Origin of the sequence: Pseudohalioglobus lutimaris (assembly GCF_002866825.1) — a bacterium.
GTDB lineage: Bacteria > Pseudomonadota > Gammaproteobacteria > Pseudomonadales > Halieaceae > Halioglobus > Halioglobus lutimaris.
Window position 1 is genome coordinate 171,888 of record NZ_PKUS01000010.1, and the last position, 49,626, is coordinate 221,513.

Consider the following 49,626-nt stretch of genomic DNA (forward strand, 5'->3'; position numbering starts at 1 on the left):
ATTGCGCAATGCAGCAGGCGAGGAGCTGGAAACCTCGCGTGGCAGCGACCCCAGCGCCTTTCTGTACGGCGCGAACAATATTATTCCCGGTCTGGAAAAAGCCTTGAAAGACAGAACAGCGGGCGATGTGTTTACGGCCGACATTGCAGCGGACGATGCCTACGGGCAGGTAGACCCCAAGCGGCAACAACGCGTCCCCAGCAAGCACCTGGTATACAAGGGCAAGTTAAAGCCGGGTATGGTGGTGCAGCTCAACACCAGCGAAGGGCGCGTGCCGGTAACCGTAGTGAAGGCGGGCCGCCACAGCGCCGATATCGATACCAACCACCCACTGGCAGGACAGGCTCTCAGCTTTGACATCGAGATCATAGAGGTACGGGAGGCGAGCGCGGAAGAAGTTGCCCACGGTCATGCTCATGGACCCGGTGGACATCACCACTAGGCAAACCGCAAGTAGAGCATGCACCGCGGCGGCGCGCGGTAAGCATGCCAGGCGCCGCTGGCCACTACTAACTATAAGTGCTCCCCATCCAGGTAATACCAGCTTCCGTCGATCTTTTCGAAACGGCTGCGTTCGTGCAAACGGTGCCCTTTACCCGCCACCTTGAAGCGGGCGACAAACTCCACCGTGCCCTCACCCTGTTCCTGCTGACCCGCCTCAGTGGCCTTGATCGAAAGACCTATCCATTTTTGCCCCGGGTCCAGGCGAACACGAGAGGGCCGCGTCCTTGGGTGCCAGGTGGCGAGCAGGTAGTCGGTCTCGCCACGCGCAAACGCGCTGTAGCGGGACCGCATTAATGCCTCTGCAGTGGTCGCCGAGGACTCACCGGAAATAAGGCGGCCGCAGCATGCCTCGTACTCAATTTTGCCCCCACAGGGACAGGCCGCAGTAGCGGCCGCTGGCCTAGCCATCCGCGCGACCATACTTGGGCAGGCGCAGATCAAACAGGATCGCGCAGGCGCGCAAGGTAAATGCCGCCGCAATCGAGGCAGGCAGGGCAATGAAATCGGGCACTGCAAAAGCTTGCATGGAGGTATAACAGAGGGCTCCCAGTAATGCAGCGGTCACGTATATCTCGGGCCCAAGCAACACGGGCTCCTTGTTCAACAGGGTGTCGCGGATCATGGAACCGAAAGTAGCGGTCATCACGCCCATGCCTACCGCCACAATCGAGGGGGCATCAAGTTGCACGGCCTTGATCGCCCCCAGCACACTGAACAGTGCCATACCCACCGCGTCTGCCCAGAGCAGTACTCTGTGCAGGGAGTTGAACAGCGGTGCCAGAAACCAGGTTGCAATGGAGGCGCCCAGGCAAATCCACAGGTATTGCGTCTGCTGAAACCAGAAGACCTCATCGGCGCCAAGCAACAAGTCACGAACTGTGCCGCCGCCTATACCGGTGATAGTGCCGAAAAGGATGAACCCGAGCATATCGAGCTTTTGCTCGGCGGCTGCCAGCGCACCACTGACAGCAAACACGGCGGTCGCGACCATGTCGACGACCGTAATGGTCTCAGCCAGCACGCTTCAGCTGCTGCCGCCGTAGTGGCTTACCAGGTAGGCAAGAATATCGGCAGACTCAAACAACCCGCTGTCCGTATTCGGGTCGAATAAGTAGGGAATGGACACCCTGCCCTCCCGGTGCTGCAGATGACGGCGGTTTTCCAGCACACTTTCCGGGACAACCTTCAATGCCTTGCGCACCGGCGGCAACAGCCACTCCTGCAAGCGGCTGCGACCACAGTTGCGTACCACGTAGGGCATTTCCATTTCGCATAGCTTTTCACGCACCAGCCGGGCATAGGGGCTGGATTCAAAACTGTACAGCTCAAGCAGTTCAGCCGGAAGGACACCCGGGCGGGCCTGCATGCCCCGGTTCATGCGCGGTGCGCTGGCCAGCATGGAGCCTGCCGTTTGTAATGCACCCAGGCGCCACTTCAACGGGGGCTTGCCGTCACCGTAGGTGGCGAACAGGTACTCGATGATATCCAGCGACTCATAGAGCTCGGCGCCGGTGTTCGGGTCAACCAGATAGGGAAACTGTGCCTTGCCGCCGCGCGCTTCCAACTCCGGTCGGAACCGCTCACCACCCTTCGGGCAGGGCAGAATCAGCACGTCCAGATCCAGCTCTGTGAGCGCCTCGCGTACAAGACGGCAGTACGGGCAGTTTTCTATGTCGTATAGCTGCACCAGTTCTGCAGGTTTGTCTGCGATGCGCTGTACCTGAATGCCGTTGGTACCGCGAATCAGCGTTGAGACCAGCGACCCGGCGAGATTGAAAGCCATAAGTAGATTCCTTGGTTTGTTGAGGATGACTGGGTGCTACAAGGCCTGGTATTCCTTCTCCAGGCGTTTCATCGCTTTCTTGGATACGCCGCCCAGTACCGTGATGGCATGCCGTAGACGCGCACGGCTCATATCCGGACCCAACATCTCCATTGAGTCGACCACTGAAAACGAGGCGGTGGTGCCGGCGATAGCGACAAATATCGGTGCCAGGAAATCTTTCACTTTTACGCCATGGGCATCGGCAACGGCTTTCAGTTCGCTCCAGATGGCATCGCGATTCCATTGCTGCAGCGCCTCCATGCGCCACAGGGCAAACTGCAGACCCTTGACCACATCCTCCCGCTCTCCTTTGACGGCGGCAAAGCTGTCCTCGGTAATGGGTAGCGTGCCAGAAACCAGGAAGCTTGCCAGCGGTGCAAAATCACTGAGGGTCTCCATGCGTTTCTGCGCGTGGGGCAAAACCTTTTTCAGGTTTTCCTCATTGAAGGCCCACTCGGTCAGCCGTTGCGCCAGCTGTTGCGTGTCCAGGTCTTCGCGAATCCACAGGCCATTGAGCCAGGACAGCTTCTCGACGTCGAAAATGGGGCCACCCAGCGACACACGTTGGATATCAAAATTGTCCTGCATCTGCTGCAGCGAGAATTTCTCGCTTTCATCGGGCATGGACCAGCCCATGCGGCCCAGGTAGTTGAGCAGCGCCTCGGGGAGAAAACCCATGCGCTGGTAGTACAGAATGCTGGTGGGGTTCTTGCGCTTCGAGAGTTTGGATTTATCCGGGTTACGCAGCAACGGCAGGTGGCACAGCTGTGGCATCTCCCAGCCAAAGTACTCATAGAGCAACTTGTGCTTGGGCGCGGAGTTGATCCACTCCTCTCCGCGCAGCACGTGGGTAATACCCATTAGATGATCGTCGACCACGTTGGCCAGGTGATACGTGGGCATGCCATCTGACTTGAGCAGGATTTGCGCGTCTACCATGCTCCAGTCCAGTTCAATCGTGCCCCGCAGCATGTCCTCCACTACACAGGCGCCCTCGCCCTCAGGTACGATCATCCTTATCACGTAAGGCTCCCCGGCGGCCTCACGCTTCGCCACTTCCTCCTCTGGGAGGCGCAGGTCAGATGCCTTGAGCGCATTGCTGCTGCCGGCGGCACGCTGCGCCTCTCGCAGTTCATTGAGCTCTTCAGCGGTACGATAACAGACAAAGGCGTTGCCCTGGTCTACCAACTGGCGGGCATACTTTTCATAGATCGCCATACGCTCGCTCTGGCGATAGGGGCCGTGGTCGCCGCCCGCGTCCGGGCCCTCATCCCACTGCAACCCCAGCCAGTTCAGCGAGTCGAGAATGGCTTGTTCAGATTCGGGGGTGCTGCGAGCCTGATCGGTATCTTCAATGCGCAGAATGAACTGCCCGCCATGCGCGCGGGCAAAGCACATATTGAAAAGAGCAATATAGGCGGTCCCCACATGGGGGTCACCGGTGGGGGATGGCGCTACTCGGGTACGAACGGTCATGATGGTCCTGACAGGATTTCGGGAGCGGCGATTATACGGACTCTACCCGGCAAATCCCACCGCAACCGGGTGAACTCAGGTCTCAGCCGAGCATCGCCGCCATGGCCTCATTTTCGATGGTCAGGGCTTGCGCAACCGGCGGATGTGCCTTCACTCGCTCAATAAACGCGGTGTACCGCGGCCAACGCGCCGCGTCCACGGTGTAGCCGCCCACTGCGGCGTTAATCGTGGGAGAAACCAGGGCAATGTCGGCCGTACAGAAGTGACCAAACAGAAAACCCTGCTCGGGTACACGGCTCTCCAGGTAATCCAGCACCGGGGGCAAGGAGTCTTCAACAGCACTGCGTACACGCTGCTCATCAGGCTCCTGCTGGCGTAACTTCGGGTTGATGAAGTTCTCAATAAACGGAACGGACATGAACTCAAGCAGGCGCGTATCACCATACTCCTCGAGGAAGCGCGCGCTGGCACGGTCTTCAGGGCTGGATGGCATGGTCGAGGGAGACGGGTATTTCTCTTCGAGATACTCACAGATGACACTGGAGTCGGGAAGGACCAAATCCCCGTCTATCAACACCGGAATCTTCTTCAGTGGGCTGATAGATTCAAAGTCTTCCGGCATCATTCCGGGTATCACCACTTCTGTTTCGTAGTCGATACCCTTGACCGCAAGGATAGCCGCGACCTTGCGTACGTAGGGGGACAAATGAGCGCCGATCAGTTTCATGATGTTTCCTTATTTGAGTTATCGCTTTACAGTCCTAGCAGTGTAGCACCTGATCGTGCCAGTCGAAGGCCTCAATCACCCTCCCCCATGCATCGTCCAGGCCCGCTGATAAAACAACCGGGTCACCGGTCACCGGATGAACCAGCGACATGGAGCTGCAAGCCAGCAGCAGGCGCGGGCAAGCGTAGTGTTCGCGGAAAAACCGGTTATGCACTCCCTTACCGTACTTGGCATCACCGATTATGGGATACCCAAGATGCTTCATATGACGCCGCAGCTGGTGTTTGCGGCCCTGCACTGGCCTGAGTTCAGCCAGTGAGTAACGTGTCTGCGGATAGCGCTCAACGGCAATTGGCAACTCCGCCCTGGCCAGACGGCGATAGCCGGTGATCGCTTCAACAGCCGGCCTATCCTGCGTACGGTCACGATCAGCGACCTTATCCGGCCTGTCGCGCAGCGGATGGTCGACTACGCCTGCCTCAGGGCACCAGCCTCGCAGCACTGCCAGATAGGTCTTCCTGACTTTGCGCGCCGCAAACTGGTCCGACAAGCTGCGCGCTATCCGGGAGTTGAGGGCAAACAACAGCACGCCCGAGGTGGGCTTGTCGAGCCGGTGCACGGGGTAAACGCGCTGGCCGATCTGGTCGCGCAGAAGCTGCAGCGCAAAACGTGTTTCGTGACGGTCTATCGGGCTGCGGTGGACCAACAGGCCGCTGGGCTTGTCGATCGCAACCAGGTGCTCGTCCCGATAGATGACCGGGAGCTGCTCCATATGCTCAGTACTTGTCGAAGTAGCCCTGAACCTGTGCCGGGTCCCTGGTTTTGGTGAGCACCAGTTTAAGCAGCACTCTTGACTGTGCGGGGTTGAGCTCGCCGGAAGCGACTGTACCCAGTGCGTCATCGTCAATCTCAACCTTGCGCCCCACAGTGCCGCTGGTAACGCGTGTCGATCGCACCACCACCACACCCTGCTTTACTGCGCGCGCTACGGCCGCTACTGCAGCGCCAGTCATATTGCCGTTGCCAACGCCCGCCGTGACGATCCCCTTCGCGCCATTGGCCACGGCAGCATCCACCAGGTCCGGAGACACACCCGCGGAAATGTATATGACGTCAACACGTGGCAAAACGCCCAGGTCGTCTACAGAAAACGTCGAATCACGGGTATGCGTGCGGTAGGGATGCCGGAACCAGCGATTGTCGCCGTACAAGGTCGCCCCCATTAAACCGCGCTCTGCCGAAACGAATGTCTGTACGTCTGTGGTACTGGTCTTGGTCATGCCACGGGCACCGTGGATATCATCGTTGATAACCACTAACACACCGCGCCCTGCCGCCTCCGGGTCGGCGGCAACGGCCACCGCATTGAAAATATTGAGTGGACCATCAGCGGACAGCGCAGTCGCCGGGCGCATTGCGGCGGTCATCACCACAGGCTTGTTACTGTCGACCACCAGATTGAGAAAGTAAGCAGTCTCCTCAATCGTATCGGTGCCATGAGTGATCACCACGCCATCAACATCGTCCTGCGCCAGTAACGAATTCGTTCGCTGCGCCAACTGCAACCAGATACTGTCATCCATGTCCTGGCTGCCAACATTCGCCACCTGCTCGCCACGAATGTTCGCCAGTTCCTGCAACTGCGGCACTGCCTCCATGAGCGCTTGAACACCTACCTGACCAGAACTGTATCCGGCTTGCGTACCCGTCGCGGCGGCCCCGGCAATGGTGCCCCCGGTAGCGAGAATAACGATATTGGCCTTCATGGTCTCCCCCGACTGGGCAGCGAAACTCAGGATTAACACACTGATGAACGTCAGTAGCCTGAAGTTTGCATGCATGGCGTACACCTCGCCTGTTAGAAGGGCCACGAGTATCGGCCAATTGGTGGCGCCACTCAAGCCTGAACGATTGCGGGTAAATCAGCGTAGCGGCATTTTTCACCGATTTGAAACCCCGTAGAAAAACCAGTTCAGGTAAAATCAGCGCAGAAAATGGAAACCTCATCTCATATGTCTGTACAACCCGACACATTGTCCCGGCGTTTTTGCATCGCCCCCATGATGGACTGGTCCGACCGCCACTGTCGTTACTTCTGGCGCCTGCTGACCAGACAGGCGCTGCTGTACACGGAAATGGTGACCACCGGTGCGTTAATTCACGGGGACAGGGAGCGTTTTCTCCATTACAGCGAGGAGGAACACCCGGTCGCCCTGCAACTGGGTGGTTCGGATCCCGCAGAACTGGCACGCTGCGCCCAATGGGCCCAGGAATGGGGCTATGACGAGGTCAACCTGAACTGCGGCTGCCCCTCGGACCGGGTGCAGTCTGGACTCTTCGGCGCCTGCCTGATGGCGCAGCCCGAGCGCGTAGCCGCCGGCGTACGCGCGATGCTTGACAGCTGCGACCTGCCGGTAACGGTGAAGCATCGAATCGGGATTGACGATATGGAGACCTATCAGCAGATGCTGGACTTTGTCGCGCCGGTGGCAGAGGCAGGCTGCGAGGTCTTTATCGTGCATGCTCGCAAAGCCTGGCTACAGGGACTCTCGCCCAAAGAGAATCGAGAAATCCCCCCGCTGAATTACCCCTGGGTCTACCGCCTGAAACAGGATCTTCCGCACCTTGAAATCATTATCAATGGCGGCATCAACAACCTGGACGAAGCCGAGGCACACCTGGCGCACGTGGACGGCGTGATGATTGGCCGCCAGGCTTACCACAACCCGTGGATGCTCGCAGAGGTTGATTCGAGACTGTTTAACATGGACAGGATTGCGGAATCCCGAGATGATGTCATCAGCGGACTGCTCCCCTACGTGGAGCGGCAACTCAAGCAGGGCACGCACCTGAATCATATTACCCGGCACCTGCTCGGCCTCTACCAGGGTGTCCCCGGCGCCCGCAAGTTCAGGCGCCATCTCAGCGAGAATGCCCACAGGCAGGGCGCGGGGTTAGAGGTGCTGACAGACGCCTTCAACAAGGTGAGTCAAACCCGGACGGAAGTCTCTGACGCATTAACAGGAAGCTAATTCGTGAACAACAAACTCGAGCAACTCAAAGCCATCACCGATGTCGTGGCCGACACCGGCGACATAGAAGCCATTCGCCGTTTCCAGCCGACGGACGCCACCACCAACCCTTCACTACTGCTCAAGGCCGCTGCCTTGCCCCACTACGCAGAACTGCTGACAGCGGCGAAAACGTGGGCCAGCGAACAGGGCGGCTCTGGTCAAGAACAACTGGAACACTGCTGTGACCGTTTTGCCGTCGACGTGGGCAAGGAGATCCTCGGTATCGTACCTGGACGAATTTCCACCGAGGTGGATGCGCGTCTTTCATTCAACCGCACGGCCACGGTGGAGCGCGCAAAGAAGCTGATCGGCATGTACGAGGAAGCGGGCATCGGTCGCGAACGCATCCTGATCAAGACAGCCTCCACCTGGGAGGGCATCTGCGCCGCCCGGGAGCTGGAAAAAGAGGGCATCAATTGCAACCTGACCCTGCTGTTCGGCTTCGGCCAGGCAGCGGCCTGTGCCGACGCGGGCGTGTTTCTGATCTCCCCCTTCGTGGGCCGCATTCTCGACTGGTACAAGGCCAACACAGACCTGCAGATCAACAGTCCCCAGGACGACCCCGGCGTACAATCGGTGAGCCGCATCTATAACTACTACAAACAGCATGGCTATAGCACCGTGGTGATGGGTGCGAGCTTTCGCAACGCAGGGGAAATTGAAGCACTGGCAGGCTGTGACCGTTTGACCATCAGCCCCGCCCTGCTGGAGAAACTGGCCGCAGACCACAATGAACTGCCGCGGCAACTGCGTCCCGACGATGTCAGTACTGAGACGTCCAAATACAGCCCGGATGAGGCTGCGTTTCGCTACGAGCTGAATGCCGATGCAATGGCCACGGAGAAACTGGCAGAGGGGATTCGTAACTTTGTCGCCGACCAGATCAAACTGGAACAGCTGATCAGCCAGGGTTGAGAGATGAAATGGTCAGCCGTGTTCCAGAGCTGACATCAGGTCCTTGAATCTCACCCGGTTCTCCTCCGAGAGACCCATGAGCACCCGGTGAGCCTCTATGACCTTCTCCTTCACCGCAGCCTCACTGTCTTCAATCTGGGGAATTTCGCGTATTTCCTCGGGATTGGCACAGGCTTCCTCATGCAGTTCGAACAGATGCTGGAAACCCATACTCCTGAGCAGCCGGTTGATACCCGGTTCGCAGGAATAAATCGCAGGTTTGAAACCAAAGCGCTCCTCCACCTGCAGGGCCAGCTTCGCCAGAAGCCCCAGTGTGGTGGAGTCGATTCCCTCCGCGTCGCAAAGATCCACCCAGACACTGGCGAACTGGGGATCTGCGAACATCTTTTGAATGTATTCATCGATGGTTGTGCACAGCGTAAGGCGCACATCACCCACCATGCGAATAACGTAGGCGCCATTATGACTGGCGGCCAGTATCTTTCCTTCCTGCATCTCAGCCTCGCTTGCTGACGAACAGCGCGGCGATATCATCCGGGGCTTCACCCACCTGGTCAAGTCCCAGTCTGGTCACCATCTCTTCAGGCGATGAGGCGGCCTGGGCAAATACGTCGAGAAAGTACCGTTCTTTCTCGATCAGGTTCTTCGGCGGTAGTATCTCCAGAATACCGTCTGAGAACAGCGCCAGCATAAAGCTGTCCGGTAATTCGATCACGTGTTCCTCGAAGGTGGCGCCCTCCATAATGCCAACGGCAGAGCCCTCTCCCTCCAGGTAGCGAGCGCCCTTTTCACACACCAGCACCGGCTGCGGCAAGTGTCCGGCCACACTATAACGCAGGGAGTTGGTATGCAGGTCGAGTACGCCCACGACCATGGTCGCAAACTTGCCGACCTCCAGGTCAAGAAGTTCCTCATTGGCCAGCTTGAGCAGGCTAACCGGGCTGAGAATGGTGTCGTCGTTGCGACGCAGGAAATCGGAGCGTTTGCGCGCAAACAGATTCTTCAACAGGACCGTGGCAAAGGCGGAGGAACTGCCATGCCCGGAAACGTCTGCCATGAAAAACGTGACGAAGTGCTCGCCCACGGTGAAATAATCGGTAAAGTCGCCACTGAGATAAAACGACGGAATCACGGTGTGGCTGAATACGTAGTCTTCGAGGATCAACGGCGTGGTAGGAAGCATGCGCATTTGCACCTGGCGCCCCGCCTGCTGGTCTTGCTCCAGCATCTTGACGGTGCCGCGTAGCTCGGTATTGGCCGCTTCCAGACTCTGGCGGGACTGCTCCAGTTCACGCCTTACCTGGCGTTGCCGTGTGCAGCGTTCCATGGAGCGCTTCAGGGCCTGGACATCGTCGATGGGACGTACAAAGTAGTCGCTGGCACCCACACGCAGGGCACGCAGCATACGCTCGGCTTTGGCCTCGTCACTAAGCAGAATCACCGGAATCTGCACATCCATTTCCTTGAGCGTACGGCTGGCAAATTCCCAGCTCAGGCCCTCCATATCCATCTCGCACAGGATGACGTCAAGGTCTGGCCGGTGATGCAGGTATTCACGCGCAGCATTGGCGTCCGTAAACACCTCTGTACTGTAGCCAAGCTCCCTTACCAGTTGCGCCAGGGCTGCTACACGTTCCTCATCGTAATCAGCGACAAGTGCGGTACCAATAGGATCCATACGGGCTTTTTTTACGTGTTGTGATGCAGATGACACTACGCCCATCACCGGACGCAGGCAACCACGCCTGCCCCGGTTTGGGCAGGATTTCACACTTTTGCGGGTAATCGGCCGGGAGCGGTGTTGATCAGAATTCCTCCCAGTCTTCCTCGTCGCCAAAGTCGGAAAAATCGTCCTGCACTACGCCGTCGTTAACGAAGGTCTCACGCTGTTGCAGATAGGCATCACGAATAAATATGTAAGCGTCACCACTCAGAAGCTCGTCCGCCTGCAATAACCGGGCACGGCCGTCTATCAGCTCAAGGCCAAACAGGGAGTTCCGCACGGGTACGTTATCGATATAGGTGGGTATAGAGGTGTAGACGTCGAAAACCGTGCCGGTACCGCTGCGCACGGTGCGCGGACCAAAGAAAGGCACCATCAGGTAGGGCCCTGACTCAAAACCCCATATCGCCAGCGTATGACCGAAGTCGGTGCGGTAAGGGCGGATACCCATGGGAGTCGCGACATCGAACAGGCCTGCCAGGCCCAGAGTGCTGTTGACAAGAAAGCGCCCGCCTCCCTGCGCGGCCCCGACAAAACGGCCCTGCAGCACGCCATTAATCGCGGAATTAAAGTCGTACATATTGGCAAACATGTTGCCCACGCCGCGCTTGGCGAAGCCCGGCATCACCCAGTCGTAGCCCTGGGCAACGGGGCGCAGAAAGTACTGATCGAGCTTATTGTTCAATTCGAACAGGGGGCGATTGATCGCTTCAAGGGGATCAGGATTGCGCTCAGGCTCCGCCGCCGTCGCCATGGGCAAAGGCAGCGCGAGCAGGCATAGTAAGAGGAGTCGGGAGACATTCATAGCGTGGAAGCCGGAACACAGAGCGGCAAATATTACGCCGCCGCCTGCCGCCCGGCAAGTCTTGTCGTCAGTTTCCCCCGGGCACCAGCACAGACAATTCCAGTAACCCGCTTATCTGTTCCAGTGCAAAGGAGGTGATCCGGGCCGAGGGCAAATTCATCTCCGTCGCCAGCTGTGCCAGCACCCCGGATGTGGTGACATCGTCATTGTCGCGCAGCAGTTCCAGCAACCTGGCTGTGGCGCCATTGAGGGCCATAAATTTGACCTGGTCCTGCCGATTTCGATAAACGACCAGGAAGGTGGGTTGCTGCGCCTCTGCGGGCTGAAACCCGGGGCCGATTTCGTGCACGGGAAAGTGATAGCTCAACACCCAGGCCAGCGGTGAAAGTCGAAGCACCGAATGCTCCAGGTCGCTCACTGCGCGGGCCTCAGGCAAGACTTCTTCCGACACGTCCAGCGCCAGCTCTACCCATTCGTAGTGCGCAAGCTCTGTCATAAATGCAGGGTCACAGTCGCGAGGCTGGTGTTCGTCCATCAGAAAGCCGACAAACTCCTGACTGATCTCCAGGAAATACGGGGTGCGGCAGCGATGTCGGTCCATGAACAGGCGCACCAGCGCTTCCCACTGCGAATCGGTGTAGAGACTGCGCAGTACCGGAAAACCGCCGCTGATGAAGCCCTCAACATTGTTATAGACCAGGTCCCGATAAACTTTCAAGCGCCGCTCTTCCACACCCGGCGGTGCCGGCGACTTGTTCGGGTCGCGCAGATAAGCGGCCATCTGCAGCTGGTCACGCCTGAGCGTACTGCTGTTCACGATCCTGCCGCCGCCTGTGTGGTGGCTGACTGCGCCTGCCTGTGGCGCACCTGGTCCACTTCTTTGAGCAGCTCCGCCAGCGGTGGCAGATTAAAGTCTCGCTCCAGCAGCGTGGGCAGTGCACCCACACGTTGGTATGCCTGATCGAGTAACTCCCAGACCGGATCAATTACGTCGGCGCCATGGGTATCCACCTTGAGGTCGTCTGCCTCATCATAGTGTCCCGCGACATGGATATACCTGACCCGCTCCAGCGGTAGTGAATCAAGGAAGACAATCGGGTCGTAGCCGTGATTAATGCTGTTTACGTAAATATTGTTCACATCCAGTAGCAGCTCACAGCCACTCTCCGCCACCACCGCATTGATAAATTCGGATTCGCTGAGTTCACGATGAGGTTGCGCATAGTAGGACGCATTTTCGAGTGCAATCGGTGCGCCGATAATATCCTGCACCTGCTTCACCCGACCAGCCACGTACGCAACCGCCTCCTGGGTGAAGGGAATGGGTAACAGGTCATAGAGATGCCCCTCCGCAGCGCAGTAGGTCAAATGCTCGCTGTAAAGGGGTACATTGATATCGCCCATCAACTGGCGCACAGAAGCGACCAGGTCAGTATCCAGCGGGTCGGGACCCCCTATGTCGAGGGAGAGTCCATGCAGCACCACCGGGTACCGCTCAGCCATGCGACGAAACTGTTTACCGAAACGGCCGCCTACTCCAATCCAGTTCTCAGGCGCCACTTCCAGAAAATCTACCGCTCCCTGGTCCATACAAAGCATAGGGCCCAACAGGGCCCTTCGCAGTCCGAGTCCCGCTCCGTGGAACCCGGTGGTGTTGGCAGGCATTAGCCGCCGCACTTACCTTCGCCGCATTTGCCCTCACCGTCGGCCTTGTCGCCGCCGCAGGCGCCTTCGCCGTCGGCTTTCTCGCCGCCACAGGAACCCTCGCTGTCAGCCTTTTCACCACCGCAGGAACCTTCGCCGTCAGCTTTGTCGCCGCCGCAGGCGCCTTCGCCATCAGCTTTCTCGTCACCACACTTACCTTCACCGCATTTGCCTTCGCCGTGCTTGTCGTAATTAGCCAGGTCATAGCCGCCGCTCAGCTGCTGTGCCGTAAAGGGGTTTACTTCAGCCGACGCCACGGGTGCAATCGCGCTCGCCAGGAATGCTGCGCCAAGCGCGGCTGCCAGAGGTTTTTTCGTTATAGCCATGATGATTTCCCTGTTTTAATCCAGTTTGTTGTCGTGTTATGCCGCACGGCCTTGTTGAACTCACCTCAAACCACCGTCTGGCAAGAGTTGTGACCCGCGTGAAACAGGGAAGTTTCCATATCCGAGTAAATTACTGGGTAATTTTTCACATTTTCCCGCAGACCGCAAACACGGGCGCGCTAGCGTGGGTGTTCTGACAACCATTGTTCTACCCGCTTCCACTGTTCGCGCAGGCGCTTCTCGGAAACAGCCTGGCGTGTGCCGAGGTTCTGCGCAAACAGGGATACGCGGAACTCTTCCAGCATCCAGCGATAGACAGCGGCGGGCTCACTGGCCAGTAGCAGGCCTTCACGCTCTGCAAGCGCCTCGCGCAACGGATTGACCAGTGACTCCAGCATCAGCGTGTGCTTCTGGTCCCTGGCATATTGCCCGGGCAGTCGTTCAACACGATTGAGCAGGGCCTTCATATATCGTGGATACTGTGCCAGCCAGTCCGCGGGCGTATCGCGCTGGAAGCCTGGCTGCAGCAAAGCCGCCAGCTGCTGCTGTATATCGGCGATACTGTCCGGCCACTTGCCGTCGGCGACAGCGGACAGCGCCTGGCGCACCTGGGCAGCTCCCTGCAGGGTATTGAGCAGGACCGCCTCGACTTCGTTGGCGCAACTCACCACATCTCCCCTGCCCCGCTCCAGAGTCGCCTGAAACGCCTCACGAGTGAAAGGCAGGTCATTCTCCAGGCCCATCGCCCGGATATACGCCGCATCGCCCAGATCCTCCACGAGGCGCGCGCGATCCTGACCGGCACCGGCCAACACCAGGTTGAACTGGTTGCCACGCAGCATCTGCTTGCGCAGGTACTTGACGGTCTGGGCAGTGTGCAAACGCAGCAGGCGCAGTACGCCGGTGCGGTGATGCTGACGCGCAACTTCGGGGTAGTCACACAATTCAATGGCGACGCTGTCCTGCCGATCCACCAGCGCCGGGTAGGAAACAATCTCGACACCGGCCTGACGGAATCGCCATTCCAATGGCAGATCCGGAAAATCCCAGCGAGTGATACCCTCCCGGGCCGGAGAGTCACGCTTGTCGGCGCTCAGGCTCTGGCGCGTGTCACTGCGGTATGTCTCGATCAATGCCGCAAGGTCCCGGCTCTGCTCAAGTAACCGACCCTGCGCATCCACCACCCGAATGTTCATGCGGTAAAAAGCGTCTAGTTTTTCCACGTCCCAGTCCGCGACACCCAGCTGTATCCCGCCCAGCTTTCCCAGCACCCTGGACAGAGCGGCCATCAGGTCGCTGTCGTCTGCCTCCAGTTCGGCCAGCGCGCGATCAACATAGTCAGGTACCGGCACCAGCTTCTTGCGCTTTTCCTTGGGCAGCGCCTTGACCAGGGCGATGCACTTTTCTCGCAGCAGCCCGGGTACCAACCAGTCAAAGAGGAATCGCGGCACCCGGTTGAGTAGCGCCACGGGGACGGTGACAGAGACGCCATCCGCCTCCTTGCCCGGCTCAAACTGGTAAGTGAGGCGAAAGTCCATATCCTGCCAGTGCAGCCGATCAGGGAACTGGTCGGTGAGGTCTGTCCCCGGGTCCCGGGCCAGCAACAGCTCGCGCTGCAGGCGCAGGCTTGCGTCAGCCCCGGGGTTTTTCTTCAGCCAGGACTGCAGGCCACTGGCGGTGTAGCAGTCTGCCGGCAGACGCTCATCGTAGAACTCAAACAGCACCTCTTCCTCAACCAGTATGTCGCGACGCCGGGTTCTGGATTCCAGCTCTTCCAACTCGCGCACCAGCCGCTGGTTGTACTTCAAAAAGGCCGGGTGCTGACGGTAATTCCCGGCTACCAGCCCCTCTCGGATCAGCAGCTCACGTGACGCCTCTGGTGCTATCGGGCCATAGTGAACCGAGCGCTTGTCGGCGATGGTCAGTCCGTACAGCGAGACACGCTGGTAAGCGACCGCGCGACCGCTGCGCGACTGCCAGCGTGGCTGGTAGTAGTGATACTTGAGCAGCGCGGGGTTAATCTCTTCGGCCCATGATGGATCGATGGTGCCGACCGTGCGCGCAAATACCCGTGAGGTCTCCACCACCTGTGCCGCCACCAGCCACTTCGGACGTTTGCGTGCAAGGGGAGAACCCGGAAATATCTGCATCTTGCGATTGCGCGCACCCAGGTAATCACGGCCTTCCTGGTGATGCGCGATATTGCCCAGTAGGCCGGCCAGCAACGCGCGGTGAACGCCGCTGTAGTTTTCTTCTGCAGGCAGTTCGGCGGACGTGCGCAGCTTCTGCTGACGACAGGCGATAGAAAGCTGGCTGTGAATATCGCGCCACTCCCGCATGCGCATAAAAGAGAGGAACTCGCGTTTGCAGAGTTTGCGCAATTGATTCTGGCTGAGGGCCTGGCGCTGCGTCTCGTAATAGGACCACAGGTTCAACCAGGCCATAAAGTCTGACTTCTCATGTTTGAAGCGAGCGTGGGACTGGTCGGCCTGCTGGCGCTTGTCTGCGGGCCGTTCACGTGGATCCTGTATCGTCAGCGCACTGGCAATGACCAGGATCTCTGCGATGCAATTGGCCTGCTCCGCTGCCACCACCATGCGCCCAAGGCGCGGGTCGACCGGCAAACGTGCCAGCCGCCTGCCAACGTCCGTCAGCGTCCCCCCGGGCGTGACGGCACCCAGTTCCTCCAATAACTTGTAGCCGTCGCGCACCATGCGCGGGTCCGGAGGGTTGATAAAGGGAAACTCGTGCACCTCCCCCAATCCGAGAACCAGCATCTGTAACACCACCGACGCGAGGTTGGTGCGTAAAATTTCCGGATCGGTGAATTCGGGTCGACGCTGGAAGTCTTCCTCACTGAACAGGCGCAGGCACACCCCGGCCTCAACACGTCCACAGCGGCCCTGGCGCTGGTTGGCGCTGGCCTGGGAGATGGGTTCGATAGGCAGCCTTTGTACCTTGGTGCGATAGCTGTAACGGCTGATGCGGGCTTCGCCCGGGTCAATCACAAAGCGAATGCCTGGCACAGTAAGCGATGTCTCCGCCACATTGGTGGCCAGCACCACACGCAGGCCACGCCGCTTGGAAAGATCGAAAACACGGTTTTGTTCAGCTGCGCTGAGGCGGGCATAGAGGGGCAGGATATCCAACTGGGTATCCTCGCGAAGCTGTTTGGCAACCTCGCGAATATCACGCTCACCCGGCAGAAACACCAGTATGTCTCCACGCTGGCCATATTGGCCTGCATCAATGTCCTGGACCAATGCGGAAATCCGCGCCGTACTGTCCTCTTCCTCCTCAGTAGCATCGAGGTAGTGCGTTTCAACGGGAAAGGTTCGGCCGGACACCTCGATCACCGGTGCATCGTTGAAGTGGCGCGAGAAACTATCCACGTCGATGGTCGCCGAGGTGATGATTAACTTGAGGTCCGGCCGCTTTGGCAGCAAGCGCTTGAGGTAACCCAACAGGAAATCAATATTCAGGCTGCGCTCATGAGCCTCATCAATAATGATCGTGTCGTAGCGCCGGAGCATGCGGTCGCGCTGCATCTCGGCCAGCAGGATGCCGTCGGTCATCAACTTGATCGCGGTGTCGTCCGACACCCGGTCCGTAAAACGCACCTGGTAACCGACCACTCCGCCCAGTTCACCCCCCAGCTCCTGGGCGATACGCTGGGCCACCGTGCGCGCCGCCAGTCGCCGTGGCTGGGTATGACCTATCAGCCCCTGACTACCCCTGCCCAGTTCCAGGCATATCTTGGGCAACTGGGTCGTCTTACCCGAGCCGGTTTCGCCGGCGATGACCACGACCTGGTGATCCTCTATGGCGCGCGCGATCTCCGCCCTGCGCTGGGAGACCGGCAACTCCTCCGGGTAGTGAATTTCAACAGTTTGCCCGGAGGCGTTATCAGTCATGGTTTCTTTCAGTTAGCGTACAATCAGTTATGCTTTCTACAGCCAGAGACAGGAGACACGGCGCATGTCGCAACTGACCAACTTCACCTACGAGGAAATCACCGTAGGACAGACAGCCAGTTATTCAAAGACTGTACAGGACCTGGACATACAGCTGTTCGCTGCAGCGTCCGGAGACATTAACCCGGTGCACCTGGATGATGACTTCGCCGCGCAGACACGCTTTGGCCAGCGCATTGCCCATGGCATGCTGACGGCCTCATTTGTCTCTGCCGCACTGGCGATGAAACTCCCCGGGCCTGGCTGCATTTTCCTGGAACAGTCCGTAAAGTTTCGCCTGCCGGTATGCATTGGCGATACCGTGCGTGTTGACCTGGAAGTCACGGATAAAAAGGACCGTCGGCAGACCGTCACCCTGGACTGCAAGGCATACAACCAGAATGACAAACTGGTTCTGACCGGCACGTCGGTGGTCATGGCGCCGCCCCTGAAGCTGGCCCTGTCAATGCCCCCGGCGCCTGCCGTGGGCCTGCTCAGCTGACCGCCGTTGATGCCTCGCCATCGTCGTCCTGCTGCTGCGACAATAGAAACTGCTGGTAATCCAGGTACATGAGGCGCAGTTGCACTGCGGCATCGCGCCCGCCAATATTGGCAGAGAGCACCATCACCGAGGGTACATCGCGCTCTACGGTCACCCCGGTTACGCCGAAAATCATATTCTCGACATTGCCCTCGGCGCTGAATGTGGAGATCTCGCGTTTTTCCTGCACTGCATTAGCCAGATTGCCTAGCAACGTGGTCAAACTGTTACGAAAAGCGCCAAAATTCAATGAACCGCCATACTCACTGTGATCCAGGGATAGATCAAAGCGTACGGTCGATTTGTCCTCCATCTGTACATTGGTGAGCGGGACCATCTTACCCTCGGCCACGTCCCTGAACAGACTCTTGGCCTTGGTGCGTTTCTCCTGCATGAACGCGCGATGCAGCAGGTTAACGGCGATGGTCAGGAACTGCTCCCTGGACATACTCTGGGTCTCAATCCGGGACATGGTCACCTCTAAATCTGAACAATGGGCAAGTCTACTGGGCGCGCGGCCCCCAGGCAATCTCGGCGGCCCACCAGCGGGCAAATTATCTACGCTTATCGTCTGTTTTTATTGGTTTGAGCCCACGCGCTGCTGTTATCATTTGCACCCCATACACTATTGGTACCGAACATGCCCAAGCACTGCCGGGGCAGACAATCTGTGTCCCGCCAATGCCCAAACCGCTCACTGCGCTGGTGCCTGTCACTGGCTGCAGGCATCGTGATATGGCCGGTCCACGGTGAGGAACCGCGCGATATGGAGAGCAAGCCACTGCGTGAAACCGTGCCCGACTACAGCACGGAACTGGAGGACGAACAGGTATCACGACTGCAAAACCTGCTCAGGTCCTATCACCACGAAGAGCGCGTAGCAGCACAGAACCAGCCCACCGCCGAGGAACTGGAACGGCGACAGAAAGCCAGCGACGACGCTGCCCACATGTCCACCATCCCCTTCAACGCGGGTAAGGTTCGGCTTTCCGGAGCCGAGGGCAGCCTGGCGCTGGCCGAGATCACGCGCCGCCTGTCAGACCCGAATATTCCCGAAAGCCGCAGGGACTACCGCCCGGTCTGTTCGCTGCGTACCTACCTGTTGGGTAGCCTGATTGCCGGGGAGAGCCGCAGCCTGCAGCCCGTTGGCAAGCACCACTACCTGCTCAAGCAGAACCTGCAACCGGGTAATACCACCATTAACATTGCCGGGCACAGCTGGAACGTCAACATACCGGAAGACAGCCACAGCCAGGCGTACCTGATCACACTTTACAAGCCGCCGGGCAGTGCCCCCCAACTGCACGTTTTTCCTGTCGCGGAACTGCTGGCTGCCGATAATGCCCATATCCCCGCGTGGCTGCCTGAAGAACTGCAACTCAATCGCCCGGGATGAGGCGCGACAATACCGCCTGGGGCGCCACTCCGGCCCCATCGCTGGCGTGGAGCGATAGCGGGGACCCATTCTCGGCACAATTCGAAGACGTCTATTACTCGCGAGAAAACGGGCTGGCGGAGAGCCGTCACGTATTCCTGTGCGGCAACCAGCTGCCTGCGCGCTGGCAGGAACAACAGCGCGACTGTTTCTGCGTTGCAGAAACCGGTTTCGGCACTGGCCTGAATTTCCTGCTGACCTGGCAGGCCTGGCGTGCACATGCGGGCCGGTCAGGCCGCCTGCATTTCATCTCTATCGAAAAGTACCCGCTGGACCGACATCAACTGGCCACGGCGCTGGGGGCCTGGCCCGAACTGGGGGAGCTGGCCGCGGAACTGCTGGCCGCGTGGCCGGGGCGGCTTCCGGGACAACACCGCCTGATTTTTGATTCGGGGAAGGTGATTCTGGACCTGTGGTGGGAGGATGTCTCGGTGGCGCTACCCGACCTGGCGGCCCATGGACAGTGCGTTGACGCCTGGTACCTGGACGGTTTCGCACCCGCTCGAAACCCGTCGATGTGGTTGGCGGATACCTTTGCCTGCATGGCGTCCCTGTCGCGACAGGGTGCTACTGTTGCCACGTTTACTGCCGCCGGCGCGGTGCGCCGCGGGCTGGAGGCGGCAGGGTTCAACATGCAAAAGGTTCCGGGCTATGGCCGCAAACGCGAGTCACTCACCGGCGCTATCGCTGTCCCACGGCAACCACAGACAACGCCGGAGACGCCCTGGGACCTTGACGCCACGCCCAGAGGCGGCAAGCCTGCGTCGGCGCTGATCATCGGCGCTGGTTTAGCAGGTGCCAGTCTCGCCCGGGCCCTGGCAGAACGTGATATTGAAGTCACCGTGCTGGAGCGCGGCACCATTGCCGGCGAGGCCTCGGGTAACGAGCAGGGTGTGCTCTATACGCGCCTCTCCAGGCGTCATTCCGCGCTCACCGACTTTGCACTGCAGAGTTTTCGTTATTCTGCCAGCTTCTATCGACAGCTATTCGCCGCAGGCCAGCTCACGCCGGGCCCCGATGGCCAGCTCTGCGGCAGCTTTCACCAGCACAGTGATGAACAGGAACTGGCGCTCATGGGCGAACGGCTGCGGGATCTGCCTGAGCTCGCGCAAGTACTGCAGGCTGAGAAAGCCGCCGCAAAACTGGGCGTGCACCCTGCACGCCCAGGCTACTGGTATCCGGACTCCGGTTGGCTGAACCCGCCCGCGGTCTGTAGAACACTGCTGGATACCCCCGGCGTAAAGGTGATCGAGCATTGCGGGGAGCTAAGCCTGCACAGCAACACGGAAGGATGGCAGGCGCATGACATGCGAGGCCAATGCGTTGTCTCAGCGGACGTTGCCATAGTCTGTGCAGGTAGCCACAGTGCTGCCCTGGCCGGCCTGGAGTGGCTGCCCCTGCAGCGTATACGCGGCCAAACCACACTGCTTCCCGAGAGCTCAGCGACCGTCGGGCTACGTGCCGCGTTCTGCCATCAGGGCTACATCTCTCCGGCAAGCAGGGGGTGTCACTGTATAGGTGCCAGCTTCAAGCTTCAGGACTCTGAAAATGCGTTGCGCGCGGAAGAACACAAGGAAAATATCGACAAACTACTCGCAGCCCTGCCGCAGTGGCATGACACCCTCTCAGGGCTGGAAACAAGTTCCCTGGAGGGGCGGGTAGGATTTCGTTGCGCCAGCCCCGATTACCTGCCTATTGCAGGCGCCGTTCCGCAGCGCACTCATTTCTTGCAAACTTATGCTCCTCTGCGCAAAAATGCCCGCCAGTTCATCGCCAGCCGAGGAAATTACGTGCCAGGACTCTATGTCAATACTGCTCATGGATCGCGGGGTCTCACCTCAGCGCCCCTGTGCGCCCAGGTGATCGCTGCCCGGATTTGCGGCGAGGCACCGCCGCTGTCCAGGGAATTGCTGCGCGCACTCTCTCCGGCAAGGTTCCTGGTTCGCGACCTGTCACGCAACCGGATCTGACATGCCGCGTTATATTGTCCTCATTTTATTGATATTACTGGCGCTGCCCGCAGCGGCCGTAGAGCAATACAGTTACCGCGTGCTGGAGAGCAGACCCCAGGACAGGAATAACTTCGTGCAGGGCCTGGAAATCCGCGCTGGCAAACTCTACGTCAGCTCTGGAAACTACGGGCAGTCACGGTTGATGCGCTATGACTTCGCCACTGGCGAGGTGGAAAAAAGCCAAAACCTCAATCCCCGCCTGTTCGCCGAAGGGCTGACGCTGTTTGGCGAGCACATCTACCAGCTGACCTGGCGGGAACGCATGATGCTGGTCTTCGACCGCGACAGCATGCAACCCATCGAGTGGTTTCCGCTGTCTGGCGAGGGCTGGGGCCTGACCAACGACGGCAAGCAACTGATCTACAGCGATGGCAGTGAACGTATCCACTTTATGGACGCCAAAGCGCGCACGGTCACCCGCTCGATTACCGTCACTGAGAACGGTCGACCGGTACGCAAACTCAATGAACTGGAGTGGATCGATGGCAAGCTCTGGGCCAATATCTGGCAACAGGACCGCATCGTCATCATCGACCCGGACAGTGGTGAAGTGTCTGCCAACATTGACCTGCGCGACCTGTTACCGACCAGTGAACGTCGCGCCGGGACTGATGTACTCAACGGCATTGCCCTTGACCCGGCGGATGGCAGCATCTGGGTGACTGGCAAGCGCTGGCCCTGGCTGTATCGCATAGAACTCATCCGCAAGGACGGCCAAACATCCGGCGTCCATTCACGCTAGAATAGCGCCCTTTCATTTCCCGACGAGACTGTTAATGACCATGCCACTACCCGAGGCACACAGCGCCTTTGAACCTGTTCGCCAGCAACGCGTGGAATCCCTGAACCTGGAGGTACAGGAATTCCGCCACCGCGAGACCGGCGCCATGCACTACCACCTGGCCGCCGATAATCGTGAGAACGTGTTCCTGGTTGCGCTGCGCACGGTCCCTGAAGACTCCACCGGCGTGGCCCACATACTCGAGCACACGGCGCTCTGCGGCAGCGAACGCTACCCTGTAAGAGATCCGTTTTTCATGATGCTGCGGCGTTCACTCAACACCTTTATGAACGCCTTTACCAGTTCCGACTGGACGGCCTACCCCTTTGCCAGCCAGAACCGCAAGGACTTCAACAATCTGCTGGAGGTTTACCTGGACGCGGTATTTTTCTCCAGGCTGGATCCCCTGGACTTCGCTCAGGAAGGGCACCGGGTTGAGTTCGCGGAGGCAAACAACCCACAGAGCGAACTGCAGTTCAAGGGCGTGGTATTCAACGAGATGAAGGGCGCCATGAGCTCGGTCCCCAGCGTTCTCTGGGGCAAACTCTGTGAGCACCTCTTCCCCACCACAACCTATCATTTCAACAGTGGCGGTGAACCGGAGAACATACCGGACCTGACTTACGAGCAGCTTGTGGCCTTCTACCGCAGCCACTACCACCCCAGCAATGCTATTTTCATGACCTACGGCGATATCACCGCCGCGGAGCACCAGCAGACATTCGAAGAGCGGGCCTTGCACCGTTTTCAGCGCCAGGACCTGCGCATTCAGGTTCCACCCGAGCAACACCTGCCGGCTCCTATCCGGGCCAGCGATCACTATGCCTACGACGAGAGCGACGATACCGCGAACAAAACCCACCTGGTTATTGGCTGGATGCTGGGTGAAAGCAGCGACCTGGAGCAGATGCTGGAAGCCCAGTTGCTCTCCAGTGTGCTCCTGGAAAACAGCGGCTCCCCCCTGCAGCATGCACTGGAGACCACCGACCTTGGGCAGTCGCCCTCCCCGCTTTGCGGGCTGGAAGACTCCATGCGCGAGATGGTATTCGTCTGCGGCATTGAAGGCAGTGAAGCGGAACACGCCGACGCACTGGAGGAAATGGTGCTGTCAGTGCTCAATGATGTCGCCGAAAACGGCATCGGTGAGGACAGGCTGCAGGCGGTACTCCACCAGTTGGAGTTACACCAGCGTGAAGTCAGTGGTGACGGCTACCCCTACGGCCTGCAGCTGATTCTGCAGGCCCTGGGTTGCGCTACCCACTACAGCGATCCTATCGCTGTACTCAACCTGGACCCGGTCATAGAAACGCTGCGCGAGCGTATCGAAGATCCCGACTACATCAAACGGCTGGCACGTAAGTTATTGCTGGAGAATCCCCACCGGGTGACCCTGGTGATGGAGCCGGACAGTGACCTGTCCGCAAGACGCCTGCAACAGGAGGCGAAGCGTCTTGAAGCGATCAAAGCCGCAATGGATGCGGATCAGAAGGCCGCAACGGTTGCACTGGCTGCAGATCTTGTGGCGCGCCAACAGCAGGTCGACGACGAGAGCATTCTGCCCAAGGTGGAGTTAAGCGACGTACCAGCGAGCATGCCGGAACTGGAGTTTGCTGAGCACGGTGACGGCCCATTACCCCTGACTACCTATGGGCAGGGAACTAACGGGCTGGTTTACCAGCAGTTGGTTACGCCCCTTCCCCGACTCAGCGAAGAGCAACAAGCCATACTTCCGTTGTACACCAGCTTCCTCACCGAACTGGGCCTGGGTGCTGAGAGCTATCGCGAAGCGCAGCACAGACAGTCAGCAGAGGTGGGCTCCATTCACGCGTTTACTTCCCTGCGTGGCAAGGTCGATGATGCCCAATCGGTTCAAGGCAAATTTATACTGTCCTCGAAAGCACTGCTGCGCAACACGATGCAGCAGGCGCAATTGATGGCAGACACGCTGCATACAGTGCGCTTCGACGAAACCGAACGCATTCGTGAGCTGGTGAGTCAGCAGCGAGCCCGCCGTGACCAGTCGGTAACCGGGAACGGTCACGGACTGGCCATGGCAGCGGCCTGCGCCGGCATGAGCCCTTTAGCCCGGCTCAACCACCAGCTCAGCGGCCTGGCCGGCATACGTCAGCTGCGCCAACTGGATGATTCGCTGGCAGACAGCGCTGAAGCGAGCCGGTTTGCTGCAACGCTGGCTGAAGTTCACCAACAGGTGAGTGCAATGCCAGGGCAATTGCTGGCAGTGGCTGAGCCCGAGGCGATGACGCAAGTAAAAGACGCCGCAGCGAAGGCATGGGCGGCGCGGGCCGCGGCTGATGCCTCAGTATTCCAGCTGGACGCTGTGAAAGAATCAAGGGCGGAGTTCTGGGTGGCCAATACGCAGGTCAACTTCTGCGCCAGGGCCTACCCTACCGTACCAGTGGAACACCCTGATGCCGCGGCACTGACAGTGCTTGGCGGCTTTTTGCGCAATGGCTATCTGCACCGTGCCATCCGTGAGCAAGGCGGTGCCTATGGCGGGGGGGCCTCGCAGGACTCGAGTATAGGCGCGTTTCGCTTCTACTCCTACCGCGACCCACGGCTGGAAGACACGCTCGCCGACTTTGATGCCTCTATCAGCTGGCTGCTGGAGGAACGCCACGAGGCGCGTGCCCTGGAAGAGAGCATACTCGGCGTCATCGGCAGTCTGGACAAGCCGGGCTCACCGGCAGGTGAGGCCAAACAGCATTTTCACAATCGCTTGTTTGGTCGCACCCACGCCCAACGCGAAGCGTTCCGCCAGCAGGTGCTGGCGGTCAGCCTGGAAGACTTGCGCCGGGTGGGCCAGACCTACCTGCAAGCGGAACGTGCGAGCACTGCCGTGGTCAGCAACGCCGCGCAGCTTGAGGCTAACGCGGCACTGTGCGAGCGGCTGATGCTGAAAGTGGAAAAACTCTGATCACAGGACTCAGTCGCGACCCGGGCGTCGCTTCTGCATACGCTTTTCGCGTACCGCCTGTAGCTCGTCCATTTCTTCACGCTGCTCTGCGGTGAGTAACTGGTAGACATCGGCCTGGGTGCTGGCCAGGCTGTAGGCCATGCGACTGGTAATCTCGCCGAGTTCGTCAGTCAATCGTGTAACCTGGCCAGCATCGAAGTCGGCGCGCATGGCTTTGAGACTGTCACGAATTTCATCCATACGCTGGCGATCCGCCTGCATTGCGCTACGGTTCTCAGCCAGCAGGGCCTCGATCTGTGTTTGCTGCGTTTCGGTCAGCTCCAGTTTTTCAGTCATGTGCGCCAGCATGCGCTCAGGATTGTGACCGGGGTGATGCCCCATGGCCACGGCACCGGCTGATAACAGCAGCACGCCAGAAAGTGCGGCCCCGGTCATCGCAGCTTTGATTAATGTCTTCATAGTTTGCTCTCCTGATTGATGTTAAAAAGCGTCGGCAATTACCGGCGCCATGGGAAGTACACTACGCAAAACCCCTGTTAAGCTCCGCAGTATCCGGGTAAAGAATTGTTAACCTACGGTGACAAACGTTAAGCGCTTGTCCACACTGGCAACATGAAAAATAGTGTATTAATCATTGATGACGACAAAGAGCTCTGCGAGCTGTTGACGCAGTACCTGCAACTGCAGGGTTTCAGTGTTGAAAGCACCCATGACGGTGCGCAGGCGCTCAGGCAGCTACAGCGAAAACAGTACGACGTGCTGGTGTTGGATATTATGTTGCCAGGCATGCACGGGCTGGATGTGCTGCGCGAATTGCGCGAGTCCAACAACACCCCCGTATTGATGCTCACGGCCCGCGGCGAGGACACTGACCGCATCGTTGGCCTGGAATTGGGTGCCGATGACTACCTGCCAAAACCCTGTAATCCAAGAGAACTGGCGGCACGATTGCGGGCAATCCTGAGGCGCGCTAACAACGCTGCTGGCCAGGGCAGCAAACCGACCGAAGTTACTGCGGGTGACACCACTCTCAACAGCGGTTCACGCACGGCAGTTTACCGGGATCGGGCTCTCTCCCTGACCAGCGCTGAATTCAATCTGTTAAAGCTGTTGGTGGAACGCGCAGGCCAGGTGGTCGATAAGGAGACGCTCAGTCAGGAGGCGCTGGGTCGGCCATTAACAGCCTATGATCGCAGTATTGATGTCCACGTCAGTAAAATTCGACGTAAACTGTCCGCCGCCGGCGCCGGGGAGTTAATTCTCAATGTTCGCGGACTCGGCTATCAGTTCGCCCTGGACGAGTAACCAGCATGCGCGGGTCTTTGTTCATCAAGATTTTTCTTGGCTTCTGGTTGGTTACCGTCGCGGTCCTGGGAAGCTGGTTATTGGCCAGTCAATACTTCGAGTCACTGCATTTTACCGGTGTTGATCACAGGCCCGCCGAAGGCCCGCCACAACGCCGGGTACTGCGCCTGATCTGGGCACTGGAAAACGCTCCTGCCGGTAAACTACCGGGGATTCTCAGCACAGCGCGGCGTGAGCACCGACTCGATATCTGGCTGCTCGATGACACCGGCAGGGATATGTTGCAGCAACCGGTCCCAGACGAGGTCGGGAAAATTGCACAACGTCTCGACAATAGACGCAGGCGAGCCCTGAAATCTGCCCGCGACAAATACTACGTGGCCCACGCCATCATCCGCCCGGGCGAGCCGCGCTGGCGACTGGTGATGGCCTTTCCGCCGCCTCCACACCGGGTATTGGGCGTGTTGGGGGCCAATCCCTGGTTGCGTTTGTTGCTGGCGATTCTGGTCAGCGGCCTGGCCTGCTGGGGTTTATCACGACTGATGACTCACCGCCTACGCGACTTGAGACGCGCTTCCGCACAGCTAGCCGAGGGTGATCTGAGCGCACGTATCCGCGTGCGCGAACGGGGGGGTGACGAAACCGACGCCCTCGCCAGGGACTTTAACGCAATGGCTGATCAACTGGAGGCCCGCATACAGGCACAGCGGCAGCTGCTGCGCGACGTGTCTCACGAACTGCGTTCACCGCTGGCGAGAATGCGGGTCGCGCTGGCACTGGCGATGGAGTCCGCGGCGCAACCAGAAGATCATCTCGCACGCATGGATAAAGAAACGACGCGATTGGAGGAATTAATCAGCCAACTGCTGAGCAGCCAGCAGCAAACACTGGAAATGGATACGCACATTGACCTGGTCGCACTTTTACGGACGCTGTGCGCCGATGCCAGCTTCGAGGGCAGAAAAGAAAGCAAAGAGGTTACGCTGCATACCTCGCTGAGCCAGGCTGTGGTTGCCAGCAGTGGCGACCTTTTGCTGAAGAGCTTTGAAAACATTATCCGCAACGCCCTGCATCACAGCCCGCCCGGCGCAACAGTGCGAGTTGAGCTAAGCCGCGAACCCGGGTGCTACCGCGTTAATATCGAAGACCAGGGCCCCGGTGTCGCAGAGGAAGACCTGAAGCGCATCTTTGAGGAGTTCTACCGCGTGGACAGCGCGCGTACGCGCGAGGCCGGCGGTTATGGCCTGGGGCTGGCCATCGCCTGGCAGGCCATCAACCGTCACGGTGGAACCCTCAGCGCGAGTAATACAGAAACAGGACTGCGGATCACTGCAGACCTGCCCACAGGTCCACAAACCGGTGCCTGATGCCCCGGCCGATGCTAAACTTGTCCGCTGACAAGGAGTGACTAAACCATGCTAGATATCAGACCCGTGGCCGGCGCGCTGGGTGCAGAAATTCACGGGATGAACCTGTCCAGTGAAATCGGCCAGCAGGACTTTCTGCGCATCCGTAAACTGCTGAACGAGTACCAGGTTATTTTTTTCCGAGAGCAACAGATCAGCCCGGAAAACATGAAAGCACTGGCGCTGTCCTTCGGTCCGGTGCAGACCCATCCGGCCTACGAGACAGTGATCGGCTTCCCTGAGATCACCATCCTTGAGAGCACCGCGGAAAAGCCCACGCGTATAGAGGCCTGGCACACAGACATGACGTTTCGCCAGCACCCGCCCATGGCGACCATGCTCAAGTCCGATATCGTTCCGCCAAAGGGTGGCGATACCTTGTGGTCAAGCATGACCGCGGCCTATGATGCCCTTTCCTTCCACATGCAGAAGTTCCTGGAAGAACTCAGCGCCATTCATGATTTTTCCTGGGGATTCAAGGAAAGCCTGGCCGAGCCGGGCGGCGCTGAGCGCCTGGCCGATGCGGTGGCTGCAAACCCACCGGTAAGGCACCCGGTAATTCGCACGCATCCTGAGACCGGCAAGAAAGGCATTTTCGTCAACAGCCTGTTTACCACGCACATCGAGGGTCTACGCCGAGCAGAGAGCGATGCACTGCTGGCGTTTCTGTTTGAGCATGTGACCACCGACGAGTTCACCTGTCGTTTTCAGTGGCAGCCCAACAGCCTGGCTATCTGGGATAACCGCTGCACCCAGCACAAGCCTATAAATGACTACTTTCCAGCTCACCGCCGGATGGAGCGAATCACCATCGACGGCGATAAGCCCTACTGAGACCTGCAATTTATGCCAGCAAACTATCTTCTACCGCCACGGCTCATTGACCAAACGGGGCAGACGCGCCGTGCCGGCTTCGAATTCGAATTTGGCAATTTGCCGATTGGCGAGGCCGCCAGGGCACTGCACAGCTCCATGGGGGGTGAACTGGAAAACATTTCTCCCTTCGAAGCCCTGCTGCACGATTCCAAGGTGGGCAAATTGAGGGTAGAGCGCGACGCCAACCTGCTCAAGTCAACGCGATACCGTAAATGGCTGGAAACACTGGGCGTGGAGTTTACCCCCGGCACCCTCGCCCATGAGATCGAGACCAACATCGACAGCGCCAGCCGTGTTTTGATCCCCTGCGAGGTGGTAACCCAACCAATCCCCTTAGCGGAGCTCAACGACCTGGACACGCTGGTGCAGGCACTGAACGAGCTCGGCGCAGAGGGCACGCAGGATTCTGTGATCTACGCTTTCGGGCTGCATATCAACGCGTCGCTTCCGTCAACAGAGAGTGTCAATATTCTGCGTCACCTGCAATCCTTCCTGCTATTACACGCCTGGCTGGTGGAAACAGCAGGCACAGACCTTACACGCCGCTACCTGACGCCCTATATCGACCCGTTTCCCCAGGATTATATGGAAAAGGTTCTGGATGTGGCTTATCGCCCTGCTATCGATCAACTGATCGATGACTACCTCGAGTTCAACCCCACCCGCAATCGCGCCCTGGACATGTTGCCGATATTCTGCGAACTGGACCGGGACAGGGTCATGGCCGGACTGCCGGCCGAAGAGCGCAAGCTGGTTAACGCCCGCCCCGCCTTTCATTATCGACTGCCCGACTGCAAGGTAAACGTTCCGGGTTGGTCAGTCGCCAGCGCATGGAATCACTGGGTCTTCATCGAAAAACTGGCGGACGACGACAGGCTGATGAATCGTTTGATCGACGCCTGGCAAACGCATTATGCCGACTTCAAACTTGTCCAGAACACACGGTGGGTGATGCAACTCACCACGCTCATCGCCGAACAATACTTCACGGATAAATGAGTTTCGCGAACAGGCCTGTTATCGGCGTCACCGGGCCGGACCAGGGTGGCCTGAGCGCCTGGTTGATGACCGCGCTGGCCATTCGCCGCGCGGGCGGGCGACCAGTGCGCCTTACGCCCTCTCGCAGCTATGACGAGAATCGCCTCGATGGCATTGTTATTGGTGGCGGCACCGATGTAGACCCTTTCCATTACGGGGAAGAGCCCCTGCCCCCGCCTCAGACAGCTGAACACTTCAGCCTGACCGACTGGACGGTGGGACTGTTACTCTCAGCGCTGCGTTTTCTGCTGGCCCGACACAACCGCGGAGGGGAGATGTTTGACAGGCAGAGAGATGAGCTTGAGCAACACCTGGTTCGTCATGCGCTGTACACCGACAAGCCACTGCTGGGAATCTGTCGAGGCGCCCAGTTAATCAACGTCACTCTGGGCGGGTCTCTCCACCAGAGCATCGATGATTTCTACCAGGAGGGCACGGCCAACCCGCGTAGCATTCTCCCCAGGAAAACGGTCACGCTCGCTGAGGGGAGCTGCCTGTACGAACTGCTGGGCGGTGCAGAGGCACGAGTCAACGCCTTGCATGAACAGTCCATTCGCGATCTCGGTGATGGCCTCCTGGTGAGCGCCAGGGAAAGAAACGGGGTGATACAAGGCATTGAACGCGAGGGTCCGGGCTTTGTTCTGGGCGTACAGTGGCACCCTGAGTACCTGCCTCAATACCCGAGCCAACAACGCTTGTTTGGCGCCCTGGTTACCGCGGCCCGGGACCGCTAGGCCGTGGAAGCCTACCTGGGCCTGTTTTTCAGCGCCTTTCTGGCGGCCACGCTGGTTCCCGCCTACTCTGAGATCCTGTTCGCCGCAATGCTTAATGCCGGCTACGACCCGCTGTTGCTGCTGGTCTGGGCGTCAGCCGGCAATACGCTGGGGTCAGCCCTTAACTGGCTATTGGGTCGTTATCTCCTGCACTTCCAGGACAGAAAGTGGTTTCCGTTCAAGACAGACAACCTGGGCGCGGCGCAGCGTTGGTTCAACAAATGGGGCGTCTGGTCATTACTACTGGCCTGGATGCCGATAGGGGGCGATGCGCTCACCTTCATCGCCGGGATGATGCGAGTGCGCTTTTGGCTATTTTTCCTGCTAACCGGTATCGGCAAAACCGCTCGCTACGCGATCCTGCTGGGCGCAATGGACCTGATCATGCCGCTGTAGCACGATGTTAGCGCGTTCATGACGGCATAGATCTTTCCGTCATTTTTTTCTTTTTCTGCACTCTTCATATATGTTTTTTCATATATACTGCATTTCATATATGATTGACGGCTTGTGACTGAAGCGCTGCCTGGTGAACGAGGACAGTCCTATTGCCATGCGCAGGGCACTCAGCATGCGCGCAGGCAACAGTTACAGTACAGGGCTCTCTAACTCTTTGTTTTGGTACAAACCTGGTAGGTGTAGGTAATCTTATGAATCCAGTGCAGTTTTATAAATGCTTGTCTGACGAGACGCGGCTACGATGCTTACTGTTGATTCAACAGGAACAGGAGCTATGTGTTTGTGAGTTAACCGCAGCATTAGAAGAGATACAGCCGAAGGTGTCGCGGCATCTAGGACAGTTGCGACAGTGTAAGTTACTGCTGGATCGTCGTCAGGGGCAGTGGATATTCTACCGAATAAACCCGGATCTCCCGGACTGGGCAAAGACGGTACTGAGTGAAACATTAGAGGGCAATGAGTCTTTTCTGAAAGCTAACCTCAAATCCTTACACCGCATGGGCGATCGGCCCGAGCGGGCAAAAGCGTGTTGTTAACAAGTATTTTCCCTGTGGAAGGGTAATCCGGTGGGACCTCTTCAGCGCATTTTAGTGTCTGTCCCCTGTAGCCGCAGTCAATCGCACTCGGCATTGGTTTGCTTGAATCCAGATTAGTATTGGAGCTGTTCAATGGAGATAAAAGTCGGCGTAAACGGTTTCGGTCGAATGGGACGTCTGACGATGCGGGCTGCCTGGGAAATGAAAGGTGTTGAGTTCGTTCAGGTGAACGACCCGGCGGGAGACGCCAGGACCCTCGCACACCTGCTGCAATATGACTCTGTCCATGGCAAATGGGGGCACGCTTGCGAAAGTGAAGGTGATGACCTCGTCATCTCCGGCCAGCGTATAGCCTGTACCGCCAACGAGCGAATTGAAGATACCGACTGGTCCGCATGCGACATCATTATCGAGGCATCAGGCAAGTTCAAGAAAAAAGCGCTACTGAATGAATACCTGAAACAGGGTGTTAAGCGGGTAGTAGTGACGGCCCCGGTCAAGGAGGAAGGTGTCCTCGACACTGTCATGGGAGTAAACCACGACCTTTATCAGCCCTCGGCCCACCCTATCGTCAGTGCAGCATCCTGCACCACAAATTGTCTGGCACCGGTGGTAAAGGTGATTCACGAAAATCTCGGAATTAAGCACGGATCGATGACCACCATCCACGACATCACCAATACACAGACCATTCTGGATGCTCCCCATAAGGACCTCAGACGCGCCAGAGCCTGTGGAATGAGCCTCATACCGACCACCACCGGATCCGCGACGGCAATTACACATATTTTTCCAGAGCTTCGGGGAAAGCTGAACGGTCACGCCATTCGCGTGCCACTGGCCAATGCCTCGCTGACAGATTGCGTGTTTGAGGTGAAGCGGGAGACCTCCGTCGAGGAGGTCAACCAGCTGTTGAAAAGCGCGTCAGAAACAGGGCTTAGAAACATCCTGGGCTACGAGGAAAAACCCCTGGTATCGATAGACTACCGCAGTGATCCACGCTCTTGCGTGGTCGATGCGCTATCGACCATGGTGGTCAATGGTACCCAGGTCAAACTCTATCTCTGGTACGACAATGAATGGGGCTATGCCAATCGCACTGCAGAACTGATGCACATGATCGCTGGCCTGGACCAGCCCTGAGGCATGACCATGTTGGCCTCCCTCTCTGCTGACACCCGACAGTACCTGCTGGTTACTTTCAATTATTGGGCGTTCACCCTGACTGATGGTGCACTGCGCATGTTGGTTGTATTGCACTTTTACCAGCGGGGTTACAGTCCGCTGGAAGTTGCTGTGCTGTTTCTGTTCTACGAAATCTTTGGTGTTATCACTAATCTCCTGGGCGGCTGGCTGGGAGCCCGTGTCGGTTTGAACGCGACGATGAACGCGGGATTACTGTTGCAGGTAGCTGCACTGTCCATGCTGCTGGTGCCCCAGCACATGCTCACAGTGGCCTGGGTGATGGCAGCCCAGGGACTCTCTGGTGTCGCCAAGGACCTGAACAAGATGAGCGCCAAGAGCGCGATTAAAATGCTGGTGCCAGCTCACGCCCAGGGCACACTTTACCAATGGGTCGCGATACTGACGGGGTCAAAAAATGCACTGAAAGGCGTGGGCTTTTTCCTCGGGGGGTTACTGCTCACTGTCTGCGGCTTCAGGGAGGCAATTCTGGTGATGGCCTCTGCCCTCGCTATAGTGTTTATATTCAGCACCCTGAAGCTCGAGAAAAGCCTCGGCAGGTCCTCTCAAAAGCCCAGGTTCAGCCAATTGTTTTCCAAGAGCCGAGCGGTGAACATCCTGTCAGCCGCACGACTGTTTCTGTTTGCCTCTCGCGACGTCTGGTTTGTGGTGGCGCTCCCGGTATACCTGTCTTCCACCCTGGGCTGGGATCACTGGGCGGTCGGCGCTTTCCTGGCAAGCTGGGTCATTGGATACGGCATCGTGCAATCGTTCGCTCCAAGCGTCACCGGAGGACGGAGAGCACGGGTTCCGGACGGGCAAACGGCTTTCAAGTGGGCCCTGGCTCTCGCATTTGCGCCCGCATTGATAGCTATGGCGATAGCAACGGGCATCAGCGCGCAGGTCAGCCTAATGCTGGGGCTGATGGTTTTTGGCATCCTGTTCGCCGTGAACTCGGCACTGCACAGTTACCTTATCGTCAGTTACGCGCAAGACGACGGCGTAGCGCTGGATGTCGGCTTCTACTACATGGCCAATGCCATGGGCCGACTGCTGGGGACGGTGCTGTCAGGCTGGGTATACCAGACCCGGGGCATAGAGAACTGCCTGTGGATTTCGACTGCGTTCATCGCGCTGTCGGCTGTCATTGCACTATTACTGCCTCGGCATTTACCAGCGACCGGCTCACTGGAGAGCGACGACCGTGTACTCTAAACTAATCCACTTGTACAAGAGCAATCCATCCCAGGCGCGACTAATGCTACTGATGGCGATTGCTTTTCTCACTATCTACTTTCTCCCCGCGGGGAATCGGCGTTTTGACAATGCCGTGCTCGAAGCGATTCGGCTGACCCACTGGTATGCCCAGGAACATGTCATTCTCTGTCTGCTCCCGGCATTTATTATTGCCGGTGCCATGGCGGTCTATATCAGTCAGGGATCCGTGTTACGGCACCTCGGGCCACAGGCATCGAAGCCGGTGGCGCTCAGTGTAGCTTCGGTATCGGGCACCTTGCTCGCCGTTTGTTCTTGCACGGTTCTGCCACTTTTTGGCGGTATCTACAAACGTGGGGCAGGACTGGGGGCAGCAATTGCTTTTCTTTATTCCGGGCCGGCCATCAATATCATGGCAATTGTCGTAACCGCCAAGGTTCTGGGCGCTGAAATAGGCATCGCCAGGGGCCTTGGCGCAATTGTCTTCGCCGTCGTGATCGGCGCCATCATGCACCTGATCTACCGCAGGGAAGAGATGGCGAGGACCGATGCGTCTACGCAGGGTTTCGCCGACGACGAAGCGGCCAGGCCCCTGGCAACAGTAGTGGCGTTTTTCAGCCTGATGATCGGAATCCTGGTATTTGCCAACTGGGCTGCTGTAGACAATCAGCTCTGGATGCAGGTCTATGCGTGGAAGTGGCAGATAACGTCCCTACTCGCCCTGCTGCTGGCAGCACTGCTTGTACTCCGGTGGCGCTGGCCAGTCTCCTATCTGCTCGCCCTGGGCAGCCTGGTCCTCGTTACGGCATTGCTGGCACCTGGGACAGCCGAGCTGCCCTTTGCGGTGGGGGCGATTGGTATTCTGTTAATCGCGGCGACCCGGCACCAGGATCAGGAATGGGCAATTCAGACCTGGGATTTCACCAGGCAAATCATACCGCTGTTAGTTATTGGTGTTTTTATTGCCGGCCTGCTTTTGGGACGCCCCGGGCATGAGGGGTTGATACCCTCCGGGTGGGTGAGCGCAGCCGTGGGTGACAATTCGCTAACATCCACCGTGATAGCCTCAGTATTAGGTTCATTTATGTACTTCTCGACACTCACCGAAGTCCCAATAGTTCAGGGCTTGTTGGGGGCTGGCATGGGCAAGGGGCCGGCACTGGCATTGTTGCTGGCAGGGCCGGCACTGTCATTGCCCAATATGCTGGTTATCAGGACGATTCTTGGCACTCAGAAGACCCTGGTCTACTGCGCCCTGGTCATTATTATGGCAACGATCACCGGCTACCTGTATGGAAATTTCTGGTAAACAACCTGGAGAAATCTTGTTATGAAGTTACAAATCTACGGCAGCGGTTGCGAGAAATGCAAATCGCTGGCAGCAAACGCAGAAGCGGCAGCGCAGGCACTCGGGGTCAGTTTTGAAATGGAGAAAGTGACCGATATGAATGCCATTATCGACGCCGGCGTTATGCGTACACCGGCGCTTGCCGTTGATGGGAAAGTGATTATCCAGGGCAAGGTTGCCAGTGCCGATGAAGTTCGGGCATTGCTTGAGTAGCGAGCTCAGTCCCGACCCAGGATAAGTGCACCGGTGGGCACACCCACACCGCTGCTCACCAGCACGTGCTCTACTGCCTTGGCCGGCTGACTGGTGGAGTCCCCTCTCACCAGGCGCACGCCCTCTGCTATATTGTTCATGCCGTGAATATAGGCCTCCGACAATAGTCCGCCGTGGGTATTGTTGGGCAGGCGTCCATCGATATCCAGCGCGCCATCGAGCACCATGTCCTTACCCTCGCCCTGCCCACAGAAGCCAAAGCTCTCCAGCTGCATTATCACCTCCGAGGAAAAGGCATCGTAGAGACAGGCGGCATCAATGTCTTTTGCCTCCAGCCCGGCCATGGCGTAAGCGCGCTGCCCGGCCAACTCCATCTCCGGCAGTGAGGTGAGTTCCTCACGGTAAAAGCTGGTCATCTCCTCCTGCCCCCGGGTCGACGCCTGGCTGATCCCGCGAATAACGGCCGGGCTTTTGCGCAGGTCCCTGGCGCGTTCGGCGCTGGTGACGATCACCGCGCACCCGCCATCCGTTTCCTGGCAGAAATCATAGAGACACAGGGGTGAGGCAATAGGCGGTGATGCCAGGTACTCTTCCATACTCAGGGGTTTGCCATAGCCGTAGGCACGCGGATTCGCCTGGGCATAGTTACGCTGCGATATCGCCACACGACCGAGGTCCTCGCGGGTCACGCCATATTCCTGCATGTACTTGTTGGCAATCATGGCGATCCAGCTGCCCGGTATCAACATGCCGTAGGCCATGTACCATGAATAGTGGATGAGTCCGGAGTTGATAATTTGCCCGGAGATGCCCTGCCCCATGCGCTTGCCTGAGCGACCATTCATGGCCCGATAACAAACCACAGTCTCTGCCTGGCCCGTCGCTACCGCCATAGCCGCCTGCAGAACGGTCCCTACGGCAGCGCCGCCACCATAATGAACGCGACTGAAGTACGTCAGGTCGTTCGCACCGATGGCGCGAGCGACATCCACTTCTTCGCTGTTGTCCAGCGTATAGGTGACCATCCCGTCGACAGCGCCAGGGTCAATTCCCGCATCTTCACAGGCAGCAACGATGCACTGCGCTGCCAGCGATAGCTCAGACACCCCGGACTTTTTGCTGAAGGGTGTCAGGCCAATACCGGCGATAGCGGTTTTATCTTTCAGTGAGTAGGCCATTAACGTGCCTCAGCGAGCTGGAATACAGGAATGTTGAATCCATCCGGGTCAGTGTGAATAACCATCTCCACCGGGAGGCCGAATGCCACGTCAGCGGGATCACAGTTGATCAGCTGTGAAGTCAGGCGCGTACCCTCTTCGAGGTCCACCAGGATAATTATCAGCGGATACTCGTAGCCCGGGAACTGTGGGTGGGTAAGCACGGTAAAACTGCAAATAGTGCCACGCCCACAAGCTTCGACCGCTTCCCACTTGATGGAGCGGCAATCACCGCACATGGGTCGCGGCGGGTGGCGCAAGCGCGAACAGCCCTGACAGCGCTGAATACCGAGCTTGCCTTCAGCAGCCATCTCCCACCACCAGGCATTATCAGGACCCAGCGGTGGCTTGATGCGAGTTGGGGCAGACAAGTCCTAGACCTCCAACGCGCTGAAACCCAGCGCATCGTCGCTCGCCAGCAGCTGGCCCAACTTTTCCAACTGCTGTGCGGCGTTGCCCAGGGAGTAACTGATCTGCTTGGCGAGCAGGTAAAAACGATGGATAGGATATTCCACATCCGCTCCCATACCGCCGTGGAGGTGCTGGGCAGTGCATACCACGCGGTGCGAGGCATCACAGGCCCACCACTTGGCAGCGCGCACTTCTGCTTGCGCCGGCAGACCTTCACTGAGGCGCCACATGGCGAGCCAATAGGTAGAGCGAATGCCTTCAACGTCGATGTAGCTGTCCGCCATGCGCATGGCCAGCGCCTGGAACGATCCCAGCGCAACGCCGAACTGCTTGCGCTCGCTGACATAGGCAGCGGTGCGCTTCATGGCTTCCTCGGTCACGCCTACCTGCAGTGCGCAATGCCCGACATTGGCGCGCTGTTCAATCCAGCCCACAATCTCGGCGCCCTGCCCGGCTTCGCCAAGCAGCGCATCCGCGCCGACGCGCACTCCACTCAGGGAGAGCTGGGCAGCGCGCTCACCGGACATGCCGATGGTGACCGGCGAGACGCTGACGCCCTGCGCGCTGGTGTCGACGACAAACACGCTGCTGGCACCATCTTCAGTTTCCACTGGCACCAGGATGAAATCTGCCACGGCACCATCAGGAACAACGGCTTTCTCGCCGTTCAACACCCAGGCATCGCCCTCTCTTTTTGCTGACACGCTGGTCGCCAACGCGTCCGACATTCCCAGCTCTGCAATAGCCGCACTGAACTTTGCCTCACCGGTAGCCAGCGCACCCAGCCAACGCGACTGCTGTTCTTCACTGCCGAATTCACCGATGGGCAGGCCGCCCAGTACCAGAGAAGCAAAGAGCGGTACCGGCGCTACGCGGCGTCCCTGCTCTTCCAGTACCATGCACAATTCCACCAGGCCGAGGCCGCTGCCGCCCGCGGACTCCGGCACCGAGATACCCAACAGACCCTGTTCGGCCAGGGTTGTCCACAATGCGTCGTCATAGGTTTCGCCGCTGCGTGAGAAAGCAAGCATAAACTCGTCAGTCGCCCGGTCGGTGAATATCTGGTAGGCCAACTCACGAATGGCGATCTGGTCTTCAGTGAAATTAAAATCCATCGTTTTCTACCTCAGTGTGTTCTGGCCATAGCAGCCAGATTCCGTGTGTAATTCAATTTCTCCTGCTCTGGATGCTCCAGAAACAGTGCCCTGTAAAACATGGTGGTGAGCAGTTCGGCCAGCTCTTCTACAGACAACTCAGCTGCGCGCAAGGACTCACTCTGGTTGATAAAATATTCACGCAGTAGCCCCTCGCCAATTCCCGCCAACGAGTAGACCACCATCAACGCCTGAAGCTGCGAGAAGTTCGCAGCCGGAAACAGACGCGGCATACGCTCCACCAACCACATCAACTGGCTGCGGTAGGCATCGCGCAGCACCTTGCCGAACTCGGCGTCTTCATCGGCAAGCTGCAGGAGGCAGCGCATGACCCCGGGCCGCTGGGCGTAACTGCGCACGACCAGCAAATTGTGGGCATAGATGCGGCCGTACCAATCGCCAGGCTCCACGCCTCGCTCAATTTCCCGGGCGTCCTGGCTGACCTGGGCAAAGTCGGTAAGCACTTCTACTGTCAACGACTTGAGGTCCTTGAAGTAGTGATAGAAAAGCCCCTGGGCCACCCCCGCTTCACGCGTTACGTCGACAATACGCATGCGGTGAAAGCCTTCACGCTCCAGCACCACCAGCGCCGCTCGCATGAGCTTGGCGCGGGCCTTCTCCCCCCTGGGACTGAGAGACCTGACTGACTCTGTGGTTTTGGCGTTGATTTTGACCATGGACAATAAAATAGTTGAATTTGAATTCAATTTCAATATTATTGTTACATCTCGATAGGAGGACCAGCAGAATGTTTGTCGAATACACTGACGCCCAAAAAGAACTGCGCAGAGAGTTTCGCGCCTATTTCAGCCAGCTGATTAAACCGGAGTACCGAGAGGACCTGCGCAACGCCGAGAGCGGGGACTTGTACAAGGAACTGATTCGGCAGCAGGGCAAGGACGGCATGCTCGCGGTGGGCTGGCCTGAGGAATATGGTGGCCGCGGGCTGACCGAGTCAGAACAATTGATTCGCTATGAGGAATCACTGCTGGCCGGTGCCCCTACCCCTTTCGTCACGCTCAACACTGTAGGCCCTGCAATCATCAGTCGCGGCACCGAGGAACAGAAAAAACGCTTCCTTCCCGGTATTGCTGCCGGTGAACTGCACTTCTCCATCGGTTACAGCGAGCCCAGCGCCGGTACCGACCTCGCTGCACTCACCACAACGGCTGTAAAGCACGAGGATCATTACCTGGTCAATGGCAGCAAGGTATACACCAGCGGCGCCGAGGGCGCCGACTATATCTGGCTGGCGGCGCGCACAGATTCTGAAGTGCCCAAGCACAAGGGGATTTCGATCCTTGTGGTCGATACATCTGACCCTGGTTTCTCTCGCGGCGATATACACACAATGGGAGGCGTGCACACCAACGTCACCTATTACGAAAATATCAAAGTACCATTGGATATGATCATCGGGCAGGAGAATGGCGGCTGGCGGTTGATAACCGAGCAGTTGAACCACGAGCGCGTGGGCCTTGCCGCGTGGGGGATACAGGGCTGGAAACTGTTCCGCGACGCGCTGACCTGGGCTCGCGAGAAACGCGGCCCCAATGGTGAGCGGGTGATCGATGACCCTATTGCCCAGCGCAGCCTGGCAGAAGTCTACTCGCACCTGGAAGCGATGCGGGTGATGAACGCACGCATGTCCTGGTCTCTGGACCAGCAGGAAATGGATGCGGTATTCCCCTCGGCGATAAAGGTATACTCCACAGAGATCATGTTGGAGATCTGTCGCCTGTTGATGGACATGGTGGGGCCCCACGCCCTGGTTTCTGCAGACAGCGACAGTGCTGTATTGCATGGCAACCTGGAACATGAGTATCGCCGCGCGACCATAAACACCTTTGGCGGCGGTGTTGTGGAAGTACTTCGCGGCCTGGTGGCCACCCACGGCCTGGGTATGCCTCAACATCGCTGAGGCAGCCACACTGTGCCGAGTTCGCTCGGCACATTAATACTATTAACAAGACCCTTTAACGTCATTCCCGCACAGGCACAGGCGGGAAGCCAGAAAACCGCCCCACTGGACTATCGCCCGCGCAGGGATGATGGATGGGGCATCAGGAGGAAGCCCTACACATGACACCAGAAGAGCAAAAAGTCTTCGAGGACAAGCTTTATGCCTACGTGGGCGTAGAGGTCTGTTCACGCAAGCCCGCCAAGGATGCGGTAAACGAGACCATGATCCGTCACTGGACGGAAGTCATGGGCGACACCAACCCTGCTTATACCGACCCGGAGTGGGCTGCCCAGAGCCGTCGCGGCAAGACCATCGCGCCGCCGGCGATGATGTACGTGTGGAACCAGGAGGGTTACTCGGTCGCCAGCTCTGGTCGCGCATCAGACCCGCAGACAGAAATGGCCGAGATGCTCAACGATCACGGCTTTACCGGCGTGCTCGGTACCAACGTAAAACAGGAGTACGTCAAGGAAATAAGCCCCGGCGACACCGTTTACGTACAGATGGTCATTGACAACATTTCCGAGCGAAAAGTCACTGCCCGCGGTCCCGGTTACTTCTTTGAAACACTGGCCACGTTCAGTGACCAGAATGGCGACACCATAGGCGTCCAACGCTTTCGGGTATTGAAGTTTATCCCCCAGGAGCAGCCAGCCGCTTCTGCGTCAGATGATAAATTGCAGGTACCGACTCGCATCGCCTCCCCGCGCGGCCACGACAACGGTTGGTGGTGGAATGCTGTGGACGAAGGCAAGGTGCTCATCCAGCGCTGCAAGGGATGCCAGACCCTGCGTCACCCTCCCCGACCTATGTGCGGCGAGTGTCAGTCGATGGAATGGGACTCGATTGAGTCCACTCTCGACGGAGAGATTATGAGTTTCACCGCGTTACGCCACCCGAAGATACCCGGCTACCCGGCCGACCCGATCTGTGCGGTGATAAAACTGGGTGAAGGCACCAACATCGTGTCCAACATTGTTGGCTGTGACTTCGATGACATTGCGATTGGCATGAAAGTAAAAGGCAAGGTGGAGCAGGTAGATGAGAAAACCATGCTGCCCCAGTTCTATCCCGCGTAAACAGGAGCGAGACAATGAGTGACTACAAAACATTGAGCCTCGCCGACGTTAGCGTTGGCGATCAACTTCCCAAACTGGACATCGACATCACCAGCGGCCTCATTGTGGCCGGTGCGTTGGCCACCCGCGACTACGAGCCGGTTCACCACGATAAGTCCGTTGCACAGGCTGCTGGCCTGCCGGACGTGTTCATGAACATTCTCACCAGCCAGGGCATCATGAGCCGCTTTGTCACCGACTGGAGCGGCCCGGAAGCGGTCATCAAGTCGCTGGACGTTAAACTGGGCGCCCCCAACGTTCCCGGCATGGTGATGACAGTCACCGGCGAGGTGACAGCATGTGACGAAAAAACCGGCCTGGTAGACGTTGCAGTAACCGGGGAAAACAATATTTGGGGCATGCATATGCAGGGCGGCGTGCAAATAGCACTGCCGGTGGAGGGATAAGCCGTGGTAGCTAATATCAAAGACAAGGCCGTGATTGTCGGCGTACATAACACCAAGTTTTCCAAAGACTCAGGGGTCTCCGAGTTATCGCTGGCCGCACAAGCGGTAAAAGGCGCGATTGATGACGCCGGTCTGAAGCCCAGTGACATCGATGGATTCGCCACTTTCACCATGGACAGCAACGACGAGATTGAAGTCGCCCGCGCCGTGGGCTGTGGCGACTTGACCTTCTGGGGTCGGTCACACTACGGGGGTGGCGCGGCGACCGGCAGCTTGCACCAGGCTGTTATGGCAGTAGCAACCGGAATGGCCGAATGTGTGGCGGTATATCGCGCACTCAACGGTCGCTCCGGCCAACGGTTCTCGAGTGGGGTGTCTGGCGAAATCATGACTGCCGATGCGATCCACTGGGGTTGGTATATGCCCTACGGCCTGCTGACGCCCGCCTCCTGGGTAGCCATGTTCAACCAACGCTGGATGCACCTGACCGGCGTGACCAAGGATGCCATGTTTGAAGTGGCCCACAGTACCCGCGAATACGCCATCAACAATCCCAATGCGTTTTTCCACGGCCGCTCGTTTGATCGTGCCGAATACGACGCATCGCGAATGATTGCCGACCCGCTGCAGCTGTTTGATTGCTGCCAGGAAAGTGACGGTGCCTCCTGCGTAATTGTAACCACTCCAGAGCGTGCCCGCGATCTGAAGCAGCCAGGCGTTGCCGTGCGTGGTGTCGCCCAGGCGGCCGCGCCTGACCAGGAACAGATGACATCGTTCTATCGCGAGGAGTTTGCCGCTATCCCGGAAATGGAGATCGCGGCGAAGAACTGCTTTGAAATGAGCGGGTTGTCGGTCGACGATATCGACGCTGCCGTAATTTACGACGCGTTCTCACCCATCGTGCTTTGGCAACTGGAGGCCTGGGGCTTCTGTGGCTTCGGCGAGTCCGGTGACTTCGTCCTCGACGGTGCACTGCGCCCCGGCGGGCGCTTGCCCACCAATACCCACGGAGGCCAGCTCTCCGAGGCTTATATCCATGGCGTGAATGGCATAGTCGAGGCAACCCGGCTGGTGCGCGGGCAATCCCGCAACCAGCCGGAGAAGGATATCAACCATGCGCTGGTCACCTCGGGCGTCGGTATTCCCACGGGTGGCGCGCTGCTGGGCAAGCTGGACTACTGATCGGTAACCGGGTCAACGCGGCGATCACTTGAGAAGCCCACCACCGCGAGGTGGTGGGCCTACAACAATAATCATTGAGAAAAGGTGAACCCTATGTACTACGGATGGCGGATCGTCGGTAGCAGCTTTGTCGCGCAGCTCTTTGTTATCGGATTCTTTACCTATGCGGTAAGCCTGCTGGTAGAGCCAATTCGGGCTGAATTCAGCGTATCCCTGGAACAGGTCATGTACAGTCTCACCGCTGCTACTTTCCTGGGCCTGTTCATGCAACCCGTGGGTGGCGCACTAATCGATCGTTATTCGGTGCGCACACTCATGGGCGTGGGCGCTGCGCTCTACGCCATAGGTCTGTACGCTGTGGCCAACAGCGCCAACCTGATTCAGTACATTGTTTTCTTCGCCTTGACCATGGCCGTAGCCAACGCCCTGGTCGGCTCCCTGTCTGCATCGGCAGTCATTTCACGCTGGTTCACCGCCAGTCGCGGCCGTGCACTGGGAGTCTCCGCCATCGGCACCTCCGTGGGCGGCGTCGTCATACCCGCACTCATCAGCTACTGGCTGGGCACCGTGGGATGGCGGGGCGCAATGGAAAACCTGGCACTGGCGGTATTGTTGATTGTATTGCCCGTGGTACTTGTGGGTATTCGCAGTCGACCCTCAGATGTTGGCCTCCTGCCTGAGCCGAGCCCTGAGGGTATGACGCCAGGTGCAGACCAGGACATGAACATGGGCGATATTCTGCGCACTCCCGCATTCTGGTTCGTCGGTTTAAGCCTGGGCTTACTGTTCAGCGCCTACACGGCAGTGTTGTCCAACCTGACACCCTATGCGGTGAACCTGGGCAGCAGCAAGGAACAGGCCTCCACGCTAATCATGGCGGTGGCGATATTCGGTTTCGTCGGCAAGCTGTTGTTCGGCATGGCGGCGGACAAATTCAGTCTGCGTGCAGCATTGTGGATGGCGCAGGGCCTGGTAGCGATTGCCTTTATTACCCTGGCCCAGGCGTCTTCACATTCGCTGATGATTGTCGGCGCGTCGCTGCTCGGCCTTGCCGCTGGCGGCATGCTCCCGGTATGGGGCGCACTCATGGCGCAGGTCTTTGGCCTTATCAGCTATGGTCGAGCCATGGGCCTGATGGGGCCACTGATCACGCTCTGCGTGATGCCCAGCTTTACCGTGATCGGGCGCATGTTTGATACCTACGCGAGTTACACGCCGGCGCTTTACCTGTTCACCGGGTTTTGCGTGGTAGCGGCGGCGCTGCTGCTGCCCTTGAAACTGCACCGTGCGACGACTTCAAGCTGATCCTCACAGCTGATCGAATGGAACCAGTTTGAACGTTGGCCTCTCGCTGTCGGTACTCATCTGGTAACGAATCGACAACAAACCCTCGGGCTTGCCCGCGGTATCCAGCCAATTCCCCGAAGGCGGCTTTTGCCTGGATACAACGATGCGGTAGCGACCGCCTTCAGTGACGATCTGTTGATCATTCAACGCCACCTGATACCGCTCCATGTCCAGGGACTGCATCCAGCGGTTTTGCAGGGAAACTGACCAGTAACTGGCGTCGGGCACGGCACCCTCCACAACCAATGCCTGATCATCCGCCAGGTAGAACCAGCCACCAAAGTACTCGTTGTCAAAAGTGGGGTAAAAAATACCGCCAAAATCACCACTGTAACTGGCTGGAGGTTCCGAGGTGTTGGGTGCATCGGCAAATATCTCAGCGAGGGCAATCGCGCCATCGACGGTGTCATTGAAAAACGCGCTGGCCGCGCGCAGTCCCGCGGCAATTCCGTCATCGCCGGCGGGACGGAACCCGGGCTCATCCAGGTTGCGTATGGTGAAGCTCGCCTCCGCCCTGCCCTCGCGCCCATGGTAGTACTGGCGCACCATTACCATGTGCACGTCGTCCTCCATTTGCAGCCAGTCCTGTCCTCCCGTCGGCCTCTGTTTGCTGAGCACGATATTGAAATTGCCCTGGGCATCAAACTGCAATTGCTCATTGGAAAGATTGGTAACTGCGCGGTTCCAGCCATTGATCTGGCGGCCATAGAGCATAAAACCAAGGTACTTCGCGTCGCGGCGGTTACCGCTAATTTCATAGCGATAACCAGGCGACAGTTCTGCGGAGTGGTAGATTGCGTCGGGGCTGTCACCCAGGAATTTCCGGTAGTTCCCCATCCAGTCGGTAAAACGGGGATGCACCCGGCTCCCCTTGTCGAGCTTCATTTCCAGTGAAGCGGAGGCAAGTTGACCAAGGTACTGCAACCCTTCAAGGCGCTCAGCTGGCGCAGTCGTCGAGGCAAAGACTCGGGATCCAGCGGCTTCCAGACTGGCGGAAAATTCACGCCATGCCTGCGCCGCCTCGCTACCCTGCGTCCACTGCGCCTCGGGCAGTGTAATCACCTTGCGCGCATTGAAGGTGCCAAACACGTAGGCAGCCAACACAAGCACTAACACCAATACACCCAGACCCAGTTTTTTCATTAATGCCTGCCGTTGACCGCGCGCAGTGGCGCTGCTTTACATGTAGATAAAGATTAGCTCATAAATGACCGCAGGTCGCTCGTCCTGACCCACTACATGCACGTGCTGCTCCATCACCATCTTGGTACCCTTGGACGTCGTGCTGACCTCCTTGATCCGGCTGCGGCTGCGGATAGAGCAGCCCACGGGTACGACGCCGGTGAAACGCAATTTGTCAGACCCATAGTTGAGCATATTGTTGAAGCCAGTGACCTCGTAGGACGGCTCTGAGCGCATCTTGGGTATCAGCACCAGGGTCAGGAAGCCATGCGCTACAGTGCAACCAAAAGGGCTGTCTGTCTTCGCCTTCTCAGGGTCGGTATGAATCCAGTAGTCGTCCCCGGTCAACTCGGCAAACTGATTCACCATCTCCTGGGTCACTTCTACCTCACCACTCCAGGGACCAAACTCGTCGCTTACCAGCGCCTGCATCCCCTCTACGTCATCGTAACGATACTGTTTCACTTCGCTTTCTCCACTTGACCAATAATCCGGGTATTCTACTTGCGCGGGGTCGTTGGGCGAGCGCGCGCAGGCAGTCATCCGCATGTGGCCTAACCAGCTAAACCATTGTCTTATATCCTTTTCCCGGCCTGTAGGCGCCCCCCCCAACACGGCAGAATAGGCACACGTTTATGGCGCAATCTGTCATTGCCCAGCATCGACACTAAAGTAGACTTAGTCCCTTCTTTTCCCACAGGCGCTGCGGCGTCTTGTAAGTGAGGTTTAATCATGCGTGAAGCAGTCATCGTAGAAGCAGTCAGAACACCAATCGCCCGCGGCAAGCCCGGAGTAGGCGCACTGCACGGGTTCCACGCTGTAGAGTTGCTGGGGCTGTCGCTAGAGGAAATCGTCCGTCGAAGCGGCCTTGATTACGCTGACGTGGACTACCTGGCCGGCGGCTGCGTCACCCAGGCAGGCGAACAGGCCGGCAACGTGGTGCGCAATGCCTGGCTGAACCTCGGCAAGGATTACACTGCCGGCGGCACGACACTGGACAACCAGTGCGGCTCCGCCCAGACCGCCAATCATATGATCTCCTCCATGATCCAGAGCGGCTCCATCAACATCGGTATCGCCTGTGGTGTAGAAGCCATGAGCCGCGTAGGCCTGGGCATGAACGTGTACAACGGTCCTGGCTACTTCATTCCCGAAAGCTGGCCCTGGGACTCAACCCCCGACCAATTCTCCAGTGCCCAACGTATTGCCGACAACCGCGGTATCACCCGGGAAAATGCCGACGACCTTGGCTATCAGTCACAGCTGCGCGCCAAGCAGGCCTGGGACCAGGGGCGTTTTGATCGCGAGGTCTTCGCAGTAGAGGCACCCGTGCTGGGTGAAGACGGCAAACCGACGGGGGAGACACGCACGGTAGATCGCGACCAGGGTCTACGCGAGACCACGCGCGAGGGGCTGTCCGAACTCAAAGCCGTTGGGGATGAGAAGTTCATTCACACTGCCGGCAACTCCTCGCAGATATCTGACGGCTCTGCTGCCGTACTGTGGATGACCGCAGAAGAAGCCAAGGCCCGCGGACTGAAGCCTCGCGCGCGCATCGTTACTGACTGCGTGGTGGGTACCGACCCCTACTACCTGCTCGACGGCCCGGTGGATGCAACAGCAAAGCTGTTTGCCAAAAGCGGCATGAGCATGAACGACATCGACCTGATTGAGATCAATGAGGCCTTTGCGGCCGTGGTGCTGTCGTGGGCGCAGGTGTACAACGCTGACCTTGACAAGGTAAATGTCAACGGCGGAGCTATTGCTCTCGGTCACCCCGTGGGATCTACCGGAGCGCGCCTGATCACCACTGCACTGCATGAACTGGAACGGGCCGATAAGACCACCGCGCTCATCGCCATGTGCTGCGGTTCATCCATTGGCACCGGCACTATCATCGAACGCATTTAACTATTGTAGTTATACAAGGAGTATTACCCATGGGAGACCTGAGCGGAAAAGTTGCCGTACTCACCGGCGCGGGCCGCGGCCTGGGCCGGGAAGAGGCTATCCAACTGGCCAAACAGGGCGCGCGTGTTGTGATCAACGACATCGACCTGCCCGACGCCAAGGAGGCTGCTGAATCAGCCGTTGAAGAAATCAAGAGCTTCGGCGGTGAGGCCATCGCCGTCTACGGTGACTGCGCAGACAGCGGTGATGCCGAGAACCTGATGAAAACCACGCTGGACACATTTGGTGACCTCAACATACTGGTCAATAACGCAGGCTTCTGCCGCGACAAAACTATCTTCGGTATGTCCGATGAAGAGTTCGACTCTGTGGTGCGCGTTCACCTGCGCGGTCACTTCGTCAACATGCGCAACGCCACTGCCTACTGGCGCGAGAAGGCCAAGAGTGGTGCTGACGTATACGGCCGACTGATCAGCACTTCTTCCGAAGCGGCTTTCTATGGCAGCGCCGGTCAACCCAACTATGCTGCCGCCAAGGCAGGCATCATTGCGATGACCATGGGAGCGGCCCAGTTGATGATCAAGTACGGCGTGACGGCCAATGTCATCATGCCCCGCGCCTTGACTGACATGACGGCTGGCGGCCAGACTGCAGCCCTGTTCGCACCACCGGAAGATGGTGGTTTCCATGCGTTTGACCCGACCAATGTCGCGCCGCTGGTAGGCTACCTCGCCTCCCCCGAGGCAGGCAAGATTTCCGGAGAAGTGTTTGTCGTCTGGGGGAACCAGGTGCAAGTGGCGCAGCGCCCCACCCTGCGCGATCCCTTCATCAACCCCAAAGGCGAGGCCAAATGGGACGTTGAAGACCTGCATAGCACGATGGCAAGTCACTACGATGACAACTACATGCCTGTTTGGGGTGGTTTTTCAGTATCGCCAGTCTGAGCCTTTTTGCAGCTCGAAAAGCCAGGGGTCTCGCGTAAAGCGAGGCCCCTTTTAGGTTAAGGCTCTGCGAGGACCATGGCTATACAGGGAATCGGGCGGCAGCTATAGAACTGTAAACGTTCATTTTTTACGAAGACGCAATCCGGCTGCCATTGCACAGATTGTCAACTCCGCGGAGACGCTGGGGAAACGGTTCGTGAGCAGAAGCGGCTCCTCAGCATAGCTTACATAGCATTCATTGAATGCTCGAGCGAGACTTCACCATTCGATATACGAAAAGGACCCCGGTGGAAAAATAAACTCTGTTTCTTTATGAGCAGCAGGTTTGACTGATGTGAGCGAACGCTGATCGCTTCGTTGCAAATACTCCCGCTGCTGGTCGAAAGCGAGCCTTTCAGTTCCTGCAAAAAATTGAGCACGGGGACGACCGCTCTCACTTCAAAGCGGCCGCCGCAATTAGCGCGTCACATAGGCCTGCTGTAACTGTAGGTTGTCCACATAAGCGCGAAAGTCTGGGTCGTAATTTTCTTTACGTAAATTCCAGATGTGTTGAAATGACGGGGCTACCATGGGCTGGCTGTAGTCTTGCGAAAGGGCGTCCCATACACTGCCGTCAAGATGGCCATTCTTATTTTCGAGAAAAGCGTTCTCCCAGGCACGGAAAAGTTAGTGCTCAAGATGGCCCACCGGACCGATTCTGCTTCTGTAATGTTGTCGTGAGACTCGTGGCGCGCACAAATATGTCCGTTATATCCTCGTTGGCAAAGGTCCTTGTAGCATCACGTAACTCACGCGACATATTGTGCATTGCTAACAGTCGTGCCTCCTTGTTCTGGTCACGAATCTGAACTGCGAGAAAAAGCAAAGATATGACCACGGCCGCCGCGCCTATAATTTCACCAATGGCGCTTATTGCATCCCAATTCATGGCACTCCCTTATTTTTAGGTTTCTGTAAGGATAGACAGAGGGCCACTATGGGAGACGGTAGCTGCCCTCTATTTAACACAATACCCATGTACATCATTTTGGTGCCTGTACTAAAAAGATTCATATTCGCTTATAGGCCAGGAGCGGACGTTCATTAACGCCTACAGCTGGGGGCGCTGTAAAGGCGTCCCACTTGCCTGTTCTTGTTAATGCGCATTTCTAGTGTGACCAGATAGTTTTCATTTGCCACCTCTGTGAATCCCATTCGCGTGTAAAGGTCAATCATTGAAGAACCTCGAAACGTTTTACATGTGATTTTGTCCTTACCTCTCACATTCATTTGCTCCAGAATCCATTCGTAGATCCTTGCACCATAGACGCTACCTTGCGCTGACTTCGAAAGCTGCAATGTATGAATATATAGATCGCTATCGCGCCATTCTATGGAAAGGAATCCAATCCAGCTTGTGGAGCTGAAAATCGAATAATTCTCGTTGCGCCTAAAGTTTCTATCAATCCAGTCTTGATTCCATGGCAAGCCATACTCTTCATGATACGGGATCATGTTTTCGCGCATGGTCTCAAATGCGAGATCGTAATCAGTATCACAAATTGGGAATACACCGATCATGCGCTTTAGCGCCTGCCGCAGCGGCGCACGAACCGCGCGGCAGCTTGAGCGTCAGGCCGCGAAGGGGCGAACTGCCGGTTTGGTTTTACCCCGACATGACGGACACCCAGAAAAGAGTGGATAATCACCACTTAACAGAGGTA

The 49,626-nt window shown here is 58.0% G+C and carries 49 protein-coding genes (1 of these 49 cut by a window edge); 26 read left to right on the forward strand and 23 right to left on the reverse strand.

Annotated elements, in window-relative coordinates:
- On the forward strand, positions 1-442 hold the 3' portion of the coding sequence (locus C0039_RS10255; RefSeq protein WP_232334791.1) for an FKBP-type peptidyl-prolyl cis-trans isomerase. It extends 83 nt beyond the left edge of the window; 442 of the gene's 525 nt are visible here — the last part of the coding sequence; the start codon falls outside the window, past its left edge; its stop codon occupies positions 440-442.
- 71 nt (positions 443-513) lie between these two features.
- Here C0039_RS10255 and C0039_RS10260 read toward each other — a convergent pair whose 3' ends face one another.
- The 7 genes from C0039_RS10260 to C0039_RS10290 form a co-directional block, all read right to left on the reverse strand.
- Positions 514-912: a YchJ family protein gene (locus C0039_RS10260; protein ID WP_101517997.1), complete on the reverse strand. Its 399-nt coding sequence runs from the start codon at positions 910-912 to the stop codon at positions 514-516.
- Positions 905-1,525, reverse strand: coding sequence for a trimeric intracellular cation channel family protein (locus C0039_RS10265; RefSeq protein ID WP_243391592.1), 621 nt, complete (start codon positions 1,523-1,525; stop codon positions 905-907). The genes C0039_RS10260 and C0039_RS10265 overlap by 8 nt, the downstream gene beginning before the upstream one ends.
- Positions 1,526-1,528: 3 nt before the next feature.
- Positions 1,529-2,287: a glutathione S-transferase N-terminal domain-containing protein gene (locus C0039_RS10270; RefSeq protein WP_101517998.1), complete on the reverse strand. Its 759-nt coding sequence runs from the start codon at positions 2,285-2,287 to the stop codon at positions 1,529-1,531.
- Between the two features lie 36 nt (positions 2,288-2,323).
- Complete coding sequence (gltX, locus tag C0039_RS10275) at positions 2,324-3,805, reverse strand: glutamate--tRNA ligase (RefSeq protein WP_101517999.1); 1,482 nt, start codon at positions 3,803-3,805, stop codon at positions 2,324-2,326.
- 82 nt (positions 3,806-3,887) lie between these two features.
- A complete protein-coding gene (locus C0039_RS10280; protein WP_101518000.1) occupies positions 3,888-4,532 on the reverse strand; it encodes a glutathione S-transferase family protein in 645 nt (214 codons plus the stop codon).
- Between the two features lie 34 nt (positions 4,533-4,566).
- Complete coding sequence (gene truC / locus C0039_RS10285; RefSeq protein ID WP_101518001.1) at positions 4,567-5,304, reverse strand: tRNA pseudouridine(65) synthase TruC; 738 nt, start codon at positions 5,302-5,304, stop codon at positions 4,567-4,569.
- A 4-nt stretch (positions 5,305-5,308) separates the two neighbouring features.
- Positions 5,309-6,403 (reverse strand): type II asparaginase, encoded by a 1,095-nt coding sequence (locus C0039_RS10290; RefSeq protein WP_243391593.1) that lies wholly within the window; start codon positions 6,401-6,403, stop codon positions 5,309-5,311.
- Positions 6,404-6,544: 141 nt separating this feature from the next.
- Between C0039_RS10290 and dusA the strand changes: the two genes are divergently transcribed.
- Complete coding sequence (gene dusA / locus C0039_RS10295) at positions 6,545-7,564, forward strand: tRNA dihydrouridine(20/20a) synthase DusA (protein ID WP_076001196.1); 1,020 nt, start codon at positions 6,545-6,547, stop codon at positions 7,562-7,564.
- Positions 7,565-7,567: 3 nt separating this feature from the next.
- Positions 7,568-8,521 (forward strand): transaldolase, encoded by a 954-nt coding sequence (tal, locus tag C0039_RS10300; RefSeq protein ID WP_101518003.1) that lies wholly within the window; start codon positions 7,568-7,570, stop codon positions 8,519-8,521.
- Between the two features lie 12 nt (positions 8,522-8,533).
- Here tal and C0039_RS10305 read toward each other — a convergent pair whose 3' ends face one another.
- From C0039_RS10305 to hrpA, 7 genes are all read right to left on the reverse strand, one after another.
- Positions 8,534-9,016 carry an STAS domain-containing protein gene (locus C0039_RS10305; protein WP_076001194.1) on the reverse strand — a complete coding sequence of 161 codons (483 nt, stop codon included), beginning with the start codon at positions 9,014-9,016 and terminating at the stop codon, positions 8,534-8,536.
- 1 nt (position 9,017) lies between these two features.
- Positions 9,018-10,199: a PP2C family protein-serine/threonine phosphatase gene (locus tag C0039_RS10310; protein ID WP_076001193.1), complete on the reverse strand. Its 1,182-nt coding sequence runs from the start codon at positions 10,197-10,199 to the stop codon at positions 9,018-9,020.
- A 127-nt stretch (positions 10,200-10,326) separates the two neighbouring features.
- Positions 10,327-11,049 carry an MlaA family lipoprotein gene (locus C0039_RS10315; RefSeq protein ID WP_076001192.1) on the reverse strand — a complete coding sequence of 241 codons (723 nt, stop codon included), beginning with the start codon at positions 11,047-11,049 and terminating at the stop codon, positions 10,327-10,329.
- A gap of 67 nt (positions 11,050-11,116) precedes the next feature.
- Positions 11,117-11,866 carry an HvfC family RiPP maturation protein gene (locus C0039_RS10320; RefSeq protein ID WP_243391594.1) on the reverse strand — a complete coding sequence of 250 codons (750 nt, stop codon included), beginning with the start codon at positions 11,864-11,866 and terminating at the stop codon, positions 11,117-11,119.
- Positions 11,863-12,714, reverse strand: coding sequence for an HvfB family MNIO-type RiPP peptide maturase (locus C0039_RS10325; protein ID WP_101518005.1), 852 nt, complete (start codon positions 12,712-12,714; stop codon positions 11,863-11,865). The genes C0039_RS10320 and C0039_RS10325 overlap by 4 nt, the downstream gene beginning before the upstream one ends.
- Complete coding sequence (locus C0039_RS10330; protein WP_076001190.1) at positions 12,714-13,079, reverse strand: HvfA family oxazolone/thioamide-modified RiPP metallophore; 366 nt, start codon at positions 13,077-13,079, stop codon at positions 12,714-12,716. Before C0039_RS10330 ends, C0039_RS10325 begins: the two co-directional genes overlap by 1 nt.
- A 179-nt stretch (positions 13,080-13,258) precedes the next feature.
- Entirely contained in the window at positions 13,259-16,993 is a 3,735-nt protein-coding gene (hrpA, locus tag C0039_RS10335) for an ATP-dependent RNA helicase HrpA (RefSeq protein WP_101518006.1), read from the reverse strand.
- Positions 16,994-17,057: 64 nt separating this feature from the next.
- On the opposite strand from hrpA, the gene C0039_RS10340 reads away from it, so the two are divergent.
- The gene (locus C0039_RS10340; RefSeq protein ID WP_101518007.1) at positions 17,058-17,534 is read left to right on the forward strand and encodes a MaoC family dehydratase; all 477 of its coding nucleotides are present in this window, start codon (positions 17,058-17,060) and stop codon (positions 17,532-17,534) included.
- On the opposite strand, the gene C0039_RS10345 is transcribed toward C0039_RS10340, so the two are convergent.
- The gene (locus C0039_RS10345) at positions 17,527-18,045 is read right to left on the reverse strand and encodes a hypothetical protein (protein WP_076001187.1); all 519 of its coding nucleotides are present in this window, start codon (positions 18,043-18,045) and stop codon (positions 17,527-17,529) included. The genes C0039_RS10340 and C0039_RS10345 overlap by 8 nt on opposite strands.
- A 198-nt stretch (positions 18,046-18,243) precedes the next feature.
- Here C0039_RS10345 and C0039_RS10350 point away from each other — a divergent pair, with 198 nt between their 5' ends.
- From C0039_RS10350 to C0039_RS10365, 4 genes are read left to right on the forward strand one after another with little or no spacing between them, the layout of a single operon-like run.
- Positions 18,244-18,969 carry a hypothetical protein gene (locus C0039_RS10350; RefSeq protein WP_133125977.1) on the forward strand — a complete coding sequence of 242 codons (726 nt, stop codon included), beginning with the start codon at positions 18,244-18,246 and terminating at the stop codon, positions 18,967-18,969.
- Complete coding sequence (mnmC, locus tag C0039_RS10355; RefSeq protein WP_101518009.1) at positions 18,966-20,978, forward strand: bifunctional tRNA (5-methylaminomethyl-2-thiouridine)(34)-methyltransferase MnmC2/FAD-dependent 5-carboxymethylaminomethyl-2-thiouridine(34) oxidoreductase MnmC1; 2,013 nt, start codon at positions 18,966-18,968, stop codon at positions 20,976-20,978. Before C0039_RS10350 ends, mnmC begins: the two co-directional genes overlap by 4 nt.
- Position 20,979: 1 nt before the next feature.
- Positions 20,980-21,762: a glutaminyl-peptide cyclotransferase gene (locus tag C0039_RS10360; protein WP_101518010.1), complete on the forward strand. Its 783-nt coding sequence runs from the start codon at positions 20,980-20,982 to the stop codon at positions 21,760-21,762.
- Positions 21,763-21,796: 34 nt separating this feature from the next.
- Positions 21,797-24,736, forward strand: a complete 2,940-nt coding sequence (locus C0039_RS10365) for an insulinase family protein (protein WP_076001183.1) — start codon at positions 21,797-21,799, stop codon at positions 24,734-24,736.
- A 9-nt stretch (positions 24,737-24,745) separates the two neighbouring features.
- Here C0039_RS10365 and C0039_RS10370 read toward each other — a convergent pair whose 3' ends face one another.
- Entirely contained in the window at positions 24,746-25,195 is a 450-nt protein-coding gene (locus C0039_RS10370) for a Spy/CpxP family protein refolding chaperone (RefSeq protein WP_101518011.1), read from the reverse strand.
- Between the two features lie 153 nt (positions 25,196-25,348).
- Here C0039_RS10370 and C0039_RS10375 point away from each other — a divergent pair, with 153 nt between their 5' ends.
- From C0039_RS10375 to C0039_RS10425, 11 genes are all read left to right on the forward strand, one after another.
- Positions 25,349-26,041, forward strand: a complete 693-nt coding sequence (locus C0039_RS10375; RefSeq protein WP_076001181.1) for a response regulator — start codon at positions 25,349-25,351, stop codon at positions 26,039-26,041.
- 5 nt (positions 26,042-26,046) lie between these two features.
- Positions 26,047-27,408, forward strand: a complete 1,362-nt coding sequence (locus C0039_RS10380; protein WP_076001180.1) for a HAMP domain-containing histidine kinase — start codon at positions 26,047-26,049, stop codon at positions 27,406-27,408.
- Between the two features lie 48 nt (positions 27,409-27,456).
- A complete protein-coding gene (tauD, locus tag C0039_RS10385; protein ID WP_076001179.1) occupies positions 27,457-28,281 on the forward strand; it encodes a taurine dioxygenase in 825 nt (274 codons plus the stop codon).
- 12 nt (positions 28,282-28,293) lie between these two features.
- Positions 28,294-29,322, forward strand: coding sequence for an amidoligase family protein (locus tag C0039_RS10390; protein ID WP_101518012.1), 1,029 nt, complete (start codon positions 28,294-28,296; stop codon positions 29,320-29,322).
- Positions 29,319-30,095 carry a gamma-glutamyl-gamma-aminobutyrate hydrolase family protein gene (locus C0039_RS10395; RefSeq protein ID WP_101518013.1) on the forward strand — a complete coding sequence of 259 codons (777 nt, stop codon included), beginning with the start codon at positions 29,319-29,321 and terminating at the stop codon, positions 30,093-30,095. Before C0039_RS10390 ends, C0039_RS10395 begins: the two co-directional genes overlap by 4 nt.
- 3 nt (positions 30,096-30,098) lie before the next feature.
- Complete coding sequence (locus tag C0039_RS10400; protein ID WP_076001176.1) at positions 30,099-30,530, forward strand: YqaA family protein; 432 nt, start codon at positions 30,099-30,101, stop codon at positions 30,528-30,530.
- A gap of 254 nt (positions 30,531-30,784) precedes the next feature.
- Positions 30,785-31,129: a metalloregulator ArsR/SmtB family transcription factor gene (locus tag C0039_RS10405; protein WP_076001175.1), complete on the forward strand. Its 345-nt coding sequence runs from the start codon at positions 30,785-30,787 to the stop codon at positions 31,127-31,129.
- Between the two features lie 132 nt (positions 31,130-31,261).
- The gene (locus C0039_RS10410; protein WP_101518014.1) at positions 31,262-32,272 is read left to right on the forward strand and encodes an ArsJ-associated glyceraldehyde-3-phosphate dehydrogenase; all 1,011 of its coding nucleotides are present in this window, start codon (positions 31,262-31,264) and stop codon (positions 32,270-32,272) included.
- Positions 32,273-32,281: 9 nt separating this feature from the next.
- On the forward strand, positions 32,282-33,526 hold the full coding sequence (arsJ, locus tag C0039_RS10415; RefSeq protein ID WP_341476650.1) for an organoarsenical effux MFS transporter ArsJ: 1,245 nt from the start codon (positions 32,282-32,284) through the stop codon (positions 33,524-33,526).
- Complete coding sequence (locus tag C0039_RS10420) at positions 33,516-34,835, forward strand: permease (RefSeq protein WP_207796415.1); 1,320 nt, start codon at positions 33,516-33,518, stop codon at positions 34,833-34,835. Before arsJ ends, C0039_RS10420 begins: the two co-directional genes overlap by 11 nt.
- A 21-nt stretch (positions 34,836-34,856) precedes the next feature.
- Positions 34,857-35,087 carry a thioredoxin family protein gene (locus C0039_RS10425; RefSeq protein WP_076001172.1) on the forward strand — a complete coding sequence of 77 codons (231 nt, stop codon included), beginning with the start codon at positions 34,857-34,859 and terminating at the stop codon, positions 35,085-35,087.
- Between the two features lie 5 nt (positions 35,088-35,092).
- Here C0039_RS10425 and C0039_RS10430 read toward each other — a convergent pair whose 3' ends face one another.
- Genes C0039_RS10430 through C0039_RS10445 form a run of 4 tightly spaced genes read right to left on the reverse strand, consistent with a single transcriptional unit; the run spans position 35,093 to position 38,582 of the window.
- Positions 35,093-36,265 (reverse strand): lipid-transfer protein, encoded by a 1,173-nt coding sequence (locus C0039_RS10430; RefSeq protein WP_076001171.1) that lies wholly within the window; start codon positions 36,263-36,265, stop codon positions 35,093-35,095.
- Positions 36,265-36,675 (reverse strand): Zn-ribbon domain-containing OB-fold protein, encoded by a 411-nt coding sequence (locus C0039_RS10435; protein WP_133125978.1) that lies wholly within the window; start codon positions 36,673-36,675, stop codon positions 36,265-36,267. The genes C0039_RS10430 and C0039_RS10435 overlap by 1 nt, the downstream gene beginning before the upstream one ends.
- A 3-nt stretch (positions 36,676-36,678) precedes the next feature.
- On the reverse strand, positions 36,679-37,830 hold the full coding sequence (locus C0039_RS10440; protein ID WP_101518018.1) for an acyl-CoA dehydrogenase family protein: 1,152 nt from the start codon (positions 37,828-37,830) through the stop codon (positions 36,679-36,681).
- A gap of 11 nt (positions 37,831-37,841) precedes the next feature.
- On the reverse strand, positions 37,842-38,582 hold the full coding sequence (locus tag C0039_RS10445; protein ID WP_133125979.1) for a TetR/AcrR family transcriptional regulator: 741 nt from the start codon (positions 38,580-38,582) through the stop codon (positions 37,842-37,844).
- 35 nt (positions 38,583-38,617) lie between these two features.
- Between C0039_RS10445 and C0039_RS10450 the strand changes: the two genes are divergently transcribed.
- The 5 genes from C0039_RS10450 (at position 38,618) to C0039_RS10470 (ending at position 43,844) form a co-directional block, all read left to right on the forward strand.
- Positions 38,618-39,790 carry an acyl-CoA dehydrogenase family protein gene (locus C0039_RS10450; protein WP_101518020.1) on the forward strand — a complete coding sequence of 391 codons (1,173 nt, stop codon included), beginning with the start codon at positions 38,618-38,620 and terminating at the stop codon, positions 39,788-39,790.
- A gap of 161 nt (positions 39,791-39,951) precedes the next feature.
- Positions 39,952-40,911 carry a bifunctional MaoC family dehydratase N-terminal/OB-fold nucleic acid binding domain-containing protein gene (locus C0039_RS10455; RefSeq protein ID WP_076001166.1) on the forward strand — a complete coding sequence of 320 codons (960 nt, stop codon included), beginning with the start codon at positions 39,952-39,954 and terminating at the stop codon, positions 40,909-40,911.
- Between the two features lie 14 nt (positions 40,912-40,925).
- Complete coding sequence (locus C0039_RS10460) at positions 40,926-41,357, forward strand: MaoC/PaaZ C-terminal domain-containing protein (RefSeq protein ID WP_101518021.1); 432 nt, start codon at positions 40,926-40,928, stop codon at positions 41,355-41,357.
- 3 nt (positions 41,358-41,360) lie between these two features.
- Positions 41,361-42,539 (forward strand): lipid-transfer protein, encoded by a 1,179-nt coding sequence (locus C0039_RS10465; protein ID WP_076001164.1) that lies wholly within the window; start codon positions 41,361-41,363, stop codon positions 42,537-42,539.
- A gap of 93 nt (positions 42,540-42,632) precedes the next feature.
- The gene (locus C0039_RS10470; protein ID WP_101518022.1) at positions 42,633-43,844 is read left to right on the forward strand and encodes an MFS transporter; all 1,212 of its coding nucleotides are present in this window, start codon (positions 42,633-42,635) and stop codon (positions 43,842-43,844) included.
- 3 nt (positions 43,845-43,847) lie between these two features.
- Here the strand turns inward: C0039_RS10470 and C0039_RS10475 are convergent, their stop codons facing one another.
- Together C0039_RS10475 and C0039_RS10480 are read right to left on the reverse strand one after the other, a co-directional pair.
- A complete protein-coding gene (locus C0039_RS10475; protein WP_101518023.1) occupies positions 43,848-45,029 on the reverse strand; it encodes a DUF1214 domain-containing protein in 1,182 nt (393 codons plus the stop codon).
- A 36-nt stretch (positions 45,030-45,065) separates the two neighbouring features.
- Positions 45,066-45,533 (reverse strand): MaoC family dehydratase, encoded by a 468-nt coding sequence (locus C0039_RS10480; RefSeq protein ID WP_076002390.1) that lies wholly within the window; start codon positions 45,531-45,533, stop codon positions 45,066-45,068.
- Positions 45,534-45,800: 267 nt separating this feature from the next.
- On the opposite strand from C0039_RS10480, the gene C0039_RS10485 reads away from it, so the two are divergent.
- A complete protein-coding gene (locus C0039_RS10485; RefSeq protein WP_076001161.1) occupies positions 45,801-46,979 on the forward strand; it encodes a steroid 3-ketoacyl-CoA thiolase in 1,179 nt (392 codons plus the stop codon).
- A 29-nt stretch (positions 46,980-47,008) separates the two neighbouring features.
- Entirely contained in the window at positions 47,009-47,923 is a 915-nt protein-coding gene (locus C0039_RS10490) for an SDR family NAD(P)-dependent oxidoreductase (RefSeq protein WP_076001160.1), read from the forward strand.
- A gap of 1,083 nt (positions 47,924-49,006) precedes the next feature.
- Here C0039_RS10490 and C0039_RS10500 read toward each other — a convergent pair.
- Positions 49,007-49,483, reverse strand: a complete 477-nt coding sequence (locus tag C0039_RS10500; protein ID WP_101518025.1) for a GNAT family N-acetyltransferase — start codon at positions 49,481-49,483, stop codon at positions 49,007-49,009.
- Positions 49,484-49,626 lie beyond the last annotated feature (143 nt).

What these genes read in the sequence shown, in the direction of transcription:
- C0039_RS10260 (WP_101517997.1), bottom strand. Translation starts at nt 912, where the DNA reads ATGGCTAGGCCAGCGGCCGCTACTGCGGCCTGTCCCTGTGGGGGCAAA.
- C0039_RS10270 (WP_101517998.1), bottom strand. Translation starts at nt 2,287, where the DNA reads ATGGCTTTCAATCTCGCCGGGTCGCTGGTCTCAACGCTGATTCGCGGT.
- gltX (WP_101517999.1), bottom strand. Translation starts at nt 3,805, where the DNA reads ATGACCGTTCGTACCCGAGTAGCGCCATCCCCCACCGGTGACCCCCAT.
- C0039_RS10280 (WP_101518000.1), bottom strand. Translation starts at nt 4,532, where the DNA reads ATGAAACTGATCGGCGCTCATTTGTCCCCCTACGTACGCAAGGTCGCG.
- truC (WP_101518001.1), bottom strand. Translation starts at nt 5,304, where the DNA reads ATGGAGCAGCTCCCGGTCATCTATCGGGACGAGCACCTGGTTGCGATC.
- dusA (WP_076001196.1), top strand. Translation starts at nt 6,545, where the DNA reads ATGTCTGTACAACCCGACACATTGTCCCGGCGTTTTTGCATCGCCCCC.
- C0039_RS10305 (WP_076001194.1), bottom strand. Translation starts at nt 9,016, where the DNA reads ATGCAGGAAGGAAAGATACTGGCCGCCAGTCATAATGGCGCCTACGTT.
- C0039_RS10310 (WP_076001193.1), bottom strand. Translation starts at nt 10,199, where the DNA reads ATGGATCCTATTGGTACCGCACTTGTCGCTGATTACGATGAGGAACGT.
- C0039_RS10315 (WP_076001192.1), bottom strand. Translation starts at nt 11,049, where the DNA reads ATGAATGTCTCCCGACTCCTCTTACTATGCCTGCTCGCGCTGCCTTTG.
- C0039_RS10325 (WP_101518005.1), bottom strand. Translation starts at nt 12,714, where the DNA reads ATGCCTGCCAACACCACCGGGTTCCACGGAGCGGGACTCGGACTGCGA.
- C0039_RS10330 (WP_076001190.1), bottom strand. Translation starts at nt 13,079, where the DNA reads ATGGCTATAACGAAAAAACCTCTGGCAGCCGCGCTTGGCGCAGCATTC.
- hrpA (WP_101518006.1), bottom strand. Translation starts at nt 16,993, where the DNA reads ATGACTGATAACGCCTCCGGGCAAACTGTTGAAATTCACTACCCGGAG.
- C0039_RS10340 (WP_101518007.1), top strand. Translation starts at nt 17,058, where the DNA reads ATGTCGCAACTGACCAACTTCACCTACGAGGAAATCACCGTAGGACAG.
- C0039_RS10345 (WP_076001187.1), bottom strand. Translation starts at nt 18,045, where the DNA reads ATGTCCCGGATTGAGACCCAGAGTATGTCCAGGGAGCAGTTCCTGACC.
- mnmC (WP_101518009.1), top strand. Translation starts at nt 18,966, where the DNA reads ATGAGGCGCGACAATACCGCCTGGGGCGCCACTCCGGCCCCATCGCTG.
- C0039_RS10360 (WP_101518010.1), top strand. Translation starts at nt 20,980, where the DNA reads ATGCCGCGTTATATTGTCCTCATTTTATTGATATTACTGGCGCTGCCC.
- C0039_RS10365 (WP_076001183.1), top strand. Translation starts at nt 21,797, where the DNA reads ATGACCATGCCACTACCCGAGGCACACAGCGCCTTTGAACCTGTTCGC.
- C0039_RS10370 (WP_101518011.1), bottom strand. Translation starts at nt 25,195, where the DNA reads ATGAAGACATTAATCAAAGCTGCGATGACCGGGGCCGCACTTTCTGGC.
- C0039_RS10375 (WP_076001181.1), top strand. Translation starts at nt 25,349, where the DNA reads ATGAAAAATAGTGTATTAATCATTGATGACGACAAAGAGCTCTGCGAG.
- C0039_RS10380 (WP_076001180.1), top strand. Translation starts at nt 26,047, where the DNA reads ATGCGCGGGTCTTTGTTCATCAAGATTTTTCTTGGCTTCTGGTTGGTT.
- tauD (WP_076001179.1), top strand. Translation starts at nt 27,457, where the DNA reads ATGCTAGATATCAGACCCGTGGCCGGCGCGCTGGGTGCAGAAATTCAC.
- C0039_RS10390 (WP_101518012.1), top strand. Translation starts at nt 28,294, where the DNA reads ATGCCAGCAAACTATCTTCTACCGCCACGGCTCATTGACCAAACGGGG.
- C0039_RS10395 (WP_101518013.1), top strand. Translation starts at nt 29,319, where the DNA reads ATGAGTTTCGCGAACAGGCCTGTTATCGGCGTCACCGGGCCGGACCAG.
- C0039_RS10405 (WP_076001175.1), top strand. Translation starts at nt 30,785, where the DNA reads ATGAATCCAGTGCAGTTTTATAAATGCTTGTCTGACGAGACGCGGCTA.
- C0039_RS10410 (WP_101518014.1), top strand. Translation starts at nt 31,262, where the DNA reads ATGGAGATAAAAGTCGGCGTAAACGGTTTCGGTCGAATGGGACGTCTG.
- arsJ (WP_341476650.1), top strand. Translation starts at nt 32,282, where the DNA reads ATGTTGGCCTCCCTCTCTGCTGACACCCGACAGTACCTGCTGGTTACT.
- C0039_RS10425 (WP_076001172.1), top strand. Translation starts at nt 34,857, where the DNA reads ATGAAGTTACAAATCTACGGCAGCGGTTGCGAGAAATGCAAATCGCTG.
- C0039_RS10430 (WP_076001171.1), bottom strand. Translation starts at nt 36,265, where the DNA reads ATGGCCTACTCACTGAAAGATAAAACCGCTATCGCCGGTATTGGCCTG.
- C0039_RS10440 (WP_101518018.1), bottom strand. Translation starts at nt 37,830, where the DNA reads ATGGATTTTAATTTCACTGAAGACCAGATCGCCATTCGTGAGTTGGCC.
- C0039_RS10450 (WP_101518020.1), top strand. Translation starts at nt 38,618, where the DNA reads ATGTTTGTCGAATACACTGACGCCCAAAAAGAACTGCGCAGAGAGTTT.
- C0039_RS10455 (WP_076001166.1), top strand. Translation starts at nt 39,952, where the DNA reads ATGACACCAGAAGAGCAAAAAGTCTTCGAGGACAAGCTTTATGCCTAC.
- C0039_RS10460 (WP_101518021.1), top strand. Translation starts at nt 40,926, where the DNA reads ATGAGTGACTACAAAACATTGAGCCTCGCCGACGTTAGCGTTGGCGAT.
- C0039_RS10470 (WP_101518022.1), top strand. Translation starts at nt 42,633, where the DNA reads ATGTACTACGGATGGCGGATCGTCGGTAGCAGCTTTGTCGCGCAGCTC.
- C0039_RS10475 (WP_101518023.1), bottom strand. Translation starts at nt 45,029, where the DNA reads ATGAAAAAACTGGGTCTGGGTGTATTGGTGTTAGTGCTTGTGTTGGCT.
- C0039_RS10485 (WP_076001161.1), top strand. Translation starts at nt 45,801, where the DNA reads ATGCGTGAAGCAGTCATCGTAGAAGCAGTCAGAACACCAATCGCCCGC.
- C0039_RS10490 (WP_076001160.1), top strand. Translation starts at nt 47,009, where the DNA reads ATGGGAGACCTGAGCGGAAAAGTTGCCGTACTCACCGGCGCGGGCCGC.
- C0039_RS10500 (WP_101518025.1), bottom strand. Translation starts at nt 49,483, where the DNA reads ATGATCGGTGTATTCCCAATTTGTGATACTGATTACGATCTCGCATTT.